The 56,614-nt window shown below is 62.9% G+C and carries 52 protein-coding genes and 1 pseudogene (1 of these 53 cut by a window edge); 21 read left to right on the forward strand and 32 right to left on the reverse strand.

Features of this window, described 5'->3' with window-relative positions:
• Positions 1–9: 9 nt before the first annotated feature.
• The 5 genes from ACELLULO517_RS00005 to ACELLULO517_RS00025 all read right to left on the reverse strand — a co-directional run bounded on the left by ACELLULO517_RS00005 (position 10) and on the right by ACELLULO517_RS00025 (position 4,341).
• The gene (locus tag ACELLULO517_RS00005) at positions 10–396 is read right to left on the reverse strand and encodes a DeoR family transcriptional regulator (RefSeq protein WP_227304321.1); all 387 of its coding nucleotides are present in this window, start codon (positions 394–396) and stop codon (positions 10–12) included.
• 184 nt (positions 397–580) lie between these two features.
• Positions 581–757 (reverse strand): hypothetical protein, encoded by a 177-nt coding sequence (locus ACELLULO517_RS00010; protein ID WP_227304324.1) that lies wholly within the window; start codon positions 755–757, stop codon positions 581–583.
• A gap of 171 nt (positions 758–928) precedes the next feature.
• Positions 929–2,125: a GGDEF domain-containing protein gene (locus tag ACELLULO517_RS00015; protein WP_227304327.1), complete on the reverse strand. Its 1,197-nt coding sequence runs from the start codon at positions 2,123–2,125 to the stop codon at positions 929–931.
• Between the two features lie 86 nt (positions 2,126–2,211).
• Positions 2,212–3,489: a porin gene (locus ACELLULO517_RS00020; RefSeq protein WP_227304330.1), complete on the reverse strand. Its 1,278-nt coding sequence runs from the start codon at positions 3,487–3,489 to the stop codon at positions 2,212–2,214.
• A gap of 177 nt (positions 3,490–3,666) precedes the next feature.
• Complete coding sequence (locus tag ACELLULO517_RS00025) at positions 3,667–4,341, reverse strand: DUF1345 domain-containing protein (protein WP_227304333.1); 675 nt, start codon at positions 4,339–4,341, stop codon at positions 3,667–3,669.
• Between the two features lie 138 nt (positions 4,342–4,479).
• On the opposite strand from ACELLULO517_RS00025, the gene ACELLULO517_RS00030 reads away from it, so the two are divergent.
• Both ACELLULO517_RS00030 and ACELLULO517_RS00035 read left to right on the forward strand, forming a co-directional pair.
• Positions 4,480–5,718, forward strand: coding sequence for an AGE family epimerase/isomerase (locus ACELLULO517_RS00030; protein ID WP_227304336.1), 1,239 nt, complete (start codon positions 4,480–4,482; stop codon positions 5,716–5,718).
• Between the two features lie 611 nt (positions 5,719–6,329).
• Entirely contained in the window at positions 6,330–6,689 is a 360-nt protein-coding gene (locus ACELLULO517_RS00035; RefSeq protein WP_227304339.1) for a response regulator, read from the forward strand.
• Between the two features lie 17 nt (positions 6,690–6,706).
• Here ACELLULO517_RS00035 and ACELLULO517_RS00040 read toward each other — a convergent pair whose 3' ends face one another.
• From ACELLULO517_RS00040 to cysE, 5 genes are all read right to left on the reverse strand, one after another.
• Positions 6,707–7,384: a cysteine hydrolase family protein gene (locus tag ACELLULO517_RS00040; protein ID WP_227304342.1), complete on the reverse strand. Its 678-nt coding sequence runs from the start codon at positions 7,382–7,384 to the stop codon at positions 6,707–6,709.
• An 88-nt stretch (positions 7,385–7,472) separates the two neighbouring features.
• On the reverse strand, positions 7,473–8,267 hold the full coding sequence (attM, locus tag ACELLULO517_RS00045) for an AttM family quorum-quenching N-acyl homoserine lactonase (protein ID WP_227304345.1): 795 nt from the start codon (positions 8,265–8,267) through the stop codon (positions 7,473–7,475).
• Between the two features lie 44 nt (positions 8,268–8,311).
• A complete protein-coding gene (locus tag ACELLULO517_RS00050) occupies positions 8,312–9,481 on the reverse strand; it encodes an iron-containing alcohol dehydrogenase (protein ID WP_319796403.1) in 1,170 nt (389 codons plus the stop codon).
• Positions 9,482–9,646: 165 nt separating this feature from the next.
• Positions 9,647–10,579 carry a cysteine synthase A gene (gene cysK / locus ACELLULO517_RS00055; RefSeq protein WP_227304351.1) on the reverse strand — a complete coding sequence of 311 codons (933 nt, stop codon included), beginning with the start codon at positions 10,577–10,579 and terminating at the stop codon, positions 9,647–9,649.
• A 108-nt stretch (positions 10,580–10,687) separates the two neighbouring features.
• The gene (gene cysE / locus ACELLULO517_RS00060) at positions 10,688–11,551 is read right to left on the reverse strand and encodes a serine O-acetyltransferase (RefSeq protein ID WP_227304354.1); all 864 of its coding nucleotides are present in this window, start codon (positions 11,549–11,551) and stop codon (positions 10,688–10,690) included.
• A gap of 191 nt (positions 11,552–11,742) precedes the next feature.
• Here cysE and ACELLULO517_RS00065 point away from each other — a divergent pair, with 191 nt between their 5' ends.
• Positions 11,743–12,429: an endonuclease/exonuclease/phosphatase family protein gene (locus ACELLULO517_RS00065; RefSeq protein ID WP_227304358.1), complete on the forward strand. Its 687-nt coding sequence runs from the start codon at positions 11,743–11,745 to the stop codon at positions 12,427–12,429.
• Here the strand turns inward: ACELLULO517_RS00065 and ACELLULO517_RS00070 are convergent.
• Genes ACELLULO517_RS00070 through ACELLULO517_RS00085 form a run of 4 tightly spaced genes read right to left on the reverse strand, consistent with a single transcriptional unit; the run spans position 12,388 to position 16,451 of the window.
• Positions 12,388–13,479 carry an ABC transporter ATP-binding protein gene (locus tag ACELLULO517_RS00070; protein WP_227304360.1) on the reverse strand — a complete coding sequence of 364 codons (1,092 nt, stop codon included), beginning with the start codon at positions 13,477–13,479 and terminating at the stop codon, positions 12,388–12,390. The genes ACELLULO517_RS00065 and ACELLULO517_RS00070 overlap by 42 nt on opposite strands.
• Complete coding sequence (locus ACELLULO517_RS00075) at positions 13,479–14,321, reverse strand: ABC transporter permease (protein ID WP_227304363.1); 843 nt, start codon at positions 14,319–14,321, stop codon at positions 13,479–13,481. Before ACELLULO517_RS00075 ends, ACELLULO517_RS00070 begins: the two co-directional genes overlap by 1 nt.
• A 15-nt stretch (positions 14,322–14,336) precedes the next feature.
• Positions 14,337–15,281 carry an ABC transporter permease gene (locus tag ACELLULO517_RS00080; protein ID WP_227304366.1) on the reverse strand — a complete coding sequence of 315 codons (945 nt, stop codon included), beginning with the start codon at positions 15,279–15,281 and terminating at the stop codon, positions 14,337–14,339.
• 42 nt (positions 15,282–15,323) lie between these two features.
• A complete protein-coding gene (locus tag ACELLULO517_RS00085) occupies positions 15,324–16,451 on the reverse strand; it encodes an extracellular solute-binding protein (RefSeq protein ID WP_227304369.1) in 1,128 nt (375 codons plus the stop codon).
• 405 nt (positions 16,452–16,856) lie between these two features.
• Between ACELLULO517_RS00085 and ACELLULO517_RS00090 the strand changes: the two genes are divergently transcribed.
• Positions 16,857–18,101: a PA0069 family radical SAM protein gene (locus ACELLULO517_RS00090; RefSeq protein ID WP_227304372.1), complete on the forward strand. Its 1,245-nt coding sequence runs from the start codon at positions 16,857–16,859 to the stop codon at positions 18,099–18,101.
• Between the two features lie 57 nt (positions 18,102–18,158).
• Positions 18,159–18,539 carry a DUF427 domain-containing protein gene (locus tag ACELLULO517_RS00095; protein ID WP_227304375.1) on the forward strand — a complete coding sequence of 127 codons (381 nt, stop codon included), beginning with the start codon at positions 18,159–18,161 and terminating at the stop codon, positions 18,537–18,539.
• A 14-nt stretch (positions 18,540–18,553) separates the two neighbouring features.
• Here the strand turns inward: ACELLULO517_RS00095 and ACELLULO517_RS00100 are convergent, their stop codons facing one another.
• The 3 genes from ACELLULO517_RS00100 to ACELLULO517_RS00110 are packed head-to-tail and all read right to left on the reverse strand — an operon-like array spanning position 18,554 to position 19,836.
• The gene (locus tag ACELLULO517_RS00100) at positions 18,554–18,922 is read right to left on the reverse strand and encodes a hypothetical protein (protein WP_227304378.1); all 369 of its coding nucleotides are present in this window, start codon (positions 18,920–18,922) and stop codon (positions 18,554–18,556) included.
• Positions 18,919–19,251: an alpha/beta fold hydrolase gene (locus ACELLULO517_RS00105; RefSeq protein WP_227304382.1), complete on the reverse strand. Its 333-nt coding sequence runs from the start codon at positions 19,249–19,251 to the stop codon at positions 18,919–18,921. Before ACELLULO517_RS00105 ends, ACELLULO517_RS00100 begins: the two co-directional genes overlap by 4 nt.
• Before the next feature lie 30 nt (positions 19,252–19,281).
• Entirely contained in the window at positions 19,282–19,836 is a 555-nt protein-coding gene (locus ACELLULO517_RS00110; RefSeq protein ID WP_227304385.1) for a carbonic anhydrase, read from the reverse strand.
• 240 nt (positions 19,837–20,076) lie between these two features.
• On the opposite strand from ACELLULO517_RS00110, the gene ACELLULO517_RS00115 reads away from it, so the two are divergent.
• The 3 genes and pseudogenes from ACELLULO517_RS00115 (at position 20,077) to ACELLULO517_RS28530 (ending at position 21,012) form a co-directional block, all read left to right on the forward strand.
• Positions 20,077–20,352, forward strand: a complete 276-nt coding sequence (locus ACELLULO517_RS00115) for a helix-turn-helix domain-containing protein (protein WP_227304388.1) — start codon at positions 20,077–20,079, stop codon at positions 20,350–20,352.
• A gap of 18 nt (positions 20,353–20,370) precedes the next feature.
• Positions 20,371–20,565: pseudogene (locus tag ACELLULO517_RS28525) on the forward strand (DJ-1/PfpI family protein); the annotation flags it as partial.
• A gap of 3 nt (positions 20,566–20,568) precedes the next feature.
• Positions 20,569–21,012, forward strand: a complete 444-nt coding sequence (locus tag ACELLULO517_RS28530) for a helix-turn-helix domain-containing protein (protein WP_406566232.1) — start codon at positions 20,569–20,571, stop codon at positions 21,010–21,012.
• Here the strand turns inward: ACELLULO517_RS28530 and ACELLULO517_RS00125 are convergent.
• Complete coding sequence (locus ACELLULO517_RS00125; RefSeq protein ID WP_227304391.1) at positions 21,009–21,770, reverse strand: DeoR/GlpR family DNA-binding transcription regulator; 762 nt, start codon at positions 21,768–21,770, stop codon at positions 21,009–21,011. The genes ACELLULO517_RS28530 and ACELLULO517_RS00125 overlap by 4 nt on opposite strands.
• Positions 21,771–21,860: 90 nt before the next feature.
• Here ACELLULO517_RS00125 and ACELLULO517_RS00130 point away from each other — a divergent pair, with 90 nt between their 5' ends.
• The 5 genes from ACELLULO517_RS00130 to ACELLULO517_RS00150 all read left to right on the forward strand — a co-directional run bounded on the left by ACELLULO517_RS00130 (position 21,861) and on the right by ACELLULO517_RS00150 (position 25,428).
• A complete protein-coding gene (locus ACELLULO517_RS00130; protein ID WP_227304394.1) occupies positions 21,861–22,442 on the forward strand; it encodes an NUDIX domain-containing protein in 582 nt (193 codons plus the stop codon).
• A 61-nt stretch (positions 22,443–22,503) separates the two neighbouring features.
• Positions 22,504–23,961 carry a cryptochrome/photolyase family protein gene (locus ACELLULO517_RS00135; RefSeq protein ID WP_406566216.1) on the forward strand — a complete coding sequence of 486 codons (1,458 nt, stop codon included), beginning with the start codon at positions 22,504–22,506 and terminating at the stop codon, positions 23,959–23,961.
• A complete protein-coding gene (locus ACELLULO517_RS00140) occupies positions 23,961–24,422 on the forward strand; it encodes a hypothetical protein (protein ID WP_227304402.1) in 462 nt (153 codons plus the stop codon). Before ACELLULO517_RS00135 ends, ACELLULO517_RS00140 begins: the two co-directional genes overlap by 1 nt.
• Positions 24,423–24,484: 62 nt before the next feature.
• On the forward strand, positions 24,485–24,721 hold the full coding sequence (locus tag ACELLULO517_RS00145; RefSeq protein WP_227304404.1) for a CsbD family protein: 237 nt from the start codon (positions 24,485–24,487) through the stop codon (positions 24,719–24,721).
• A gap of 59 nt (positions 24,722–24,780) precedes the next feature.
• Positions 24,781–25,428, forward strand: coding sequence for a CPBP family intramembrane glutamic endopeptidase (locus ACELLULO517_RS00150; RefSeq protein WP_227304407.1), 648 nt, complete (start codon positions 24,781–24,783; stop codon positions 25,426–25,428).
• 30 nt (positions 25,429–25,458) lie between these two features.
• On the opposite strand, the gene dnaE is transcribed toward ACELLULO517_RS00150, so the two are convergent.
• Both dnaE and ACELLULO517_RS00160 read right to left on the reverse strand, forming a co-directional pair.
• On the reverse strand, positions 25,459–28,884 hold the full coding sequence (gene dnaE, locus ACELLULO517_RS00155) for a DNA polymerase III subunit alpha (RefSeq protein WP_227304410.1): 3,426 nt from the start codon (positions 28,882–28,884) through the stop codon (positions 25,459–25,461).
• Between the two features lie 64 nt (positions 28,885–28,948).
• Positions 28,949–29,986, reverse strand: a complete 1,038-nt coding sequence (locus ACELLULO517_RS00160; protein WP_227304413.1) for an aldo/keto reductase — start codon at positions 29,984–29,986, stop codon at positions 28,949–28,951.
• A 90-nt stretch (positions 29,987–30,076) separates the two neighbouring features.
• Here ACELLULO517_RS00160 and ACELLULO517_RS00165 point away from each other — a divergent pair, with 90 nt between their 5' ends.
• Positions 30,077–30,643: a TetR/AcrR family transcriptional regulator gene (locus tag ACELLULO517_RS00165; protein WP_227304416.1), complete on the forward strand. Its 567-nt coding sequence runs from the start codon at positions 30,077–30,079 to the stop codon at positions 30,641–30,643.
• A 135-nt stretch (positions 30,644–30,778) separates the two neighbouring features.
• Here the strand turns inward: ACELLULO517_RS00165 and ACELLULO517_RS00170 are convergent, their stop codons facing one another.
• The gene (locus ACELLULO517_RS00170) at positions 30,779–31,129 is read right to left on the reverse strand and encodes a DUF1801 domain-containing protein (RefSeq protein WP_227304419.1); all 351 of its coding nucleotides are present in this window, start codon (positions 31,127–31,129) and stop codon (positions 30,779–30,781) included.
• Between the two features lie 306 nt (positions 31,130–31,435).
• Here ACELLULO517_RS00170 and ACELLULO517_RS00175 point away from each other — a divergent pair, with 306 nt between their 5' ends.
• Entirely contained in the window at positions 31,436–32,623 is a 1,188-nt protein-coding gene (locus ACELLULO517_RS00175; RefSeq protein WP_227304423.1) for a multidrug effflux MFS transporter, read from the forward strand.
• Here ACELLULO517_RS00175 and ACELLULO517_RS00180 read toward each other — a convergent pair whose 3' ends face one another.
• The 5 genes from ACELLULO517_RS00180 to ACELLULO517_RS00200 form a co-directional block, all read right to left on the reverse strand.
• Entirely contained in the window at positions 32,624–33,319 is a 696-nt protein-coding gene (locus tag ACELLULO517_RS00180; RefSeq protein ID WP_227304426.1) for an ABC transporter ATP-binding protein, read from the reverse strand. It abuts the gene before it with no gap.
• Positions 33,312–34,565, reverse strand: a complete 1,254-nt coding sequence (locus tag ACELLULO517_RS00185) for a lipoprotein-releasing ABC transporter permease subunit (RefSeq protein ID WP_227304429.1) — start codon at positions 34,563–34,565, stop codon at positions 33,312–33,314. The genes ACELLULO517_RS00180 and ACELLULO517_RS00185 overlap by 8 nt, the downstream gene beginning before the upstream one ends.
• Positions 34,565–35,887 carry a proline--tRNA ligase gene (proS, locus tag ACELLULO517_RS00190; protein WP_227304433.1) on the reverse strand — a complete coding sequence of 441 codons (1,323 nt, stop codon included), beginning with the start codon at positions 35,885–35,887 and terminating at the stop codon, positions 34,565–34,567. Before proS ends, ACELLULO517_RS00185 begins: the two co-directional genes overlap by 1 nt.
• Before the next feature lie 51 nt (positions 35,888–35,938).
• On the reverse strand, positions 35,939–37,003 hold the full coding sequence (locus ACELLULO517_RS00195; RefSeq protein ID WP_227304436.1) for an acyltransferase family protein: 1,065 nt from the start codon (positions 37,001–37,003) through the stop codon (positions 35,939–35,941).
• Between the two features lie 598 nt (positions 37,004–37,601).
• Positions 37,602–40,787 (reverse strand): Rne/Rng family ribonuclease, encoded by a 3,186-nt coding sequence (locus ACELLULO517_RS00200; protein WP_227304438.1) that lies wholly within the window; start codon positions 40,785–40,787, stop codon positions 37,602–37,604.
• A 559-nt stretch (positions 40,788–41,346) separates the two neighbouring features.
• Between ACELLULO517_RS00200 and ACELLULO517_RS00205 the strand changes: the two genes are divergently transcribed.
• The 4 genes from ACELLULO517_RS00205 to ACELLULO517_RS00220 all read left to right on the forward strand — a co-directional run bounded on the left by ACELLULO517_RS00205 (position 41,347) and on the right by ACELLULO517_RS00220 (position 47,189).
• A complete protein-coding gene (locus tag ACELLULO517_RS00205) occupies positions 41,347–42,210 on the forward strand; it encodes an N-acetylmuramoyl-L-alanine amidase family protein (RefSeq protein ID WP_227304442.1) in 864 nt (287 codons plus the stop codon).
• Positions 42,211–42,306: 96 nt separating this feature from the next.
• Complete coding sequence (locus tag ACELLULO517_RS00210) at positions 42,307–44,988, forward strand: penicillin-binding protein 1A (RefSeq protein ID WP_227304445.1); 2,682 nt, start codon at positions 42,307–42,309, stop codon at positions 44,986–44,988.
• A gap of 8 nt (positions 44,989–44,996) precedes the next feature.
• Positions 44,997–46,127 carry a peptide chain release factor 2 gene (gene prfB / locus ACELLULO517_RS00215; RefSeq protein ID WP_227304448.1) on the forward strand — a complete coding sequence of 377 codons (1,131 nt, stop codon included), beginning with the start codon at positions 44,997–44,999 and terminating at the stop codon, positions 46,125–46,127.
• Positions 46,128–46,346: 219 nt separating this feature from the next.
• Complete coding sequence (locus ACELLULO517_RS00220) at positions 46,347–47,189, forward strand: bestrophin-like domain (protein ID WP_227304451.1); 843 nt, start codon at positions 46,347–46,349, stop codon at positions 47,187–47,189.
• A 195-nt stretch (positions 47,190–47,384) separates the two neighbouring features.
• Here ACELLULO517_RS00220 and ACELLULO517_RS00225 read toward each other — a convergent pair whose 3' ends face one another.
• From ACELLULO517_RS00225 to ACELLULO517_RS00240, 4 genes are all read right to left on the reverse strand, one after another.
• Entirely contained in the window at positions 47,385–47,684 is a 300-nt protein-coding gene (locus ACELLULO517_RS00225; RefSeq protein WP_227304453.1) for a hypothetical protein, read from the reverse strand.
• 79 nt (positions 47,685–47,763) lie between these two features.
• Positions 47,764–49,359, reverse strand: coding sequence for a DHA2 family efflux MFS transporter permease subunit (locus tag ACELLULO517_RS00230; RefSeq protein ID WP_227304456.1), 1,596 nt, complete (start codon positions 49,357–49,359; stop codon positions 47,764–47,766).
• Positions 49,356–50,672, reverse strand: coding sequence for an efflux RND transporter periplasmic adaptor subunit (locus ACELLULO517_RS00235; protein ID WP_227304459.1), 1,317 nt, complete (start codon positions 50,670–50,672; stop codon positions 49,356–49,358). Before ACELLULO517_RS00235 ends, ACELLULO517_RS00230 begins: the two co-directional genes overlap by 4 nt.
• 293 nt (positions 50,673–50,965) lie before the next feature.
• Positions 50,966–51,952, reverse strand: a complete 987-nt coding sequence (locus ACELLULO517_RS00240) for a LysR substrate-binding domain-containing protein (RefSeq protein ID WP_227304462.1) — start codon at positions 51,950–51,952, stop codon at positions 50,966–50,968.
• 124 nt (positions 51,953–52,076) lie between these two features.
• Between ACELLULO517_RS00240 and ACELLULO517_RS00245 the strand changes: the two genes are divergently transcribed.
• Positions 52,077–53,570, forward strand: coding sequence for a catalase (locus ACELLULO517_RS00245; RefSeq protein WP_227304465.1), 1,494 nt, complete (start codon positions 52,077–52,079; stop codon positions 53,568–53,570).
• A 64-nt stretch (positions 53,571–53,634) separates the two neighbouring features.
• Here ACELLULO517_RS00245 and ACELLULO517_RS00250 read toward each other — a convergent pair whose 3' ends face one another.
• A complete protein-coding gene (locus ACELLULO517_RS00250) occupies positions 53,635–54,387 on the reverse strand; it encodes a putative quinol monooxygenase (RefSeq protein WP_227304468.1) in 753 nt (250 codons plus the stop codon).
• Between the two features lie 358 nt (positions 54,388–54,745).
• Between ACELLULO517_RS00250 and ACELLULO517_RS00255 the strand changes: the two genes are divergently transcribed.
• Positions 54,746–55,828, forward strand: a complete 1,083-nt coding sequence (locus tag ACELLULO517_RS00255) for an AI-2E family transporter (RefSeq protein WP_227304471.1) — start codon at positions 54,746–54,748, stop codon at positions 55,826–55,828.
• Positions 55,829–55,849: 21 nt separating this feature from the next.
• On the opposite strand, the gene ACELLULO517_RS00260 is transcribed toward ACELLULO517_RS00255, so the two are convergent.
• Positions 55,850–56,614: the 3' portion of an amidase gene (locus tag ACELLULO517_RS00260; protein WP_227304474.1), read on the reverse strand. Its footprint extends 651 nt past the window's final position; only the last 765 of its 1,416 coding nucleotides appear in the window; its start codon lies off the right edge, out of view; it ends in the stop codon at positions 55,850–55,852.

A 56,614-nucleotide genomic window follows, 5' to 3' on the forward strand; every position in this document is an offset into this window, starting at 1 on the left:
GGCAAAGGCTCAGTTTGCTGTCATGTTCGGCGAACGCCTCAAACGGGCAGCCGCATAGCAATGTTCGACAGCACCGGCCAAACACGAAATTCCTGACACTCCCTCAAAAAAGACCGTCTGGCCAGGTCGCAGCAAAGCATAAGCGGCATCGGCAATCGCACGCTTCGCCTCGATATGCCGCTGCTCGCGCAGGTCAAAGGCCAATTCGGACCCCGTCGCCTGCATCAGCCGGGCGCCACCATGCACCCGTTCGATAACGCCCTCTTCCTCCAGCAGCTTGAGGTCGCGCCTGATCGTGGGCTCGGACGCGCCGGTGGCGACAGCCAGTTCCTGAATGGTCTGGGAGCCTGCCTGGTAAAGCTGCCTGCGAATGGCGTCGAGCCGATCTGACTGCAAGAGATTGCCTATTGATTGATCGTCGCGATCATAGTCACGCGACGATAAGATCAATGTCAATCATATTTATGATCTTTTTTGATCATTATGCTCCGATCCAGCCTCTGCCGGATAGGACAGCCCGACATGCGAACAGAAAAAAGGGCGCCTTGCGGCGCCCTTTTCCGGCAATCCCGTTAAGGGATCAGTTGTAACGCCAATAGCCATGCGGGTGACCGTGATCGTGATACCAGGAGCGATGATGGTAATGATGGTGATTGTGGTAGTAATCAGCGTGAGCCGCCGAAACAGTACCCGCAACCGCACCGGAAAGAGCAAGCACCATCAGCACCGGCCGTAAGTTTCGCGCGATAAATTTCATAATCTATCTCCCGTTCAATTCTGAGAACCACGTTGAATTCTGTGTTCGTCAGCTGGAATTATAGATGTGGCCGAAACGGCTTTCCTTCAAGTCCGAAATGCTTCACAGCAACACTGCGTCACGTAATGCCTCGCAACGGCCACAACACCGCGGCGATAGCAGGGCGCCCACCTAGATAGGGGCAGCTTTCGGCTCTGAAAGGGTGGTTAGAGCATTCATTTCCGTGAGGATCATGACGCGGTCGCGGCCGCCGCGCTTGGCCTGGTACAGCGCGTCATCCGCGGCCGCGATGACCCTTGCCGCCTCGGCGCATGATGACGGCTCGACCAGCGCCACGCCGATGCTGATGGTGACGATTCCGGCCGAATGCGCCTCATGCGGCAGGCGCAAATCCCGCACCGCCCGGCGCAACCGCTCGGCGAATTCCGCAACCGCAGCCCCATCCGGCAAGGACAGCAAAGCCACGAATTCCTCGCCACCATAGCGGTAGATGCGACCCCCGACGGAGGTCAGCACCGTCTTGAGCGCTTGGGCAATCTGGCGGAGGCAGGCATCGCCCTGCGGATGGCCGTAGCGGTCATTGTAGGATTTGAAATGATCGGCATCCATCATGATGACCGCCAGCGCCTGCCGCCGCCGCGATGTCTCCATCATCTGCGCAGCCAGCCTTTCGTCGAAGGCGCGCCTGTTCTCAACCCCGGTCACAGCGTCGAGCATCGCGGCCTGACGATAGAGGCGGACAGTCCGGTCCCGCACCAATCCGATCAGCCCGATCGCCAGCAGCAAGGTTGTGACGAGTGAGACCAGATCCGTCAGCACAAGACCGCGCAACCGCAGCAGATGCGCGGTGGCTGGCGGCGGTGCGATCAGGTTGAACCCGGCCCAGAAGAAATAGACCCCGGCCTGCAGGGCCAATAGGCCAGCCATATAGAGGCGGAGCGCCGGATTTTCTCGCGCAAAAATCCAGACCTCACGCCCGGCGACGAGGAAAAACAGGCCGAGGACCGCGTTGGCGACGGTGATGCGAAGACCTATGCTGCCAAAGAAAGGCAGGATGGCGAAAAAGCACCACAGCAGCAGTGGCAAGGGTAGCAGAACCGGCCAAATCACCCTGCCGCGCAAACGACGGCAGGCAAACCACAAGCCAAAGCCGGCGGCTTCGATCAGCCCGTTCGACAGGATCAGGGAGAGCGGCTGCGGCAGGGTAAAGCGTATGATGATGCCGAGGCCGGCACCCAGGGTCCCGCCACACATCCAAAGCAGCGAATCCTCGCGCCGCGCATCCAGCCAGGTGACGAAATAGCTGACGCTGACCAGCAGGATGATGAGGAGATGGATGACAAGGATCGTGGCCGGGTCAAGCACCATCGGCGAGGCGTCGTCCTTATACCGGGGAACTGCTGACTAAGCGCAGGCGCCAGGCATCATTGCCAGCGCCAGCTTGCACAGACCTTCTACCACTGAATCTGCGTGCCCAAACCGAAAAGCTGTGACTGGACATTATTATGTTCGGTACCGGCATCGCCGGTTGCGAAGTCATAGCCGCCCTGCTGGCGCGTGCCGAAAAGGTAATCGGCAAACAAGTTGACGCCCGGCACCAGCGTATAGGTCAAGCCGGCGGCCAGACCGTTATTCTGCTGCTGTCCCGTCGTCAGGCCAGCACCGGTGATGGTGGCGCCGGAACCGGTATCGATGCCGCCCGGCAGATCACCGGTCTGGGTGAAGCGATAGAAGCTCGCCCCCAGCACGACCGGCCCCAGCGCATATTGCGCGCCGGCCATCCAACCGATCGCCTTGCTGCCGCCGTCGGGCTCCAACTGGAAGGTGAAGCCGTCCGCCATATTGAAGGCGCCGGTCACGGCATTGCCGCCGACCGTGAGTCCGCCATAGGTCAGCGTCGCGCCGCCCGTGAAAATGCTCATGTCCTTATAGCCGGTGACACCCTTGGGATCGCCGGTGTTCGCGACCTGGCCGGCGGTCGTGTAGTCCAGCCCGATCTGCAGCCCGACAGGTCCAAGGGCCTGAGTATATTGCCCACCGATATCAAGCATATTGCGCGGCATGCCGCCCGCGATCGGCGTCGCCGAGGTCGTAACCGCCGGGGCGTAATTCGAACCCGTCTGGTTCGGCGTGAAGCCGGCAGAGAATTGGAAACCGGCCAGGGCCGGCGACAGATAGACGATCTTATCGCTGGCCTGATCATAGGCCGCACCGCTATCCGGGAAGGGATAGACCGGATTGGCGGCCGAAGGAATCATCCCCTCGATATCGCCGTTCCAACCGCCGTCATTGAAGCCTTCGAAAAAGCCCGTCTCGGTCAAAACCGAGGGACCGTTCTGCTGACCGAAGCTGATCTGACCCAGTTGCGGCAGACCGAGATAGCCGTAAGCCTGAAAGACGTACAGCGTCTCGCTGCTCGCCGATGCGCTGCCGTTCGTGCGGATTTCGGCGGAGGCGCCGTAATGCAGCCCATTGGGCGCGACACCCTGAAAATTGGGATAAAGGCGTAGATAGCCGAGGAAGCTGCTGGTCGAGGTCTTGGTGCCGCCAATATTGTCGAGGGAGGAGCCTTCAACCCCGGCGTACCAGTTGACGCGGCCATTGAGATGCACGGCCACCTGGCCGGGTGCGAGATTGGTATCGGGCGTGGCCTGGGCCAAAGCCGGGGCCGCGCGACCCAGGCCAGCCAGCAGGATGACGGTAGCGACGCTACCGAGCCATAAGCCACGCATAACCCTCTCCTTCTCCGCCACTGACAGTGCTTTACGTCTCGGCAGGGCGAGTCGCGACATGACAATCCAGGCTAGCCTCGCAGGCTTTAAATCTCAGCGCATAACCGACGACAATGGGGGCCTCCGCTCAGGACCCCGGCTCAGAACGCAGGGCTCACACAGGGGTGAGCTGGCCTTCTAAAGTAGCCCGGCCGCGATATTGACGGTCAGAGCCAGAATGACCGTGTTGAAGGTGAAACCCACGAAGCCGTGCAAGGTTGCCAGTCGGCGGATCTTCCGCGCGGTGATATCGACATCGGATACCTGAAAGGTCATGCCAAGGACCATCGCGAAATAAAGAAAATCGAGATAGTCCGGCTCGGGTTCATGCGGAAAATCCAACCCGCCGTCCATGGCATCGCTGCCGTCGGAATAGGAATAGAATTCGTGGGCATAGCGCAGCGCGAAGATGAGCTGCATCGTGAGCCAGGAGAGTATCAGCGTAACGATCACCAAAGCGAGGTGAAAGGCCTTGGTCTCGCCCTTCAGGCTGCTGATATTCTTGAACTCGATCACCACGACAAGAACGCTGGCGACGATCGCCGCGAGCGAGATGGTGAAGACCGTCCATTCCCCCGCCTGCTGGGCTTTGGCCCGCGCCGGCATGTCGATCGGTGATGTGCGGACCATGGTGATCCCCCACAGCACCAGCAATACCAAGGCGCCGATATCCCAGCTCAGCACCAGATGCCCCTGCCCGCCGGCCTCGGCCTTAATGAACCCGCGCGGCAACAGCAGAGCAGCCGCAAGGCCGGCAATGACAGCCGCGCCGAGCTGAATGCGGCTGGTCAGGAAAAGGGGAAGCTGCTTCATGAAATTCCCGCCGCTCGGCCCGGAAAGCCGGTTCAAAACAAGATCATAAATGCCCTCGCTGCGCTGTGACACAAGGGCCGCTTGCACGCGGCTCTGGTCTCTGCGACTGCAATGCCATAACGATCCGGGGAGATAAAAATGTCGCCGTCACCAAGCGCTCATGCCGCAGAAACCTCAGGCTGGACGGGGCGACCCAACCATCGCCGTTGGCTGCAGGCCCAGGCCGATGCGCTGCTGCGCCAATTCCAATTCGTCTCCATCGACAAAGCGGGCGGCTTTTTTGACCTCGACATCGCGGGACAACCGCGGCGGGAGACCCAGATCCGTGAATTGGTGACGACGACGCGGGTGACCCACTGCTTTGCCATCGCCCATATGATGGGCTGGCCCGGCGCCGACGCGCTGGTGCGGCATGGTCTGACAGCGCTTTGGGACCTTCATCGCGACGCGGTTCATGGTGGCTATCGCTGGCAGGCCGGGCCGGGCGCAGATGACAGCAAGCAAGCCTATGGCCATGCCTTCGTCCTGCTGGCGGCGAGCACGGCCAAGATGGCCGGCTTCGCCGAAGCGGATGCTATTCTGGCCGATGTCACCCAGGTTCTGAACCAGCATTTCTGGGAAAGCGACCCTGGCGCGACGGCCGAGGAATTCGCCGCAGACTGGAGCCCGATCAGCAACTATCGCGGCCAGAACGCCAATATGCATCTGACGGAAGCCCTGATGGCAGCCTTCGAGGCGACCGGCGAGCGTGACTACCTCAGCAAAGCCGAGAGCATCGCCGATCTGATCATCAACCGCCTTGCCCGCGCCCATGCCTGGCATGTGATCGAGCATTTCGACAGCGTCTGGCGGCCTGATTTCAACTATCGCGGCTCGGACATGTTCCGCCCTCAAGGCACGACGCCGGGCCATGCTTTGGAATGGTCGCGGCTGATCGCGCAGCTGCATATTTTGGGCGGCCGGCACAAAAGCTGGATGCCGGAAGCGGCGGCCGGTCTGTTCCGCCAGGCCGTGACCGATGGCTGGGATCGGGCGACGGGCGGCTTCTATTACACGCTCGACTATGCCAATGCGCCGCTGATCCGGGATCGGCTGTGGTGGCCTTGTTGCGAAGGTGCGGCGGCGGCGGCCTTCCTGGGGCAGATCAGCGGCGATGCTTTCTACGAAGGCTGGTATCGCCAGATCTGGGATTGGTCAGCGCAGCGTCTGGCGGACCCTGTGCATGGCGGCTGGAATCCGGAGCTGGACGACAGCCTGACACCGCGCCCCCGCTTCTTCACCGGCAAGCCCGATATCTATCATCTGCTGCAAAGCTTTCTCATTCCGCTTTATCCGGCGGAAGGCAGTCTGGGGGAGATGGTGCGCCGCCTGGGCTGACGCCTGATTGTACCGAGCCAGGTTGAGCGAACGGGGCCCTATCAGCTTCTGCCCCGTTCCCTCCGGGCATAATGCCTTTCGACATGACATCTCAACCCAATGACCGCTTCACCCACCCGAAAGCATGATTGGCCTGGCACCAGGCTTGTGGTTTTATCCTGATAAGACCTGACGAGAATTCTACAGCCCTTGCTGAAAAAATCCTGTGAATTCAGGGATTGAATATGGGGAATGACTGCATTCCCCTCAATCGCTTTGTTATTCTCACAAGCCTGACGGAAATGCTCAGCGCAGGGAGCGTGCGGAACTGCCATCTCAGGTTGTCGTCCTGATCGGCCCCTAGATTTTGACCTTGCACCCCCGCCGATCATGATTCGGCAGGGCAGACGCCAGGATACCGCGCAGTATCAAATAGGCCGAGCAACCACCCGTATCGCGCGCGGCATCGCTGCCCGCTGAGAGAACACCCCCAATCGCTCGCGGAAAGTTGCCGTGATTCTTTGGTTAAATCCCTTGCATTAACGCGAATGAGACGACAGTAGAGTATCGCCGTGGACTTCAACCGGCCTTCGCCTCATTTTACTTTCAGCAGTGGTAACGGCCGGACAATAATGAGTGTTCTCCTTGTGGAAGATGAATGGCTAATTCGGACCATCATGGCCGAGGAATTGACCGAAGCCGGCTTCGAGGTGAAATCCTTCGAGACCGGGGATGACGCGATGTCCGAACTCGCGGCCGACGTTCCGGATTTCGATGTTCTGGTGACGGACATCCATATGCCAGGCCAAACGGATGGAATTGCGCTCGCCAAATCGGTTCGCGCGCGGTTCCCGAATGTGCCGATCATCTACACGACAGGCCGCCCCGATGCGCTGGAGCGGGCCCATCTGCCGGGCGGCAATGTCGTCACCTTGGTGAAGCCTTACAAGCCGAGCCGGTTGATCGAAGCGATCCGCAACGTCCTCAACTAACCGTCCTCGACATCGTTTCAGAGAGCCGCCAGCAGCGACTGAGACGACGCAACCCAACCGAAAATTCCGCCCTGAGCCTTGATCATGGCCAAGGCGCTCGCATGAAATTCCGGAAAATACGAACCGGTGCAATCCGACAGCACCAGGCAGTCGAAGCCGCGATCATTGGCTTCCCTGACAGTGGTGTGAACGCAGACCTCCGTCGTAACTCCGGTCACGATCAGACGGTCGATGCCACGCCCGCGCAGAATGGCTTCCAGGTCGGTCGCGAAGAAAGCGCCTTTGCCCGGCTTGTCGATGACCGGTTCGCCGGGGATCGGCGCCAGCTCAGCGATGATGCCGTGACCGTCCTCGCCGCGAACCAGGATACGGCCCATGGGACCGGCATCGCCGATCTTGGTCGGAAAATTGCCGCGGCGATGCTTGGCGGGCGACAGGTCCGAGAGGTCCGGCCGATGGCCTTCACGCGTATGCACCACGACCATGCCGGCAGCCCGCGCCGCCTTCAGCACGGCAGCGGTCGGCGCAATCGCCGTCCTTAACAACCCGACGTCGTTGCCGAGCGCATCGCCGAAGCCCCCCGGCTCCAGAAAATCGCGCTGCATATCGATGATGACGAGGGCTGTCGTCGCAGGAACGACAGGAAAATCATAGGGTTCGGCGGCAACGGAGGCTGTTTCGGCTGAAGGGCTCACATTCCGCTCTCATCTTGTCGACAAGATGAGACTAGCGGCCGCCCCGGAGGGATGCAATGACGATCTCCTCCGAAGCAGCCGCCTCAGCCTAGTCGTAGAAGCCGGGCGCCTGGGTGAAGCTCGGCCAGGCGTCGGGATCATGTCCCGTGACGACCTTCGCCCCTTCCCGCTCGGCCAGGGTGCGAAGTTTACGGACGGAGCGGACGGTATCGACGGTCGAAGCCAGGAACCCCGGCAGCGACTTCTCGTTCCAATGGTCCAAAGTATAGGCGGCATCCACCGTCAGCAGCAGCTTGCCGGATTTGGGCAAGCTCACCAGGAAGGATTGATGCCCCGGCGCATGGCCGGGCGTGAAGACCGTCCGCAGCACGCCGTCACCATAGACATCGAAAAAATCATCCTGATGGCCGTTCAGGAACTGCCATGTCAGCCCGGGCCGGTCGAAATCCTTCCGGATATAGCCGCCGGCCGCGAACCAATCAGGCGTATAGGCATATTCATATTCCGAGCGCTGCACGATATGCGTCGCATTCGGAAAACGACCGACCGCACCGGTGTGATCCAGATGCAGATGGGACTGCACGACATAGCGCACGTCCTCTGGCTTGATGCCCATGGCGTTCAATTGCTCGACGCAGCCGTCGCTGGTCTTCATGACCGGCCAATAGACTTGGGTGATGCCCTCTCCCCACCAGCCGACCGGGTCAGTTGCACATTCAACCGCATTTCCGCCGTCGATGACGATATGGCCTTTGGGATGCGTGATCAAAAACCAAGGCACGGGAATGGCATAGTCCGCGCCATTCCCTTCGTTCATCTTGATGTTGTGGACTTTGCATTTGAGAATGCCGGACTGAAACATATAAAGCCGCACTTCGGTCATTTTCCCCGCCTCTTTTTATTTTTAAGCTGCATTCACGCAAAGCATCAGAAAGCTTCGCGATAAAGCGCCAAAGCGTCCGCTTCCGTCACCTCCACCGGATTATTGATGAGGAGACGTGACTGCTTCATCGCGTCCGACGCCAGCAGGGCGAGCGAATTGTCGGTGACACCGACATCGCGCAACCGTCGCGGCGCGCCGCTGTCATTCATCAGCCGTTCCATCTCTTCGACGAAATCCTGACTGCGTGCGGCTGTATCGCGCCCCGCACGCGCGCCGAGCAGCACGTCCGACAGTTCGGCATACAGCGGTGCGGCAGCGGCCATATTGAAGCGCAGCACGGGCCCGAGCATCAGTGCATTCGAAAGCCCATGCGGCACATGGTAATGGCCACCCAGCGGATAGGCGAGCGCATGGACCGCCGCGACCGGCGCATTGGCGAAAGCCTGTCCCGCGAGCGTCGCACCCAGCAACATCGCCTCGCGCGCTGCACGATCCTTACCGTCGCGGCAGGCCGCGACCACATTGCTGCCCAGAAGCCGCAGCGCCTCGCGCGCCAGCGCATCCGACAGCGGGTTCTTTTTGAATTTGCTGGTATAGGCCTCGATCGCATGCACCATGGCATCGATCCCGGTCGCCGCCGTATGCACGACCGGCAGCCCAACCGTCAGCTCCGCATCGAGCAACGCCAGATCGGCATAGAGCTGCGGTGAGACCACGCCCATCTTGGTCGTTTCACCCGTGGTGATGATCGAGATATTGGTGACTTCCGATCCGGTACCGGCGGTCGTCGGGATCAGCGCCAGCGGAAGCCGGGACCCCGTCACCTTACCGATGCCATACATCTCCGCCAGCGGCTGCGCGCTTGCGACCAGAACAGCGCAGAGCTTGGCGATATCGAGCGAGGAACCGCCGCCCAGCCCCACGACAATCTCGGCCTTCGCGGCGCGCGCCTGCTCGGCACAGTCATGCACGATGGCTTCCGGCGGATCAGCAACGACACCGTCAAAGACCGTGACCGTAAACCCGGCTTCCGTCAGGCTGGTAAGAACGGGGTCAGCCAACCCTGCCCGGCGGACGCCCATATCGGTCACGACCATGACGCGCCGCGCGGCGAAGCGCGCCGCCAGAATTTCGCCCAGCCGCCGCGCGCCGGACCATTCGACCAGGATCGACGGCACGGTGCGGAATTCGAAATTGGGAACCATCGTTTCCATCGGCATTTGCCTTCTTGTCTTTGGGCTGTTCCGCCCGCGGGATCGGGTAGGTCCGCGCAACACCTGCGCGGATGACAGCTAAAGGAAACCCGGCCTTTCTGTGTCATGCGCGGACACCGCCGGTGAGGCTTGTTCCACGAACCTACCCGGTCGAGCAGCCAGTCGTCAGTCTACCAAATCAGCGTAGAGGGCGGTGCTGAGATAGCGCTCGCCGTAGGACGGAATAATCGCCACGATCAGCTTGCCTGCATTTTCGGGCCGTTTCGCGATCTGGATCGCGGCCCAAAGCGCCGCGCCGGAGGAGATGCCGACCAGCAGCCCTTCTTCGCGGGCCGCGCGGCGCGCCATGTCGAAAGCATCGGCAGCGGTGACGCGAACGATCTCATCATAGGACGCAATGTCGAGCACATCCGGCACGAAGCCCGCACCAATGCCCTGCAACGGATGCGGACCCTTTTTGCCGCCCGAGAGGACAGGAGACGCATCGGGTTCGACCGCGATCGCCTTGAAGGACGGCTTCCGCGCCTTCAACACTTCGGACGTGCCGGTGATGGTGCCGCCGGTGCCGATGCCGGCGACCAGAAAATCAACCTCGCCGTCCGTGTCGCGCCAGATTTCCTCGGCCGTCGTATTGCGATGCACTTCCGGATTGGCCGGATTTTTGAACTGCTGCGGCATGAAATATTCAGGGCCGGAGGAGGCGATCTGCTCGGCCCGCGCGATAGCGCCGCCCATGCCGTCCGGGCCCGGCGTCAGCACGATCTCAGCGCCGTAAGCACGCAACAGCATGCGGCGCTCGCGGCTCATTGTCTCAGGCATGGTCAGAATGCAGCGATAACCGCGCGCTGCGCAGACCATGGCGAGCGCGATGCCGGTATTACCCGAGGTCGGCTCGACAATGATGGAATTGGGGCCGATCAGCCCAGCCTTCTCCGCCGCGTCGATCATGGCGACGCCGATGCGGTCTTTCACGCTATGGCCGGGATTGAAGTATTCGAGCTTGGCCACAACCCGGCCGGGCGCATCGCCCACCAAGCGGCGGATGGCCACCAGCGGCGTATTGCCGACCAGTGCGGTCACGTCATTCGCGATCTTCATAAAACTCTTCTCCGAGCAATCTCTGATATGAGCTTACACGCCCAATTCTTTTCTCAAAACCGGGATGATTTTTCTCTTTTGGAGGGAAAGCGCGTCAAAGGCTTTCTCTCAGATCGTCCAGTCGAAAGAATCATAGGCCAGGCTTGCCAGAACCTCCTCGACACCGCCCAGCGACGGCCCTTCGGAATTCATCCGCACCAGCTTGGCCGGCACGCCGGCGACGACGCCATTGGGGGGCACCGCGCGCAGCACGACAGAGCCGGCGGCAATGCGCGAATTCTCCCCGACCTCGATATTGCCCAGCACCTTGGCCCCGGCGCCGATCATGACGCCACGCCTGACCTTGGGGTGCCGGTCCCCGGCCTGCTTGCCAGTGCCGCCCAACGTCACGCCCTGGAGCAGCGAAACGTCATCCTCGATCACCGCCGTCTCACCGACCACAAGCCCGGTCGCATGATCCAGGAAGATGCCCTTGCCGAGGCGAACCGCCGGATGGATATCGGTCTGAAAGACCTCGGACGAGCGGCTTTGCAGATAAAGCGCGAAATCGCGCTCGCCGTTATTCCACAGGTAATGCGTCACCCGCTGCGCCTGGATGGCGTGGAAGCCCTTGAAATACAGGAAAGGCTCGATGAACCGCTCGCAGGCCGGGTCGCGGTCATAGACCGCCGCGATATCCGCCTTGAAGGCCTGACCGATAGCGGGATCGGCCGAGAGCGCGCGATGGAAGGCCTGCACGATCAAAGGCAGCGAAATGACGTCATTCTTCAGGCGGGAGGAAACGCGATGGCAGATCGCAGCTTCGAAAGACGGCTGATTGATGATCGATTCCAGGAACAGCGTGGCCAACGCCGGCGCCTTCTCATAAGCGACCTCGGCCTCGCGCCGCAGACGCTCCCAGATCAGGTCCGTCGGATGATCCGCCGCGGTACGCGGCACCACGGCCAGGCCATTGCTTTTCGAACCACTCAAGGCGCTGTCTCCTCCGTCCTTGCCGCCTAGGCCAGCGGCCAGTGCGAAGGCTCATTTATACGGTAATCGAAGCGAGAACCATGTGAGGCCAGCGCATGCCGCCCCCTCGGCGCTGGCAGTTGCGCGAGCGGCTAACCATATTTGGCTAAGCTCTCACTCGACGGCCTAAACTAAGCCTCTAAGGTAAAGCCATGAAATTGATCAGCTGGAATTTGCTGCACCGCGAGGGCGCGGCCGTGGCCGAGGTCGCGCGTCTTATCGAACGGGAGCAGCCGGATGCTTTGCTGATGCAAGAGGTGACAGCCCAATTCGACGAATTGCCGCGCCTCATCGGCGGCAGCTACAGCCGCACGCCGCTGCCCGGCCGCCGCCATGGGCTGGCGATCTGGACCGCGAAACTGCTGGCCACCGCGCCCACCGTCGTCACCCTGCCGGCCGGCGCCGTGGTGCGCCGCGTCGCGCTGATCGCCGACCTTGGGCCATTCAGCGTCGGCAACGTTCATCTGTCGCATTCACAACTGCTCAACCGGAAGCAGCTCCGCCATGTGGCGGACCACCTGCCCGCCCATGCCGCCGTGCTTGGCGATTACAATCTCGTCGGGCCGCCGCTGCTGCCGGGTTTTCAGGACGTCGGGCCACGCGCACCGACGCATAGGATGAGCGATATCCTGCCGCTGCGGCTGGACCGCTGCGTCATCCGCGGCCTGATCTGCCAGGAGGCGGCGGTGCTGGACCGTGCCGGGTCAGACCATCACCCGATCATGGTGCGGCTGACGCGGGCGGCCGACCCCCAGCCCGGAACGCGCGGTGCGCGCCCCTTCCTGGCCAAGGCGGTGTTACTGGCGCGCCAGAACGCGGGGCGATTCCGGCGCCCATGACGCCCAGACCGGCATGCCGATGGCAAAATGCCCGGCATTGTCGCTGGGCAGATCGGCCCAGATTTCGCCGGCGTCACCGTCATCGAGACCGAGCTTGATGCGCGTCAGCGAGCCGAAGAAGGTCACTTCGTGAACCGTGGCTGTCACGGCACCGGCTGGCGCCGGCAGGTTACGTGCCGTCAGCAGCACGTGCTCAGGCCGTAGGAACAGCTCAACCGCGCTGCCCGTCACGTGCTGGCTCGCCGCATAAGCGGTCACATAGGTATTGCCCACGCGCACGCCGGCGCCATCGGCGATGCCGGCCAGCACGCCGCCGGCACCGATGAAGCGCGCGACGAAGCCATCGGCCGGGGTGCGATAGATCTCGGCCGGCGGCGCCATCTGCAGCACATGGCCTTCGCTCATCACCGCGACGCGATCCGAAATCGACAGCGCCTCTTCCTGATCATGCGTCACGAAAACCGTGGTGATGCCGGTTTCCTGCTGGATGCGGCGGATTTCCGACCGCAGCTGCGCCCGCACCTTGGCGTCGAGCGCCGAAAGCGGCTCATCGAGCAACAGAATGTCGGGCTTCACGGCAAGCGCACGGGCGAGTGCCACGCGCTGCTGCTGGCCGCCCGACATCTGATGCGGGAATTTATGGATATGGGCAGCGAGGCCGACCATGCCGAGCAGGCGTTCGGCGTCCGCCAGCTGCGCCTTGGTGTCGCCCAACCCGCGGACGCGCGGCCCGAAGCGTACGTTCTGCAGCGCCGTCATATTGGGGAAAAGGCTATACGCCTGGAAGACCATGCCCATGCGGCGCTTGTTCGGCGGCAGATGGGTCACGTCCTGCCCGTTCAGCATCACCTGGCCATGATCCGGCGTCTCGAACCCCGCCAGAATGCGCAGCAGCGTCGTCTTGCCGCAGCCGGACGGCCCGAGCAGACAGACCAACTCGCCCTGGGACAATTCCATGTCGATCTGCTTGAGCACGGTGCGGACACCGTAGGTCTTGCGGATGCCGGTGAGCGAGACGCCCGACATTGCGATATGCGCGGTGCTATCCATCAATGCGCCCCTCCGACTGTCGCCGCGCCACGGCGGCTGGTTATTAAGACGCCAAGCATGAAGACCCAGGTGAGCAGGAAGGCGAACAGCGAGAGCGCGGCCGCCTCGGTGATCGCATTCTGCCCGGTATCGTTGATGAAGACTGCGAAGTTGTGGAACAGCAGCACGCTGGCGAAGGTGAATTCACCGATGACGGTGGTCATGATCAGCAGCACGGCGCCGACCAGCGCGGTGCGCAGATTGGGCAGGATCACCAGGAAGATGATCTGTCCCCAGCCGCCGCCGAGCGACTGCCCGGCTTCCGTCAGCGTCCGCACGTCCAGCGTGCCGAGCCCGACCTCAAGCGACCGGAACGTATAGGGCAGGCAAAGAAAGAAATAAGGAATGACGAGATAGTTCGGCGTGCTGATAAGCCAGGCCGGCCCCGTATAGACCGTCGTCAGACCGGCGATGAGGGCGACTGCCGGAATGACGAAGGGCAGGTTCGAGATGAACTCGAACAGCGGCTTCAGCTTCGGCGCCTTCAGATGGACGAAGATCATCGCCGGCACCAGCAGCACGGCGGTCAAAATCATCGTCTCCACGCCCAGGCGCAGCGACAGAAACAGGCTTGACCAGAAGCCGGGCGCGGTCAGCATCATGCCATAGGCGGACCAGCCGTATTTGCTGCCACCTTCCCACAGGCTGAAGATTCCGGTCATGACCAGCGGGGTGATGAAGAACACAGCGCCGAGCGCGATGATGATCCAATTCCCGACACTCAGCGTCTTGCGCGCGCCATAGGCTTTGCGTGCGCGGGCCGGCGGCAGCGGGGTCTCAACCTCGGAAGCGGTCACACTCATGATACGTCCCCTTCCTTATCGCCGCCAGCGCGCCGCGTAGCGCGACACGAGCGAGTAGATGACGAGCACGACGGCCATGATCAGGATCATGCCGGTGGAGAGTGCCGCCCCCACTTGCGGGTCGGACATGACGTTGCCCGACAGAACGTTGCTGATGTCGATGGTGACCAGCGCGATATTGCCGTCCGTCAGCGCATAGGGTGTGGCATAGGCCGAGAAGGCGCTGCCGAACAGCAGCAGGAAGCCGCCGAGCAGCGAGGGGGTCAGGATCGGCAGGCCGACCAGACGCCAATATTGCCAGCTCGTCGCACCCAGACCGTCGGACGCCTCGCGCCATTGCGCGCGCAATCCCTGGATCGCCGGGGTGATGATGATCAGCATCAGCGGGATCTGGAAATAGGCGAAGGTGATCGTCATGCCGGTCAGCGAATAGAGCGAAAAGCCCATGCCGTAGATATTGATGCCGAGATGCTTGAGCATGATGGTCACGAAGCCGAGGCTGCCGAGCGTGCTGATGAAGGCAAAGGCCAGCGGCACGCCCGCGAAATTGGCGGCGACGGCCGAAAAACTCGTGACGATGGTGCGCAGGATCGAGGGCGCGCCCGGTTGCAGACTGGCATAGGCCAGCAGAAAGCCGCCGATCAGGCCGGTGATGGCCGAGGCGACGCCCAGGATGAGCGAGTTCTCGAAGGCGACGCGGTACTGATAATCCCAAAGACCGGTAAAATAGGAAAGCGTGAAGCCCTTGTCGCCGATAAAGGTCTGCACAATCAGCACGGCCGTCGGCGCGACCAGGAAGGCGAGCACGAACAGCAGAAACAAGCCGACGAAAATCCAGGGAATGGTGCGCCCGAGCCAACCGCTCAGGCCACCCTTATCCGCGGATGCGGCAACACGGGGGGCGCTTGGCCCCCCGAATGCCGCGGGTTGAGGTGCGACCGTATTGCCTGTCTGGCTCACTGAACCCCCCAATCCTTTCGTCGTCCGCGGCTGATAGACGGCTTAGATGTGAACGAGCTGCGGCCAGAGGGTCGCGAGGGTCTTCTGGGCCTTGGCAACCTGGTCCTGGGTCGCGAACTTGATATCCGCATAAGGCGCCGCGGGCGGCAGCTTGGCGGTCAGGCTCGCCGGGATCAGGCCGCGCTTGGCAAGGTCAGCGTAGCGCGCCGGGTGGGCATAGCCCGCCAGAAACAGCAGCTGGCCTTCGTCGGAATACAGCCATTCCTGCCAAAGCTTGGCGGCATTCGGATGGGCGGCATCGGCCGGGATCGCCTGGCAATAGAAGCTGCCATAGGGCTGGCTGCCTTCCGGCACGACCACTTCAAGCGTCGCCTTGCCGACAGCGGCATCGCGATAGCCGAGCGACAGATAGTCCCAGTTGATGACGATCGGCGCCTGGCCGCTGACGAGCAGTGCCGGACCGGTGGCGGCCGCCGGGTTCAGGTTGCCGAGCTTCGCGAGTTCCGCGAAATACTGGACGCCCGGCGCGATGTCGTCGAGCGAGCCGCCATTGCCCATGGCCGCGGCGAAGACGGCGGCGAAAGCGGCGCCGGCACCCAGCGGGCTGCCGTTCAGCGCGATCATGCCCTTGTATTCCGGCTTCTTCAGATCGGCCCAGCTGCGCGGCGCGTTCTTCGCGACATTGGTGTTGGTCGCGATGGAAACGACACCGAAATAGTCAGCGACCCAAAGGCCGTCCGGGTCCTTCATGCCGTCCGGGATGCTGTCCCAGGTGGCGACCTTGTAGGGGGCGAACAGCTTCTGCTTCACGCCGATCGACGCGAAGGACGGGCCGATGTCGAGCGCGTCCGGCGCGCGATCCTGGCCCTTCAGGGTGCGAACGGCCTGGAGTTCCTGGGCGGAGGAGCCGTCCGGATTGGCGTCGTCGATGACGATCCCGTATTTCGCGGTGAACTGGTCCATGATGGCGCCGTAATTGGCCCAGTCACGCGGCAGGGTGATGACGTTGAGCTTGCCTTCCTTCTTGGCGGCGGCGATCAGCGCGTCCATTCCATCGGCGGCACGGGCGGAGCGCAAGCCCGGGACAGTGGCGAGGGCAGCGCCCGCCATCGTGGCCACACCAAGCTTCGCGTAATCACGTCGGCCGAAAAGCGGCTTTTCGATCGTCATTAAAGGCTCCTGATACAGATCGGTGAAGAGAGCGATGCAGAGACCAGACTAGGCAAGCACAAGCTCTGACGAGAGACGACAGAGGGTGAGTTCCATCCGCCCGACGCTTGGCCGATACAGCCGGATGCGGGGGCCGACAACGCCAGTTTTATGACAGTTACCAGACAAGCGGCCGGCCCGTGACTCATTCTGAACGATCGGGTCCTTTCGATTGAATGCACCCGCCGAGAGAATAGGCCCAATGCGACAACAGGGTCGATAAGTCTACCGCTTATGCTTTGAAAAACAATGCTTTTTCTGAACGAGCTGAATGGGGGTTCGATAATGCTTTTTTGATGTTCCTATTTTGTTCTTGACTCCAACGCCAAGCAGGCGCGACTTTGCCCTCCGATGAAGGAGGATTCGATGCCTCACACTGACTTGACCGGCCCTGACAGCCCGAAGCCGACCACCGCCAAGGCCGGAAGCCGCGACCGTAAGACAGGGCCCGAACGCCTGCGCATTACCCGCAGCCGCGCCGGCGCGCCCGCGGACGGCGGTCCCCCTTCGCCAACCCTCGCCCGTTCGGGCCGTGGCGCGACCACCAATCCCGGCGTGCGGTTCGAGACCCAGGAAACCGTCGCGACCGACGACGGCTGGGGCTCGCTCGATGCCTGTTTCGGTGACCTGCCACCGCTGGAGACGACGCTGATCCGCGACAGTTCGCGCACGGTGATTGCCCGCAACACCAGCCCCGATCTGGGATTTGACCGATCAATCAACCCCTATCGCGGCTGCGAGCACGGTTGCATCTATTGCTTCGCGCGGCCGAGCCACGCCTATCTTGGCTATTCACCCGGCCTCGATTTCGAGACCAAGCTGCTGTTCAAGCCCGAGGTCGCGAGCCTGCTGGAAAAGGAGTTGCGCAAGCCTTCTTACGACCCCAAGCCGATCACGCTCGGCGCCAATACGGACCCCTACCAGCCGATCGAGCGGCGCTTGCAATTGACCCGCCAGGTGCTGGAAGTGCTGCGCGAATTCGGCCATCCGGTCAGCATCGTCACCAAATCCGCGCTTGTCCTGCGCGATCTCGATATTCTGCGCGACATGGCGTCACGCGGGCTGGTGCAGGTTTTCCTCTCCGTCACCACATTGGACCCGGCGCTGGCGCGGGTGATGGAACCCCGCGCCAGCGCCCCGCATTTGCGGTTGCGCGCGGTCACGGGTCTGAAACAGGCGGGCGTTCCGGTCGGCGTGCTCTCGGCCCCCATGATCCCTGGCTTGAACGATGTCGAGTTGGAGGCGATCATCGCGGCCTCGGCCCAGGCCGGGGCGGACCGCGCGGGCTATGTCATGCTGCGTCTGCCGTTGGAATTGCGCGAGATGTTCGAGGCCTGGCTCAATCAGCATGTCCCGGCGCGGGCGCAGCATGTGCTGAGTCTGATCAGGCAGGTGCGGGGCGGCGCGCTGTATGACGCGAGCTTCGGGCAGCGTTTTACCGGCACCGGCGCCTATGCCGATCTCATTGCCCAGCGTTTCCAGATGGCGACGCGCCGCCATGGGCTGGATGGCCGCATGGCGAGGCTGGATGTGGCGCAGTTTCTTGTGCCGGATCGATTTAAAGCCGCGCCCGCCAATGCGGCGCCAGAAAAGCAGATGTCGCTGTTCTGATGGAACGGCGATAGACTGCCCATAGTGGCCGCTCAACAGCGCTTCAGGAGGTTTGCCTTGCCCGAGAAAACCATCAAAATCCCTGGCCCCGACCATCCGATCAGCGTGGACCTTAACCCGAAACGGGTCGTGGTAACACTCGGCGGCAAGGTGATCGCGGATACGAAAGCGGCACTGACGCTGCGCGAGGCGAGCTATCCGCCGGTTCAATATATCCCCCGCGCGGATGTCGCCATGGACCTGCTGGAACGCTCGGCCACCGAAAGCTATTGCCCTTATAAGGGCGAGGCCGCGTATTTCAGCATCCAGACCGATGGGCAGCGCTCAGCCGATGCGATCTGGACCTATGAGACGCCGTATGACGCCGTCGCCGCGATCAAGGATCACCTCGCCTTCTACCCTAACCGCGTCGACGCGATTACCGAGCAGGCGGACTGAGGGCCAGCCCGCTCTCAGCCTTCCTTCGCCCAGCCCTGGCTCAACAACAGGTGCAGCGGCCGCAACGGGCCGAGTTCGAGGAAGTCGAACTCCATCAACCCGTTCTGGCCGAGCGGCAGGGCGGACAGCAGGGCAAGGGCTTCCGCGACCGACGTGACGTTCATCAGAAAGACCGGCCCATTGCCGTTCTGTTGTGACCACCACTGATCGATCTTGCCGGCCAGAAACAGCCTGACCGTATCGGGCACTTCCTCCGACAGGATGGTTTTGCGCTGTTCCGGCGTCAGCGGTGCCAGCAGACGCGCAATGGCCAGAACCTTGGTGGTCGGCACGGGCGGAAAAGCGCTGGCCCGTCCTGCTGAAGCCGGGCTCTGGTCCGTCATGACAGCATCGCTTTCGCCACCCCTTCCGGATCGTCGATCTGCAGCCAATGCCCGGCCGGCAGCACAGTGAGGCTCGCTGTTTTGAGCTGCACTTGGCGCTTCTCCGCGACCGCGACGGTGATATAGGGATCAAGCGCGCCCCAGATCAGTTTCACCGGCACGTCCAATTCTTTCAGCTCTGCCAGATGTCCGGCGTTACGCGCGTGCTCGGCGTAGAACTCCGCGGCCATCAGCACGAAGGCCGGCCCGGAACTCGGATAGTCGCGCGCATAAAGACTGCCTTGCTCGCGCGCGATCCGATGCTCGGTCGCGATGGGACGATCGGCCATGATTACCTCGCGATGGGTTGCAGATGACGTTCAGGCCGCGGCGACGGCTTCCAAAGGGGCTGTCGGCACCACCATTTCCACCCGTCCCGTCGCGCAGTCATAGACCAGGCCCGTGACCAGGGCGCCGACCGGTGTTTTCGGATTGCGCTTGAGCGAGGCAACATCCATCGCGACGGCCGCATGCGGATCGGTAATCGCCATGCTCTCCAGCCCTGCGACCGTTGTGCCCATATGCTTCGCCAACAGGTCCGGCGCATGGGTCTGACAATGGCGGATGCCGCAATCCGTATGATGCAGCACAATGAGGTTCCAGCCCGGCCCGATATCGCCACCGAGTGCGTTCACGACCGAGCGCAACAAGGCCATGGTCTCCAGCGTGCCGGGATCGGTGCGGCCGCCGACATTGCGGATGACCGCTGCCTCGCCGGGCGTCAGCTTGAAAATATCGAAAGGATCGACACGCGGATCGGCGCAGCTGATGATGATCGTCTTGCGCGACGGCATCATTTTCAGACCCGAAACAAAACCGTCAGCCGAAAAATCATCGTTGCGGGCCGCCAGGCTGTCTATGACGTCGGAACTCACGCTCGCCTCCTTATTCCGGTAAAAATAGAGATATTCAACAACTGCCATCGGCAATAAAGATTTAGAGAAATGCCACGCTTTAAATGGAATTTTGTCTTAAAAATCCAAATAAAATTGATATTATATTGACATATTACTAACAAATCGACGATGAGCGGCATTCGTTATTTCAGTGATAGCAACATTCGGGGCTTGCCCCAATGTCATAATTCCCTCGTTTCGGGTCAGGACGGTCTCAGCATGTTGACGGTCGGCTTCGTTGTTTCACCCGGCTTTCCGGTCATGAGCCTGGCAGCCTTATCGGTGTTCGAATTCGCGAATGTCAGCACGGGCAAGCCTTGCTATGATGTGCATATCCTGTCCGAGGACGGCGGACCCGTTGCCACCGCGATGGGCACAAGCCTGCAGACAGAGGCGTGGGGCGACCGCCAGTTCGATACGCTGATCATCGGCGGGCATACGCGGGTTCTTCCGACATCCGCAGGTTTGCAAGCCTTCCTCGCTTCCGCCGCCTAGAACTCCCGCCGCGTCTCCTCCATCTGCACCGGCGTTTTCGCGCTGGCCGATGCGGGTGTGCTGGGGCAAAGGCGCGTCACCACCCATTGGCTGTTTACCGAGGATTTCACGACGCGCTACCCCAACCTTCGGCTGGAGAAGGACCGCATCTTCATCCTGGACGGGCCGATCTGGACCGCCGCCGGCAATAGCGCTGGCATCGACCTGACGCTCGCCATGCTGGAGGCGGATTACGGCGCGGATCTTGCCTATACCGTCGCGCGGATCATGGTCGTCGAGCATCTACGCGCCGGTGAACGCTCCCAGCATTCGGCCCTACTGGCGATGAACCCGCGATCCGACCGTATTCAGACCGCGCTGACCTATGCCCGGCAAAACCTGAGGGGCGTATTGTCGGTGGAGGTTCTGGCCCAGGCCGCCGGCCTAGGCCCGCGCCAGTTCAGCCGCGCCTTCCGGACGGAGACCGGCACGTCGCCCGCCAAGGCGATCGAGACGCTGCGCATCGAAGCTGCACAACTGATGATCGAGCAGAGCAATCACCCGATCGAGATCATCGCGGCCGAGACCGGGTTCGGCGATCAGGAGCGGATGCGCCGCGCCTTCCAGCGTGTGCTCGGCCGCCCGCCGCAGGCGATCCGCGCTCAGGCCAAAGCACGCTAGCCCTCAGCCTGAATGATGGTGATGCCGCGGTCGCGATAAGGCGCCAGTAACGCGGGCGCGGTATCCGCCTCCACCACCAGGCTATCGATCTCGGTCAGCGGTAGAACGCGAAAGGGTGAGACGGCGCCGAGCTTTTCGGCCGAGGCCAGAACCACCGTCTCCGCCGCCTGACGGGCGAGCGCGCGCTTGATGGCGGCTTCCTCGGCGTCACCCGTCGTCACCCCATAGTCAGGGTGAACGCCCGTCACGCCGAGGAAAAAAAGATCGGCGCGGATACCGGCGATCATCTCGACCGCGACCGTCCCCATCGCGACCATGGAATGGCGGAACAGCCGCCCGCCGATCATCTCGACCGTGATCCGCTCATGTCCGGCCAGTTCCACCGCAATGCTTGGGCTATGGGTCACGACCGTCGCCGCCAGGTCACGCGGCAACAGACGGGCCATCTGCACGGAGGTCGTGCCGCCGTCGAGGATGATCACCTGACCCGGCTGCACCATGCGCGCGGCGACCGCAGCCACGGCCATCTTGGATTGCGGCGAGACGGACCAGCGGGCGGGCAAAGCGGCTATCGCGGGGGACGCCGGCAAGGCACCGCCGTGTACACGCAGCAGCAGCCCTTCAGCCGCCAATTCGCGCAGGTCGCGCCGCAGCGTGTCCTCCGACAGGCCCAGCGCCTCCGCAACGGTCTTGGCGACAATCCGCCCGTCCCGCCGCAGCCGGTCAAGGATAAAGGCCTTTCGCTCGGAGGTCAGCATCGCGAATATACCTGAATTTTCTTGACTCTGCACGTTTATGCACGTTTTGTCACGAAATTAAGACCCAGCCTATCGTGAGGGAGACAAGGGATGAGCATCGCCGATCGCGTGCAGGTGCATGAGGTGCAGACCCTCTCGGCCGATTGGTATGTGCTGAAAAAGACCCGTTTCAGCTTCCGCCGCAGCGACGGGGATTGGCAGGAGCAGTGGCGAGAGACCTATGATCGCGGCAATGGCGCGACCATTCTGCTCTACAATCTCGACCGGCGGACGGTCATCCTCACCCGGCAATTCCGCTATCCGACCTTCGTCAACGGGTATGACGATCTGCTGATCGAAACGCCGGCCGGGTTGCTGGATCAGGCCGAGCCCGAGACGCGCATCCGCGCGGAAGTGGAGGAGGAAACCGGCTTTCGCGTCGGCATTGTGGAGCCGGTTTTCGACGCCTTCATGAGCCCCGGTTCAGTGACGGAGAAACTGCATTTCTTCGCCGCCCCCTATGCGCCGCAAGACCGTGTCAGCGCAGGCGGCGGCAATATCGAAGAAGGCGAGGATATCGGATTATTGGAAATGACCGTCGACGTGGCGCTCGCTGGCATCCGCACCGGGACAATCTGCGACGCCAAGACCATCATGCTGCTGCAATACGCGGCCCTTCACATCTTCCGCTGAAGGGTCTCTTTCCAGAAAGCCGCGCCTATCTCATTGTTTCTTTGTGAGATGAGGCGGCGGAATGGCGCGGGTGACGAAAAGCAAGACGAAGCAGGCCCCGGTTCTGCTGTGGTTCCGGCGAGACCTGCGGCTGGCGGACCAGGACGCGGTCGCGGCAGCCGCAGAATCCGGTGCGCCCGTGGTCCCGGTCTTTATCCTGGATGACAGCGACCGACGCCCGCATCGCGCCATCGGCGGCGCCTCCCGCTGGTGGCTGCATTACTCTCTCCAAAACCTGGGTGAAAGCCTGGAGAGGCTGGAGAACCCGCTCATTCTCCGCCGTGGTGACAGCGCGAAGACGATTCTGGCGCTGGTCGCGGAGACCGGGGCAAGCGCCGTCCATACCGGCTTCATGCCCGACCCTGGCGACCGCACCATCGATAAAACGGTGCATGACGCGCTGACGGACAAGGACTGTCAGCTCATCCGCCATCGCACCACGCTGCTGCATGACCCGCATAAGGTGAAGACGCAGACAGGCAATCCCTTCCGCGTCTTCACGCCCTTTTCCAAGGCGTTTGAGGCGCAGGTGCATGTGCGGCCGCCCACCCCAGCGCCAAAACACCTCTCTGCCGGCCCGACCTTGGCATCGGACAAGCTGGCGGATTGGCATCTGCTGCCGACAATCCCCTGGGACAAGGGCATGGCGGAGGAATGGACTCCCGGCGAGGCGGGGGCAGCCGAACGCCTGGCCGATTTCGTGGCGGATGCGGTCTCAGACTATCAAACCGCCCGGGATATTCCGGGCGAAGCCGGCACTTCCCGCCTGTCCCCGCATCTGCATTGGGGTGAGATTTCGCCCTGGCAGGTCTGGGAGGCCGTGGGCCAAGCGAAGGGCCATGCGGGCGTCACCACCTATCGCCGCGAACTGATCTGGCGGGAATTCGCGGCCCATCTGCTGTGGCATTATCCGCAACTGGTCGACCAGCCGCTGCGAACCGAATTTTCCGACTTTCCGTGGCGGGACGACAGGGCCGGAGAAACCGCCTGGCAGCGCGGCCAGACCGGTATCCCCATCGTCGATGCCGGATTGCGGGAGCTTTGGAGCATCGGCTGGATGCATAATCGCGTCCGCATGATCGTGGCATCCCTGCTGGTGAAGCATCTGCTCATTCCCTGGCAAACCGGGGAAAGCTGGTTCTGGGACACGTTGGTCGATGCCGATCTGGCGAACAATTGCGTAAGCTGGCAATGGGTCGCGGGCTGCGGGGCCGATGCCGCGCCCTTCTTCCGCATCTTCAATCCTGTCTTGCAGGGCAAGAAATTCGACCCGAAAGGCTATTACGTGCGCCAATGGTTGCCCGAGCTGAAAGACCTGCCGGACGCCCATATCCATGAGCCTTGGGCGGCGCCAGAGATCATCCTGCGGGCGGCGAAGGTCAGCCTGGGCAAGACCTATCCCATGCCGATCGTCGATCTGGCCGAAGGCCGCGCCCGCGCGCTGGCAGCGCTGAAACAGATCAGCGGGCGGAACGGCTGATGGACCCGGCCGCCAGCGCACCGCCTGTCTCTCTGCCGGAATGGGTGGCGCTGGCCGCCGGGTTTCTGCTCGCCTTGCTGGTGATGGCAAGGCGGCGCTCACCCACCGTGTCGCGGCGCGCTCGCTGGTTGACGGCCGCTTTGTTCATCGCCGCCTGCCTGTTCATCACCATCGCATTCGGCGCCATCCTTACCGCCCATCGCCCTGCCTTGGCCGAGCTGACCAACCAGAGGTGGTTCATCCTGCCGATGGTCGCCATCGCCGTCCTGGCCTTCGTCGCGAAGCAGAATCTTGGCCTCCTTTACGGCGCGGTGGAAATCATCGTGGCGCTGCTGATGTTCTGGTTTTCGGTCCGCGCGCATAATGACAGCCTGCTGGTCAAAGGCCTGACGCTGTCATCCGGCGTCTATGTCTTCGTGCGCGGGATGGAGACCATCCGGAACGGGCTGCGCCGCGGTTGAGAGCTTGCAACTGACGCCGGCCGACCTATCTGCTGGTCACAACAAGCGTGAGGACAAGCCCCATGGCCCGCAGCACTTTTTCAGACTCCGCCCGCGATGCCGCGGGTCGTATTCAGGATGCCGTCGGCGACTTCGCGGATGACGCGCAGGACCAGGCTCGCCGTCGCTACCGCACGGCCCGCGGCCAGGCCGAGGGCTATTTCGACGAAGCGTCGGACCGCATTCGCGAGCAACCGCTGGTCGCCGGCCTCGCGATTCTCGCGATCGGCTATATCCTCGGTCGTCTTCGCGTTCTCTGAGCCTTGATGCGAGCCCGCCACTGGCGGACAATGCCTGCATGAGCGTTCATGAGACATCCATGGAAGCCCGGAGCCGCCCCTCCGGGCTTTTACATGTCCGACTTGCTTTGGAATTCGCCGCGATCTTCATCGGCGGCCCACTGGCTATCCTCGCCATCCACCGTGGCGGGATTCTGTTCCTGATCCTTTGGCTCGGCGCATTGGTGGCCTGGGCCGGAACCCGCGGCCGGGCCAAACTGCCCAAACCCGCCGCGATGCACGAGATCAGGGGCATTCTGATCCGTTTCGCGGTGCTGGCCCCGCTCATCACCCTCGTGACCTGGGCCGCCTTCCCACACCTGTTCCTCAGCCTGCCGCGCCAGCGCCCGCTGTTCTGGGCGCTGATCATGGTGCTTTATCCGCTGCTGTCGGTCTGGCCGCAGGAGATGCTGTATCGCTCTCTGCTATTCCATCGCTATCGGGCGCTGTTCCGCAGCGATATCGCCCTGATCCTGGTGAGCGCTGTCGCCTTCGGCTTCGCGCATATCATCTTCCTGAACTGGATCGCGATCGCCATGACAGCGGCCGGCGGGCTGCTATTCGCGCGGGACTATGCGCGTCACCGGTCCCTGCCGCTCACCTGCCTGGAACACAGCCTTTACGGTTGTCTGATCTTTACCGTCGGCCTCGGCCGGTTTTTCTATACCGGTGCCGCCTGGCATCATTGAAACAATCGTCATCCGCGCACGACGATTGGGTCAGATCTCTTCGACCGCCGAAATACCCGGCATCACCTTCAGCGCCGCCGCCAGACGCGGTGAGACATTGAAGCGCCCGGGCAGACGGATCTCGGCCTCGCGCGCCGCGTCCAGACGCGGGTGAAGAATAACCTCGCCCCGCCCTGCCCCTTCCTGCTTCAGCAGGGTCCGGATATGATCGACCGCCGAGGTTTCCGACAGCCAGACGCGCATGCCGACGCCGGCACCCGCTGCCGCCTTTTCGAGTGAGGTCACATCCTGCGCGGTGATGCGCAGCGCGTCGCCGTCCATGCGCAGATCGACCGTCACCAGCAGCGCACTGCCTTCCCGCATGAATTCCTGAGAGCGCGACAGCACTTCGCTGAACATCGTCACCTCGAAACTACCGCCGCCGTCCGACAGGCGCAGCCAGGCCATGCGGCCACCGGTCTTGGTCGGGCGCACCTTGGGTGATCCGACAACGATGCCGGCCACCTTCACGCGGCCGACGCCGTTTTCAGCCACCGTCTGCAACCGGGCGCTGGTCGTCACACCCAGACGCCGCAGCGTCGATCCGAAACTATCCAGCGGATGGCTGGTGAGATGAAACCCGATTGCCTCGGCCTCGAAACCCAGCCGGTCCAGCATCGGCCAATCCAGCAGATCCGGCAGGCGCAGCGGCTCGGGCTTCGCATCCGCCCCGCCGAATAGGCCAATCTGACCGCTGCCGCGATCCTCCGCCGTCGCCTGGGCGCGCTTGAGCAGAATTTCGGCGCCCGTGAACAGCCTTGCGCGATTATTGTCGAGATGATCGAAGGCGCCAGCCTTGATCAGGTTTTCCAGCTGCATCTTGTTGAGCAGCTTGGGGTCAACGCGCTCGGAGAAATCCGCGAGCCCGTCGAAGGGTTTCGCACCCCGCGCGGCCGCGACCGCCTCCATCGCCGACTGACCCACGCGCTTGACGGCAGCCAGCGCGTAGCGAATGGCGAGCTTACCGTCCGGCAGACGCTCCACCGTGAAATCGGCACCGGATCTGTTGATGTCCGGCGGCAGAATGGTGATGCCCATGCGGTTGGCTTCCTGACGGAAGGCAGCCAGCTTGTCGGTATTGCTGATCGCCAGGCTCATACAGGCCGCGATGAAGGGTACCGGATGGTTCGCCTTCATCCAGGCGGTCTGATAGGCGACCAAGGCGTAAGCCGCGGCATGAGACTTGTTGAAACCATAGTCGGCGAACTTCGCCATGAGGTCGAAGATTTCACCGGCCTTCTCAGCCTCGATCCCTTGCGCCATCGCGCCGTCGGTAAAGATCTTGCGCTGGCTTTCCATCTCCGCGCGGATCTTCTTGCCCATGGCCCGGCGCAGCAGGTCGGCCGCGCCCAGGCTATAGCCGCCCAGCTTCTGGGCGATCTGCATGACCTGTTCCTGATAGACCATGATGCCATAGGTCTCGGACAGGACATCGTGAATATCCGGATGCGGCGGCTCCCACGCCTCACCATGCTTGCGCTGGCAATAGGCCGGGATATTGGCCATCGGGCCGGGCCGGTAGAGGGCCACCGCCGCGATCAGATCCTCGAACCGGTCAGGGCGCATCTGGCGCAAAACGTCGCGCATGCCCTGACTTTCAAACTGGAAGACGCCGCCGGCGTCACCCCGCTGCAGCATCTCGTAGGTCGACACATCATCCAACGGCAGCGTGTCGATATCGACGTCGATATCGAGCCCCTTCAGGAAGGTGATGGCGCGACGGATGATGGTCAGCGTCGTCAGACCCAGGAAGTCGAACTTCACCAGCCCGGCCTGCTCGACATGCTTCATGGAATATTGCGTGACGAGGAAGTCCGACCGCGGGTCCTTATACAGCGGCACAAGCTCGGTCAGCGGGCGGTCCCCGATGACGACGCCGGCGGCATGGGTGCTGGCATGGCGATAAAGCCCTTCCAACTGTAGCGCGATTTCCAGCAGCCGGCGCACGGATTCGTCCTCGTCTCGCATCTGCTGCAACTTCGGCTCGCCGTCCACCGCCTCTTTCAACGTCACCGGTTTGGCGGGATTGTTGGGGATCAGTTCCGCGACGCGGTTGACCTGACCGAAGGGCAGACCGAGCACGCGGCCCACGTCACGCACCGCTGCACGCGCCTGCAGCTTTCCATAGGTGATGATCTGCGCGACACGATCCGACCCGTATTCGCGGCGCACATAGGAAATCACCTCATCACGGCGATCCTGGCAGAAGTCGATATCGAAGTCGGGCATCGATACGCGTTCCGGGTTCAGGAAGCGCTCGAAGAGCAGACTGAAGCGCAGCGGATCCAGCGCGGTGATCGAGAGTGCGAAGGCGACCAGCGAACCCGCGCCCGACCCACGACCCGGACCTACCGGAATATCGCGCGCCTTGGCCCATTGGATAAAGTCGGCGACGATCATGAAATAGCCGGGGAAGCCCATGCGGGCGATGACGCCCAGCTCGAAATCCAGGCGTTCGGTATAGATTCGGGTTGTATCCTCATCTGCCTTCAGACGCGCCAGATAGGCATCCAGGCCCGTATGGGCCATATTGCGGACCGTCTCCTCCTCCGTCATGCCCTCCTGCACCTTGGGGCAGACGGGCAGCAGCGGCTTGCGGCTTTCGGCCATGACCGCGCAACGCTGTGCGATAGCCAGCGTATTGTCGCAGGCCTCCGGCAGATCATGGAACAGTTCACGCATCACGGAAGCAGGCTTGAACCAATGTTCCGGCGTCACGTGCCGGCGGTCGGCTTCCGACAGCACGCGCCCTTCCGCGATGCACAGCAGCGCGTCATGCGCTTGATACATGCTCTCGGTCGCGAAATAGCAGTCATTGGCGGCGACGATGGGCAGGCCGATCTCATCCGCCAGCGCCAGAATGCCAGGCTCGATCGCTTTCTCGATTGAGAGGCCGTGGCGGTGCAGTTCCACCGCCATACGGTCGGGGAAGAGTTCCGCGAAACGCGCCAGCAGCCGTGCGGCCTCGGCCCGCTGCCCTTCGGCAAGCAAGCGGTTGATCGGCCCGAAGGTGCCACCGGTGAGCAGGAACAGCCCTTCCGAGAGTTCGGCCAGCCGCTCGAATGACACCTGCGGCTTCAGCCCGGCCTCGGTCTCCAGATAGGTGACGGAACTGAGGCGCTGCAGATTGGCGAAACCGACCTCAGTCTGGGCCAGAACGACAATCGGATCGGGCGGCAGACGCGGCAGATCGGCCCGCGCCAAGCCGATCTGGCAGCCCATGATCGGCTGCACGCCTTTACCCGTGGCGTATTGGGCGAATTCCAGGGCGCCGAACATATTGCTGCTATCGGTCAGCGCCAGCGCCGGCATGCCGTCGCCGGCCGCAAGGGCGATCAGCTTGTCGACCTTGATCGCCCCTTCGCTAAGCGAATAGGCGGAATGGGCGTGCAGATGGACGAAGCTTTTGGCGATCATGGCCCAAACCTAATCCATCAGACCCGAGTCGTGCAGCCAGACTCTCCGCAAGGCTCCGACCCGATCAGCCAGCCATTTTGATCCCGACCTGTGCCGCCATACGTGCCAGCACGGCGGGGTCGGATATGCCCTGGACATCGCGGCGCGGCGTATAGGGCGCTTCCAACTGCGCTGCCTCCTCGTCCGTCAGGGTGATGGACAGCGCGGCAATCGCATCGTCGATATGGCTGGTCTTGATCGCGCCGATGATCGGCGCCGCGACAGTCGGGTTGCGCCTGAGCCAGGCAAGCGCGATCTGCGCGCGGCTGACACCACGTTCGGCCGCCACGGCACCAACGGCGTCCACGATGGTCTGGTCACTGGTCGAGGTCAGGTCATACAGCAGAGCCGCATAGGGTTCGGCCTCGGACCGCGCCGTGGTCTCCCCCCAGGGCCGCGCCAGCCGGCCGCGCGCGAGCGGGCTATAGACGATCGTCTGCACGCCTTCATCGGCACAAAGCGGCAGCATCTCCCGCTCCTCCTCGCGAGCGATCAAGCTGTAGCAATCCTGCATCGAGACGAAACGCGCCCAGCCATTGGCCTTCTGCAGATGCAGCGCCTTGCTGAATTCCCAGGCCATCATCGACGACGCGCCGAGGTAGCGCACCTTGCCCATCTTCACGAGGTCATGCAGCGCCTCCAGCGTCTCCTCCCAAGGTGTCCGCTGATCGCGGCGATGGATCTGGTAGAGATCGATGTAATCGGTGCCGAGCCGCCGCAGGCTGTGGTCCACCTCCGTCATGATCGCCTTGCGCGACAGGCCGACGGCATTGGCGCCGGTCCGCATCGGCGCCATCAGCTTGGTGGCGATGACGACGCTGTCACGATCCGCGAAATCCTTCAACGCGCGGCCGAGGATTTCCTCGCTCGTGCCGAAGGAATAGATATTCGCCGTATCGAAGAAATTGATCCCCGCCTCGATCGCGTGGCGGATGACCGGACGCGCCGCTTCCTCATCCAGCGACCAGGACGGATGGCCGCGCGATGGCTCGCCGAACCCCATGCAGCCGATGCAGATCGGAGAAATATCGAGACCTGTATGACCGAGCTTGACGTATTGCATGCTAGTCTCCCTGACGACATATAACCGGACGATTGTCCGATTATCGATCGCAGCGTTAACGGACAACTGTCCGTTTAGTCAAGAGAGACGATGACCGACGACGAGATTCTGCGTGCCGATGCGCGCGCCAACCGAGATCGCATTCTGGATATCGCGCGCGCGGCCTTCGCGGCTGACCCGGATGCGTCCCTCACCTCCATCGCCAAGACCGCCGGCGTCGGCCAAGGCACGCTGTATCGGCATTTCCCGAGCCGCGAGGCCTTGGTGGTCGGCGTCTATCGGAAGGAGATCGACGGGCTGGTTGCTCTGGCGCCGCAGTTGCTGACAGAACACCCGCCGCTTCAGGCATTCCGGCTGTGGTGCGAGCGGCTGGCGGAATTCGGCCGCATCAAGCAGGGCGTCGCCGATGTCTTGCAGGCGGCGAAATCGGACCGGGATGTGCAGGAAACCTACGGGCCGATGGTGGCCGCGACCCGCCGGTTGATGGACGCCTGCGAAGGCGCGGGCCTGATCCGGGCGGGCGGCGACCCGGAGGATGTCCTGCTGATCCTGAGCACCCTGTTGCGTATCCCGCCCGGCCCCGCCGGAGAGGCAAGGGCCGCGAGGCTTATCGCCTTCGTGTTGCAGGGCCTGGGCGCCGACGACAAAGGCGCGTGAGACGCTGGCTGGTCATGACCTGCGAAAGATCTAACTTAGAACGGAAATTTTCGCCTTGTTTTGGCAACCGGGCGATGGTTTCAGCCGACCGACTCAGATAACGCCACTGCTTTGATACGACAAACCGCGTCCAAATCATTTTCCGTGACGAGACTCATTCAAATCTATTGCTGCGCGAATGAGCGCCTTCAAGGCTTCGCCATCGATCGCATCGCCGTCACGGATATCGATGGCCCGCCGCACATTGCCGTCGAGGCTGGCATTGAACAGGCCGGATGGATCAGGCAGCGCCGCCCCCTTCGCGAAGGTCAGCTTGACCTTGTCGCGATAGGTTTCCCCCGTGCAGAGAATCCCGCCATGCGACCAGACAGGAACGCCCGAGGGGTTGGAGGGTTTTTGCCATTTCATCTCCTCCACGACCTCGGCATCGGCTTCATGGATAAGCGCACGGATGCGAGACAATATTTCGCCAAGCCCGTCAGACAAGGACGCGATCTTTGCGTCGACGAGCGCAGATGTGGATTTCACGGTCTGAGACGGGCTCTTGCCATATCCTGTTTTCCTTCCCGTTCCGCAGGATAAACCCGCCTTCGCTGGCGGTACACATTCTATCAGTACAGGCCATCACCAATAGGGCGATCAAATCGCCGGCATCGGGGAAGCTTCGCGCAGATGGCAGCGACCGCCATTGCCCGCACCCGATCCGACGAAATGCCTTCACAAAGTAGATTGCGCCCTTCCCTTGCAAGCCTGGATCAAGCAAGCAGACGGCATGACACGAGGCATCTGGATGTGACTGACCTGACCGAAGGCATGCCGCCCGCCCCTCCGCTTTGGCTTCTGGCGCTGATCACCTTCAGCGGCACCTTCGCGATGTATATCTTCGTCCCAGCCTTGCCGATGGCGGCGAAAGATCTGCACGCAGGCATCGCCACCATCCAGATGACGGCAAGCCTGTATATTCTCGGTCTTGCTGTCGGGCAGCTCTTCTACGGACCCTTGTCCGATCGCTTCGGCCGCCGCCGCGTCCTGATGGCCGGGCTGACCCTTTACACGCTGTCGGGGCTGGTCGCGGCGCTGGCCGTCAGCGTCCATATCCTGATCATTGCACGATTGTTCCAGGCCATGGGCGGCTGCTCGGGCCTTGTCATCGCGCGGGCCATCGTGCGGGACACCTCGGCGCCTAAGGATACCGCGCGGCGCCTGGCGATGATGAATCTCATGGTCACGCTCGGGCCCGGCATGGCGCCCATCATCGGCAGCCTTCTGACCAATACATTCGGCTGGCGCTCGATCTTCGTCCTGCTTTGTTCTCTGGGACTGCTCAATCTTGTCCTGGCAAAGATCAGGCTGCCGGAGACAGGCGGTCGCAGCAATACGGACCTCACCACCCTCGCCCGCAACTACGCGTCCCTGCTCGTCTCGCCCCGGTTCATCGGCTATTCCATCGGCGGCGGCTGCGCCACGACCTCGGTCTATGCTTTCATCTCCGTCGCGCCCTTCGTCTTCGTCGGCGAATTGCATCGGCCGAGCTACGAGGTGGGCATCTATCTGGCGGTCATCATCGGCGGCATCTGGCTCGGCAGCATGCTGGCCAGCCGCCTGATCAACCGTATGCCCATGGTGCCGCTGCTGATCGGCACCAATCTGATCAGCGTGGTCGCCGTCGTGATTTTCCTGGCCGCGGCGCTTACAGGCCATCTATCGGTCTGGCTTGTCGTCGCCAGCGTCTTCGTTTTCTCGGTAGGCGTGGGCACGGCATCGCCGATGGCCCTGACCCAGGCGATCAGCGTCAACCCCCATGTCATCGGCTCGGCCTCAGGCCTGTATGGCTGCACGCAAATGGCCGTCGGCGCGCTTTGTACCGCGCTCGCCAGCCTGGGCCGAGACCCGGCACTCGCCGCCGCATCGGTGCTGGCGGGCGCCGGGGTCGTCAGCCAGGTCGCGTTCTGGTTCGCAAGCCGGCCGGGCAGCCGGTGATCAGGGCAGATCGATCAGCCGTCCGCCCTGTAGCGTCACACGACGGTCCATGCGCCCGGCAAGGTCCGGGTTATGGGTCGCGATCAATGCGGCCACGCGCTGACCGCGCACGGCGCTCAGCAATTCGTTGAAGACGATATCGGCCGTCTTGGTATCCAGATTGCCGGTCGGCTCATCCGCCAGCAGCACGCCGGGTTTGTTCGCGAGCGCGCGGGCAATCGCGACGCGCTGCTGCTCGCCGCCCGAAAGCTTGCCCGGCAGATGCTTCAGACGATGGTCCAGCCCGAAAGCCGCCAGCAATGCCTGCCCCCGAACTTCGGCGGTCTTGCGCGCGACACCCGCGATCATCTGCGGCAGGACGATGTTTTCGAGCGCCGTGAATTCCGCGAGCAGGTGATGGAACTGATAGACGAAACCGACGCGGTCACGGCGGATGGCCGTGCGCGCATTGTCCGGCAAGGCGCCTGCGTCCCGCCCGTCCATCATCACGCGACCCGCGTCAGGCCGGTCCAGCAGCCCGGCCAGATGCAGCAGGGTCGATTTGCCCGAGCCTGAGGGTGCGACCAGCGCCACAATCTCACCGGCCCGCAGCGTCAGGTCGATCGATGTCAGCACATCCAGGCTGCCGGCATCGGTGCGATAGCTGCGCCGCACCGCTTCCATGACCAGCGGCTCATTCGTCACAGTGTTACTCATGACGCAGCGCCTCCACAGGGTCGGTTCGCGCCGCGCGCCAGGACGGGTACAGGGTTGCCAGCAGCGACAGCACCAGCGCCATGATCAGCACGGTCGTCACCTCGCTCCAATCCAGCACCGCCGGCAGCTGCTCCAGGAAATAGACGGTCGGATCGAACAGCGTCGTGCCGGTGATATGTTCCAGCGCTTGCCGGATACGCTCGATATTGGCGCAGAAGACGACACCGAGGACAAAGCCGATCAGCGTGCCGGTGACACCGATGGAAGCGCCCGCCATCAGGAAGATGCGCATGATGGCACCACGGCTGGCGCCCAGCGTGCGCAGCACCGCGATATCCCGGGTCTTGTCCTTCACCATCATGATCATGGATGAGATGACATTGAAGGCCGCAACCACGATGATCAGCGTCAGGATCAGGAACATGACGTTCCGCTCCACCGTCACGGCCGCGAAGAAACTGTCATTGGACTGCTGCCAGTCGACGACGGAAATCGGCTTCGATGGCAGTGCCGCGCGAATGGCCTGGTTCACCCCACTGACATCGTCATGGTTCTTGACCGTGACTTCGATCTGCGTTGCCTTGCCCGGCGCATCGAAGAAAGTCTGCGCCGCGTCGATGGGCATGAAGACGAAGGTGGAATCGTATTCCTGCATGCCGACATTGAAGATGCCGACGACCTTATAGGCGCGGATGCGCGGAATGGTGCCGATGGCCGTCGCATTGCCCTGGGGGCTGACGAAGGTGATGTTCCCGCCGACCGTCAGCCCCAGGGACTGCGCCAGGCCGGAGCCGATGATGACCGCATCGTCGCCGGTCATGGCGTCGATGGACCCGGCCAGCATGTGGTTGGAGACAGAGGTCTGCGCCTCCAGATCCGTCTGGCTGATCCCGCGCACCACCCCGCCGGTGGCGCCACCATGGGCACCGGTCAGCAGGATTTCGCCCTGATAGACCGAAGCCGCGTTGATGACGCCCGGAATGCCGCGAATGGTTCGCGCCGTCGCATCATAATCCGTGATCTGCGTGCCCCCGGCGCCATAGACGCCAAGGTCACCGTTCAGGCCCAGGATGCGCGACAGCAGGTCCTGCCGGAACCCGTTCATGACGCTCATCACGATGATCAGCGTCGCGACACCCAGGGCGATGCCGATCAACGAGAAGATGGCGATGACGGAGACGAATCGCTCGCCCTTCCGGGCGCGCAGATAGCGCCCGGCGACGGTACGCTCAAAGGAACCGAACATCAGTTGGCGATCAGGCCGATTTTCGCGAGCGCTGCCTCGACCGTCAGTTCCTCACGCTCGCCGGTCGCCCGGCGCTTCAACTCCACCATGCCGTTCGCCGCGCCGCGCGGCCCGATGATGATCTGCCAGGGATGGCCCATCAGATCGGCATCCGCGAATTTCACGCCCGCGCGCTCGCTGCGGTCGTCATAGAGCGCGACCTTGCGGAGCTTGCCGTAGACGTCCTCGGCCATCGCATCGGTCACCGCGTCACCCTGCTTGAGGTTGAGGATGCCGACCTTGAAGGGTGCCACGCTGTCCGGCCAGATGATGCCGGCCTCGTCATGGCTCGCCTCGATCAGCGCGCCGACCATGCGGCTGACGCCGATGCCGTAGCTGCCCATTTCCGGGAAAAGCTTCTGCCCGTCCGGCCCGGTGACGGAGAAGTTCATCGCCGCCGAATATTTGGTGCCGAAATAGAAGATATGGCCGACCTCGATACCACGGCCTTCGCGGCGACGGTCTTCGGCGACCTTCCCCCAGGCGTCCAGATCATGCTTCTCGTCCGTGGCGGCATAGTTGCCGGTCATGATGCCGAAGAAACGTTCAAGGTCTTCTGACTTGTCGATATCGAAATTGCCGGCGCCGTAGTCCACATCCTCGAAAGCCGCGTCATAGAAGACCTGGCTTTCGCCGGTCGGCGCCAGAATGATGAATTCATGGCTGAGGTCGCCGCCGATCGGGCCGGTATCGGCCACCATCGGAATGGCCTTCACGCCCAGGCGCTGGAAGGTGCGCATATAGGCCAGCATCATGCGCCGGTAGATGATCACCGCGCCGGCATAGTCGAGCGCGAAACTATAGGCGTCCTTCATCAGGAATTCACGGCCGCGCATGACGCCGAAACGGGGGCGCACCTCGTCGCGGAACTTCCACTGAATCTGGTAAGCGGCCTGCGGCAATTCCTTGTAGCTTTTCACCGACTGACGATACAGGTCGGTGATCATCTCCTCATTGGTCGGGCCGAACAGCAGATCGCGCTCGTGACGATCCTTAATCCGCAGCATCTCCTTGCCGTAATCCTCGTAGCGGCCGCTTTCCTGCCAGAGCGTCGCCGGCTGGATGGTCGGCATCAGCACTTCCTGCGCGCCGGCCGCGTCCTGCTCTTCCCGCACGATATCAGCGATATTGTTGAGGACGCGCAAACCTGCCGGCAGCCAAGCATAGATGCCGGCAGCCGTCTGCCGCACCAGACCGGCACGCAGCATGAGGCGATGCGAGGCGATCTGCGCCTCGGACGGCACTTCCTTGATGGTCGGGATCAGGCTTTGGGATAGACGCATCGGCGTTGCATTCTTTCTCGGCTTGGACTGAGGCTCAGGCTGGGGCGGACCCTAGCGGTCCCGGCGTCGGCCCGCCAGATGGCGAAGCGCAGGCCGCTCTATCGTTTGCGCGGTGATCCAGGCAAGGGCGAGATTGCTCAGAAACAGCGGCACCAGCCACAGATAGGGCCAATGCGCCGGATCGCTACCCGCCGCCGACCAAAGATGGGCGGCAATCACCTCGACCGGGGCATAGGCCATATAGAAGGGATAGGAGAGCGCCCCGAAGCGCATCAGAATGGGCAGACGCGCGAAGAGTCGCTGCGGGCCCGTGGCCATCGCCCAAAGCAGAAGCCAGAGTGCCGAGGCGACCAGCGCATCGCCCATGGCCGTATGCTGCCGCAGCCAGATGCCGAGCGTGAGCAGAACCAGGCCTGCGATCCCGATGATTTGCCAGGGCCAGGGCCGCCAGCCCAGATGAACAAGACGCGCGAGCAGTATTCCGGCCGCGAATTCGGGCAAAAATCGTGGCAAGGCGCCCTGATAGCTGAGATTGAGCCCTGATGGAGACGAGCCCGACAGAACCAGCAGCAAAAGCGCCATGGCGATCAGCCCCTGGACGGTCGATCTGAGCCCGAGACGGGCAATGCCCAGTGCGATGGCCGGAAACAGCAGATAGCCGATCCATTCCGTACTGATCGACCAGGACGGATAATTCCAGGTCCAGCCGTCGCTGAATCCCAGCCCGTTGAGCAGAAGCAGTTGGAGCAGGAACTCCCGACCGCTTGCCCTCAGCGCCTGATGCGGATGCACCCCGGCCAGCTTCGCCAGCAGAAAGAGCAAAGCCAATAGCAGCAGCATGGCGAGCGCGGTCGGATAAAGCCGAACGAAACGTCGCCACCAGAAACCGCCATAGGCCGCGACGGTCTGCACGGGGGCCGGATGGCGATGCGCGAGGACAAGGCCGGACAGGACGAAGAATCCGTCGACACCCAGATAGCCGCGCCCGATGAAACTTGCAGTCCCGGCAAAGGCCAGATGAAGATTGGCGTGATAGGCAAAAACCCAGAGTGCCAACAGGCCGCGCGCGGCCGTCAGGTCCGGCAGATCGGCCCGCGGATCGTCCCATTGGGCCAAGCTGCACCTGTTTGCGCTACAGAGCCTTCCGCTATTTCAGAAATTCCTGAAAAGTCGAGTTGGGCTCAGGATTTTTTTGAAAATATCGCGTGACAGCGCGCGCTTGCATAGCTAAAGAAAAGGCCCGCGCGCTAAAGCGCTGCGGGCCAAGTTTAGGGAGGAAACGCCAGTCACACGGCAGAACGAGGGATCAACCTCATCCGTGACTGGATAATGAAATCACAGCGCCGCTACGTCCAATAAAAATGGTCGCTCTAAACGACAAAAATCGCGCTCTCAGACACCAACTGCCTGCAAATTAGCCAAAATCTGAAGAATGTCCGGTTTCTAGGCATCAAGCCTGCCCCTAACTGCCTAATCTCTCATCTGCGAATCAAATCGGGCGGGCGCTTTCGCACCCGCCCGATTTTTTATGTCCAGTTTTCAGGCTGGATTGCTGACGTGAAAATAGTTGATCCTATGCTCAAATGGTTAGATCCCCGTGACAAGCACGGGGACGACGAAAAAAGCAGCTTAGGTTTGCTTAAATCGTCATCCGCGCAGGTGTTGCGCGGACCTATCCACTCCCGCAGGCGCAATCAGCCTAAAAAGCTCAGCCTCAGCGCTTCCACCAGCCACGGCGCTTTTCGGCTGCCGGCGTATCCGCCCCGATCACCACCGGCTTGATCACCGGAGCAGCGGACTCGGACTCTGCGGCAACAAGCTCATCGACCAGGACGGCAGGCGCCGCCGGCTCGGCGACTGTTTCCACAACGGCCGCCGCCTTGGCGCGGGTGGTGCGACGACGGACCGGCTTGGCCGGCACGGCCTCGGCAGCCGCTTCCGCCACGGCTTCAACCGGTGCGGGTTCTTCGGCCGGCGCAGGCTCGACGACCGGCGTTTCGACCGCTGCCTCCGTCACCTTCGGCTTGCGCGCACGCGATGCACGCGGTTTCTTCGCCGGCACAACTTCAGTCAGTACCGCCTCAGCCTCAACCGGGCTGGCGTCCGCCACCGCAGGCTCGGCTTCCGCCGTCTCGACCGGCGCGCTCAACAGGCTCTCGACCAACTCAACGGTTGAGACATCCGCATCCGCGACCTGCCTATCGACGACCGCGACCTCGACAGTCTCGACAGCCGCAACCGGCTTGGCGGCGGCGGGCTTCGCCGGCTCCAGATCGGGTTCAATGGTCGCAAACAATGCGTCGATCTGGTCGAAGAAGGGCTCAGCCGGCGTCGGGCCACGCCATGCGGCGGCGGGCACCGGTGTTTCCGCGGGCGCTTCCGGACGACGATCGCGGCCACGACCGCCACGACGACCACGGCGACTGCGGCGCGCTTCCCCGTCCTCACCCGCCACCGGCGGCGTCATATCAGGGCTGGGCTCGGCCGGCGGCACGATTTCCGGACCGGGCTCGCCCGGAACTCCAGGCAGTTCCGGCTCATGGCCTGGCTCGTAAGGTCCGGGAGCCGGCACGGGCATGGGGAACGGCGGCACGGCAGGTTCCTGCGGCGCCGGTCCGGGTTCCGGAGCAACGGACAAGCCGTCATCCTCGCCCTCGAACTCATCACCCTCGTCGCCTTCGGCATCGCCCTGGCCATTCTCGGCCTGCAGACCATTCTCGCCATTGTCACGGCGACCGCGACGACGACGACGACGGCGGCGGCGACGCTCACCGCTTTCGTCACCACGGGCCTCGTCGGTCACGGCAACCGGAGCGCCCGCGGCAGGCGCCGTCTCAGCAACGGTCGCCACTTCGGCCAGGGGCGCGTCGGCGACCAGCGCCGCGTTGCGCACAATGCCACGATCCTCGTCCTCGACGCTCTCATCCCGCGCGGCATAATCCATCGCGATGGGCGAGGAGCCGTTGGCCAAAGGCGCATCGGACGCGACAAACGCGCGCACCTTCTCGATCCGCACCTGCGGCGGCACCAGCTTGTCATCCGCCGACAGCACGATCTGCAGACCATGTGTCCGCTCGATCGTCATCAGACGATCGCGCTTCTGATTGAGGATGTACATCGCAACCGCACCGGCGACATAAACATTGATCTCGGCGGAGCGATGACGCGCTGCCTCATCCTCAATGGCACGCAGCACGTGAATGGCCGCACTCTCGACGCTGCGGACAGTCCCGGTGCCCATGCAATGCGGGCAGGTAATGAAGGCGGTTTCGGCCAGCGATGGGCGCAGGCGCTGACGGCTCATCTCCAGCAGACCGAAATGACTGATGGACCCGACCTGAATACGCGCGCGGTCGTTCTTCAGCGCATTCTTCATGCGCCCTTCGACCATCGCGTTATGCTTGCGGCTCTCCATGTCAATGAAGTCGATGACGATGAGGCCAGCCAGATCGCGCAGGCGCAGCTGGCGGGCGGCTTCGTCGGCCGCTTCCAGATTGGTGCGGAGCGCCGTCTCCTCGATATTACGCTCCCGCGTGGAGCGGCCCGAATTGACGTCGATCGCGACCAGCGCTTCGGTCTGATTGATGACCAGATAACCGCCGGATTTCAGCTGAACCGTCGGGCTCAGCATGGCGTCCAGCTGCATTTCCACCTGGTTCTTGTGGAACAGCGACGTGTCATGGCCGCGCCACAGCTGCACCTTGGCGGCGTGCTGCGGCGTCAGCATGCGCATGAAGTCGCGCGCGGCCTTCCAGCCGGCTTCGCCGTCGACCAGCACTTCCTCGATATCGCGGGTATAGCCGTCGCGGATGGCGCGCTTGATGAGGCTCGCTTCCTCATAAACCAAAGCCGGGGCGACCGACTTCATGGTCAGTTCGCGGATATCGTCCCAGAGGCGCAGCAGATATTCGCAGTCGCGGCGGATTTCGGGTTTCGGCCGGTTGGCACCGGCTGTGCGGACGATCAGCCCCATGCCGGCCGGCATGTCCACTTCCTTGATGACTTCCCGCAGGCGCTTGCGATCCGCGACCGAGGTGATCTTGCGGGACACGCCACCGCCACGGGGGGAGTTCGGCATCAGCACGCAATAGCGGCCTGCCAGCGACAGATAGGTGGTCAGCGCCGCGCCCTTGGTGCCGCGCTCTTCCTTCACAACCTGGATTAGCAGGATCTGGCGACGATGGATGACTTCCTGGATCTTATAGTTGCGCACGAAGCGCGGCGGAGACCGACGCTCGCCGTTTTCCTCGGTCTGGTCATTGCCGCCGCCACCCAGCGTCTCGGGCCGCTCCGGCTCCGCTTCGGCTTCGCTATCGTCAGCGCTGTCTTCGGTCGAAACTTCGATTGAAACTTCGGCGGGGGCGATGATCTCGCCTTCCAGCGGCGCGTCCTCGTCGGACGGCGGCAGGTCACCGATCAGGATTTCCCGCACCATGCCGGCCGCCTGGGCGCGGGGAGCGGATTCGACCTCAGCGTCACCTTCGGCGGCGGCCGCGGCTTCGAAAGCCGGCTCCATCGCATCGAATTCGGAGGTGATGGGGGACCGCTTGCCGGCGACCGCCGCTTCCTCGGCTGCCTCTTCGGCGTCTTCCGCCTCAGCTTCGGCGCGGGCCGCCGCGACTTCCGCCTCTAGCAGCTTCTGTCGGTCGGCGACGGGAATCTGGTAATAGTCGGGATGGATTTCGCTGAAGGCCAGGAAGCCATGGCGGTTGCCGCCATATTCGACAAAGGCTGCCTGCAGGCTCGGCTCAACCCGAATGACCTTGGCGAGGTAGATATTGCCTTTGACCTGCTTCTTGGTGGAGGTCTCGACGTCGAAATCTTCTAGACGCGTTCCGTCAAGGACAACGACACGGGTTTCCTCCGGATGTGTCGCGTCGATAAGCATGCGCTTTGTCATGGAAAACTGGACTCCGGCGCATTCCGCTTGGGAATGCGGCCGCCTGAAGGCGGCGGATTTGAAGTGGGGGAGGTGACGGGTCCGCAATCGACATGATGGATGACCGGGCTCTCGCCAGCGAAGCATTCGCCGTGGTGAGGAAAGCGGTCATGAAAGTCGAACAGATCCCAATCAAACTTAGGGGCTACAGCGGCCCAAGGCCCCGCAGCCGGTAAAACAAACGGTCAGGCATCCGCCCTCTATCCCTTCCGTCCCCGTCGATGATCCGGGCGGCATCTGGCCGCATCGGCTTTTCGGGGAATGGCCGACCAAGCGACCAGACGGGTGGATTGCGGTGGAGCTTCGAAAAGGGAGCACACATAGATGAGCCCAGCCTGCTTCGAATCTCGGCACCAAACATGACCCAAAGCCCTTGCACATGCAAGGGCAAGCCCGGTCCTATACCCTGACAAGGCTCACGATTTAGTCATTTCGCTAAATTCCGTTGCCTTTCAACGAGAAGCACTGTTATTCGGAGATCCGACATGAAGATGAGACCCGCCGGTCCAAGGTTCCTTTCGTGACCGATTTGCCCGACGACCCCAATCCCCGAATGCTCGAACGGCGGCTGCTGCTCAGTCTCGGCACTGGTGCGACTGTCCTCATTCCCAGCTGGCTGCAACCAGCCATCGCCTGGGCCGCCACCAAACACAAACTGCATCAGGCGTCGAAGCCGCTTCTCAAGAACGCCCCGCTGATCATGCTCGACGCCGGCCATGGCGGTAAGGATCCGGGCGCCATCGGCGTCGCCGGCACCTATGAGAAGCACGTCGCACTGGCTTCCGCCCATGCGCTGAAACTGCGCCTGGAAGCGTCCGGCCGCTATCGCGTCGCGATGACCCGCGCGACCGACCATTTCATCCCGCTGGAAGACCGTGTCGCCATCGCGCAGGACCAGAAAGCCGATCTCTTCGTCTCCATGCATGCGGATTCGGTGCCTGACCATTCGGTGCGGGGCGCCAGCGTTTATACCCTGTCGAGCGACGCCTCGGATCGGCAGACGGCCGGCCTCGCCCAGCGCGAAAACAGCTCCGACCGTTTTGCCGGCCCCCATTTCAAGGGCGTCTCGCCCGCCGTCGCGCGCATCCTGGCCAGTCTCGTCGGGCGTGAGACGCGGGTCGGCTCGGCCCAGTTGCAGCAGGATATGGTGCAGAATCTGTCGGATGAGATCGACATCCTGCCCAACCCTGCCCGCCATGCCGCCTTCGTCGTGCTGAAATCCGCCGAAATCCCGAGCGTGCTGGTCGAGATGGGATTCATGTCGAATTTCAAGGACGAATCGGCCCTGCGTCAGCAAAGTCACCGCGACCGCATCACACTTGCCATGACCAATGCAGTCGATGCCTGGTATGTCGCGCGCCAGTCGGCCCGTATGGCCGGCTAGCGGATAGGGCTCTAGCGAAATCGCCCCAAGAGCCCTATTTCCGCCAGTATGCGCGGCCAAAAGGCGCGTGACAGGTTAACTAAGGAACAGCTGCCTATGCCCGGGCCCTTGAAAGCCGGCGACCGCATGGTGCGCCCAACCGGCACACGTGGCGGCGGCGGAAGCGGCAATGGCGGCGGCCAGCCGCCGCGCGGACCGCAGGACGATCCGCCGCGTGCCAATCGCGGTCAGAAGCGCGACAGGAAGGACAAGCGCCGCGCCGCGCGTCGTGGCGGTGCCGGCTTCCTGGCCGCACGCGCCGTGACCAGCCTGTTCGGCCTCGCCGCCATCGTCGTCGTCGCGGGCGGTGTCGGCGGTTATGTCCTGTTTCGTCACTATACGGCCGATCTCCCCAGCCTGGACGGGCTGCGCAGCTACCAGCCGCCGGTAATGAGCCGCGTCTATTCCAGCAATATGCAGCTGATTTCCGAACTGGCGACCGAGCGGCGCATCTACACACCTTTCGAAGATATCCCACCGCTGGTCGCCCAGGCCTTCATCTCGGCCGAAGATCAGAATTTCTGGCATGAGCCCGGCATCGATCCGCTCGCCATCATCCGCGCCGGCGTCACCGACATCACCCTGATCGGGTCCGGGCGCCGGCCGATCGGCGCGTCCACCATCACCCAGCAGGTCGCGAAGAACATCCTGCTGCAGAACAACATCAACTTCGCGCGCAAGATCCAGGAAGCCGTGCTCGCCGTCCGCATCGACCATGCGATGAGCAAGCAGCGCGTGCTGGAAATCTATCTCAACGAAATCTTTCTCGGGGAGCAGGCCTATGGCGTGGCCGCGGCCGCGGCCGCCTATTTCGACAAGCCGCTGGATAAGCTGACCATCGCGCAGGATGCGATGCTGGCCTCGCTGCCCAAGGCGCCGACCAATTATGACCCTTATCGCAATCCGCAAGCCGCCCTCGCCCGTCGCAACTGGGTGATCGACCGCATGGCGGATGACGGCGCCATCACCCGCGATCAGGCGACGACCGCCAAGGCCGAGCCCCTGCTGACCCGGGCGAGCCCACGTCCTGCGACTGTTCCCGGTGCCGGCTATTTCGCGGACGCCGTACGCCAGCAGCTGGTGCAATTGTTCGGCGCGACGCGCGCGACCGACGGCGGGCTGGTGGTCTATACCAGCCTTGACCCGTCACTGCAGGCGACCGCCGATACCTCGCTGCGCCGCGGCCTGGTCGATTACGACCGCAGCCATGACGGCTGGCGCGGCCCTGTCACCCATGTCGACCTGACAGGCGGCGATTGGCAGACGGCGCTGCGCAAAATCCAGGCCCCGGCCGGCATCCTGCCCGATTGGCGGCTGGCCGTGGTGCAGAGCACGACAGCGACAACGGCTGAGGTCGGCTGGCTGCCGCCCGGCACCAAGCGCGACCCCATCGGCCCCGCGCAAAGCGGCACCTTGTCGCTGTCCACGCTGCGCTGGGCGCGCAAGGCGGGTAATTTCGGCGCCAATCTTGGCCCCAGCCCGCGCCGCATGACGGATGTGGTTCAGACCGGCGACGTGGTGATGATCGAGCCCGACAGCACCGGCAAAGGTGATGCCGTCACGCTGCGCCAGGTCCCGCAGGTACAGGGCGCGCTGGTGACCATGGATCCGGTGACGGGCCGCGTGCTGGCCATGTCCGGCGGCTGGAGCTACGGGCTCAGCCAGTTCAACCGCGTGACGCAGGCCCAGCGCCAGCCGGGCTCGGGCTTCAAGCCCATCGTCTATCTGACGGCGATGGAGCAGAATATCCCGCCTGACGCGACGGTGCTGGACGCGCCCTTCGTCGTCAATATGTCGGACGGCACGCAGTATCGCCCGGGCAATTACGAGGCAGACTTCCTCGGACCCATTCCGCTGCATCAGGCGCTGGAAGAATCGATCAACCTCGCGACCCTGCATCTGGCCGCCCGTATCGGTCTGCCGGCGGTGGCACAGACGGCGCAGGATTTCGGCGTCGTCGACAAGATGCCGCTGATCTATCCGGCCGTCCTCGGCGCGATCGAGACGACCATGCTGCGTCTGGCCGGCGCCTATGCCGGGTTCAGCCAGCTCGGCCGGCAGGTGACGCCGTCCTTCATCGACCGGGTGGAGGATGCGCAAGGCCAAGTCATCTACCGCGCGCCCGAGGTGAATTGCGGCAATTGCGCCAGTCCTGACCCCAGCCAGCCGCCGACCTTGGCCTATACGGCCAAGCAGCTCGCGGACCCGCAGAGCACCTCCCAGCTTGTCACGATGATGCAGGGCGTGATGACGCGCGGCACCGGCCGCGTCGCCGATCTTGGCCTGCAGGGCTGGACGCCGGCCGGCAAGACCGGCACCACGGAAGATTTCCAGGACGCCTGGTTTACCGGATTCACGCCGACACGCCTGACCTCCGTCTGGGTCGGTTTCGACAATCCACAATCGCTGGGCGACAACGAGCAGGGCGCGACCGTCGCCGGACCAATCTGGAATCGCATGATGGCGGCCGCACTGGCCGACCAGCCCAAGATACCCTTCCCGGTCCCACCGGGGATCGAGATGCGCAATACCGGCGGCGTCATGGAGGCCTTCAAAACCAACGAAGCCAGCGGTGGCGACGCCGATGTGCCTGGCACGACGGCCGCACCCGGCGATACCGGTGCAGAGGCCGGCGGCAGCGTCGGCGGCGACGGCAATGCCTCGACCGCGGGGACGCCCGGCGTTGGGGGCAGCACTGCCGGCAACAAGATCGACAATTCCGTAGGCGGGCTGTATTAGCCGCCGCCATGTCCGCCGAAACCGAAGCTTTAGCCGAACAAATCAGGCAATCCGTCACGCTGCTCCGCAGGCATCTTGACTGGGACGTTGCGACGATCCGCCTTGAGGAGTTGAATCAGCGCGCCGAAGACCCGACGCTATGGGCTGACGCCGCCGCCGCGCAGGTTCTGATGCGCGAGCGCACCAGGCTCGCCACCGGCATCGATGCCGTGCGCCGTCTGGAGACCGAGGTCGAGGATACGCTCGGCCTGGTCGAAATGGCGGAAGCCGAGAGCGACGCCGAGATGATCGGCGACGGTGTCGCGACGCTGAAGCGGTTGGCCGAGGAAGCCAAGCTGCGGGAGATCGAAAGCCTGCTATCCGGCGAGGCCGACGGCAACAACGCCTTTATCGAGATCAATGCCGGCGCCGGTGGTACCGAAGCCCAGGACTGGGCCGAGATGATGCAGCGCATGTACACGCGCTGGGCGGAAAAGCACGGCTACAAGATCGAGATCATGGAGACGTCGGAAGGCGAGCAGGCCGGGATCAAATCCGCGACCCTCATGGTCAGCGGTCCCAGCGCCTACGGCTGGCTGAAGACGGAGGCCGGCGTGCATCGTCTGGTCCGGATCAGCCCTTTCGATTCGGCCGCGCGTCGCCAGACCAGCTTCGCCAGCGTCTATGTCTATCCCGAAGTCGACGATACCATCGTGATCGACATCAATCCGGCGGACCTCAAGGTCGATACCTTCCGGGCCTCGGGCGCGGGCGGCCAGCACGTCAATAAGACGGAAAGCGCCATCCGCATCACCCATGTCCCGTCCGGCATCATCGTCGCCTGCCAGACGGACCGCAGCCAGCATCGCAACCGCGCGACCGCTATGGGCATGCTGAAGGCCCGGCTTTATGAGATGGAGCTGAAGAAGCAGGAAGACGCGGCCAACGAAGCGGCTGCGTCCAAAACCGATATCGGCTGGGGCCATCAGATCCGTTCCTACGTTCTGGCACCGTATCAGCTGGTCAAGGACCTGCGGACGAATATAGAAACAGGTAATCCGGCCGCCGTGCTGGATGGTGAGCTGGATGCATTCATGGCAGCAGCCTTGGCAGCCCGCGTCGGTGCGACCCGCAGCGAAGCGAGCGCCGCAGCCCGCTGACCGGCATGAAGATAGCCCTCACCCGCTAGCGTCCGTCAGGTTTAGGTGGAAACGACCCCTTGCCCCGTCATGACCGGGCTTGACCCGGTCATCCAGTCCTTGGGCGCCCCAACGAATGGATGCCCGGCTCTGGGGCCGGGCATGACGATATTAGGGACAAGCTTCAGTTAAAATCAGACAAACTCTAGCGTCCCGATAGCGTGTGAAGGGTTGTCCAAGATGCCTTTGCGATCCCCGTGGATTTCGCTCGTCGCCCTCGTCCTGATGGTATTGGCGGTTGGCGCCGGCGCGGCGACCCGCCGGCGCTGGCCCGAATATCACGCCAATCGCGAAACGATCGAGCTTCTGCAGACGACGGTGATGCTGCTGGCAACCTTCGCCGCCATCGTCCTCGGTCTGCTCATCAACTCCGCCAAATCCGATTTCGACGGCCTCGACAACGATATCCGCAGTTTCGCGTCCTCCCTCGTGCAGCTCGATTACGGACTGGAAGAGCTAGGACCGACAGGCGTGCCGATCCGTCAGGATCTGGCGCGCTATACGGCGGCGGCGATCACGGCCGACTGGCGCAGCCAAGCGCCCCCCAGCGGGAACTACTTTCCCCATCTGCAGGCGAGCCACACGCCCGGCGTGGGCGTCAATACACCGGTTCTCGGTCAGTTGCTGGAACATGTGAGCGTGGAACTGGATAGCCTCGCCCCGACCTCTCCGGTCCTCACCCGGCATCAGATATCGGCCCAGCGGCTGATGAGCAACACGATCGCGCAGCGTTGGAAGATTGTCAGCGCATCCATGGGCACGCTCTCCACGCCCTTCTTCGCGATGCTGCTTTTCTGGATGCTGGTGATCTATCTCTGCTTCGGCGTCAGCGCGCCGCTGAACCATATCAACGCAATGGCTCTGTTCCTGAGCGCGCTGGCACTGACCTCGGCGCTGTTCGTGATCATCGATCTCAACACACCCTTTTCAGGCGCTTTTACCGTCGATAGCGCGCCGATGCGCAGCGCGCTGGATGAGATGCTGCACCAGCCGGACGGCACGCCGCCCGCCATGACGCCGTAATTTCGGCGCGCGAGGCTAATGGCGCGTGCTGGCCGAAGGCAATGGGGCCTCTGCTCAAACGGGTAGTTCCCCGGGACAGGGCGGGGATGACGAATAAAGACAAAGCCGATTTCAAAACCGTCGTCCGCGCACTTGTTGCGCGGATCTACCCGGTGCCGCAGGCGGACCTTATCTTGGCGCCCCCAGCCAGTGAGGTCACATGCCCTCGTGCTTGCCTTCGCCGTGCGGCAGCAGGTGCTTATCGACCTCAAGCCTCAGCTCGTCGATCGCCGTGATGGAAACGGGATCGATCGCCTCGATCGCCGTCAGAATGGTCTGACAGGCGTCGCGCAGGGCATGCAGGAAGCCATGTCCGGTTTCATCGACATGGCTCGGTTGATCGGAACCGGTGAGCGTCTTGTCCAGGTGATCGGCGGCTTCGTCATGCCCTTGCGCGCGCAGCTGGTCCGCCAGCAGGCGGGCGCGGGTGGCTGGGGTTTGCTGGTCGTCGCTCATCGCCTCATCGTCCGGTTAGTGAAGCCCATGGTGTGTTCCCTTGCCCGTCCTTGGTCAAGCCGGGGCAAGGGGCAGCAGGTTAATGCCCGCCGCCGCCGCGACCGCCGCCTTTGGTCGGCGAGAACAGGAAGGCGAGCGGAATGACGCAGAAGGCCGCGACGCCGCAATAAACAAACAGGTCACGATAGGCGAGCATCGACGCCTGCTTGATGAACATCTCATTGATCTGCGCCGGCAGCATCTGGGAAATCTGCCCCGAGACATAGCCGAGACTGGTCAAGGCGCCGCGCAACTGCTGTTGCAGCTCATTATACGGCGCCCAAAGCGGCGTCATATAATGCTGAAGATAGGCCATATGCGTCTGCGTACGCTCGGTCACACCAGCGGTCGCGAGCGAGATGCCGATCGAGCCCGCGATATTGCGCAGCATGACGAAAAGCGAGCTTGCGTCATTGTTCAGGGAGCGCGGCAAGGTCGTATAGGCGATCGTGCTGACAGGCACGAAGAGGAAAGCCAGACCGAGCACCTGGAAGATGCGCGCGACGACGAGACTCCCGAAATTGATCGTCGGCACCACGATCAGGCTGGAATAGAAATAGGACAGGCCGATCAACAGAAAGCCGAAAGCGATGATCAGTCGCGTCTGCACATTGGGCATCAGGAACTTGCCGACGAGCGGGATGAGCACGACGATGGCGATAGCCCCCGGCGACAGGATCAAGCCAGCTAAGGTCGCGGTGTAACCCAATTGCTGCTGCGCCAGCTGCGGCACCAGAACGGCACCGGAATACAGAACCGCGCCGACGCCGGTGATCATCACCGTGCCGACCGCGAAATTGCGGTCCTTGAAGACGCTGAGCCGCACGATGGGCTTGTCCGTCGTCGTCAGCCAGACGATCGCGCCGATGATGCCGACAACCGCGAAAGCCGCCATCATCACGATGAAGCCGGAGCTGAACCAGTCCTCATCCTCACCGCGATCCATCATGACCTGCAGACAGCCGATGCCGAGCGCGATGAGGGTCAGGCCGATCCAGTCCGTATCGCCGAACCGCGCCTTGTCCCGCTTCACCCATGGCGGATCCTCGACCAGCGTCATGACCGCAAAGAAGGCGATCAGGCCGACGGGGATGTTGATCCAGAAAATCCAGCGCCAGGAATAGCTGTCGGTCAGGAAGCCGCCCAAGGTCGGCCCGATGGCGGGCGCAAAGATCACCGCGATGGCGACGACGCCGAAGGCCGCGCCACGCTTCTTGGGCTCGAACGTATCCAGAATGATCGCCTGCTGGTTCGGCTGCAGGCCGCCGCCGAAGAAGCCCTGCATCAACCGGAACACCACCATCTGGCCGAGGGAGGTCGCGGTGCCGCAGAGGAAGGAGCAGACGACGAAACCAGCGATACAGATCAGGAAATAGCGCTTCCGGCCGATGACGCGGCCGATGAAGCCCGAGATCGGCAGCACGATGCCGTTCGCCACCAGATAGGATGTCAGCGTCCAGGTCGCGTCGTCATAGCTGGCCGAGACCGAACCCGCGATATGGGGCAAGGACACGTTGACGATCGTCGTGTCCAGAATCTCCATGAAGGCCGCGATCGTCACGACGACCGCGATCAGCCAAGGATTGGCCTTCGGACGCCAGACGGCGTCCTCGGCGTGATGAGCGGCTCCGCTCATTGATTCGGCGGCACTTCGTTTTCAACGCCCGGCGCGTTGCCGTCCGTCACGGTCCTGGTGACATCGACCGTGGGCTCGACCGACAGGCCGAGCGGCAGCGGGATTTTCGGGTTGAGCCCGTGGTCGATAATGATCTTCACCGGCACGCGCTGCACGATCTTGACGAAATTGCCGGTCGCGTTTTCGGCCGGGAAGGCACTGAAGCGGCTGCCGGACCCCATCTGCACGCTATCGACATGGCCGGTGAGATGCAGGCTGGGATAGGCATCGACCGCGATATCAACCGCCTGGCCCGGTAGCATGCGGGCGAGCTGCGTTTCCTTGAAATTGGCGGTGATCCAGACCTCGGGCACCACCAGGCTCATGATCGACTGGCCCGCCGACAGATAATAGCCGGCTTCCACATTGCGCTGCGTCACCCAGCCGTCCTGCGGCGCGCGAACCGTCGTGTAGGACAGATTGAGCTTCGCCTGGTCCAGCTGCGCCTGTGCATTGCGCACCAGCCCTTCCAGCTGCTTCACCTGGGCGGCGGCCGTATCGATATTCTCCTGCACAAGCTGTGCGGCTTGCAGCTGACCCTGGGCCTGTTTCACCTGGCCCTCACCCTGGCCGAGACTGGCATTGGCCTGATCGACCTGCTGCTGCGTCGTCGCGGCGGCCGAAACCGCATGCTGCCGGTGATAGTCTTTCTGCGCATTCAGCAGGCCCGCCTGAGCGACTTCCAGATTGCCCTGGGCTTGCAGCAGGTCTGCCGGATAGGTGACCTTCGCCTTGGCCAGGGCGATGCGCGATGCCTCCAGCTGGCCCTCATCCTGCGCCAACTGGCCTTCGGCCTTGTCGACCGACGCCTGATAGTCGCGCGGGTCGAGCTGGATGATCGGTTGGCCTTTCTTCAGCAACTGGTTGTCGTTCACGAAAAGCTTGACCACCTGACCGGAAACGCGCGGCGCGATGGTGATCGCGCGGCCATCCGTGAAGGCGTCATCCGTGTCGATCAGATTGCGGTTCGACCACCAATAGAAGACGGCGGCGATGGCGACGAGGATGATCACCAGGATGAAAATCAGCCTTGGCAGGATCTTCCGGCGCTTGGGCGGCGGGGCAGCCGGCTTGGCCGCGTCCTGCGGCTTTTGCTCGGGCTTCGCCTCCGTCTGCTGGCCGCCGCCGGAGACGATCTGCGTGCCACCCGAATTGACGGTGGTGCTGCCGGCATAGCCGCTCGCGGGGATGACCTGGCTGCCACCGCTATTGACGACGGTATGACCGGGGGTATGGCCGGCGGCTGCGCCGGAATTATCTGAACTGCCACTCACGTTAACTCTGCACTCCCTGCTGGCAGAGGACAGAGCCTCCGAATGGGGTCCCCAATGGGGTCAAGGATCGCGGGCAAGACAATGTTCGGGTTGGTAAAAGACCAGAGTCGACCGAGCCTGGGTTCATCTTGAACCAAGGAATTCCCTCGTTACGCCAGACGTTTAGAAACCTACCCGGTCGGCAAGACACCCGCTGACCGATCGGTCAGCGGTAGCGCATTTGGTGCGGCGCGTCGAGGTGGGAAGCCCCCGCCCGTCACATGACCTCAAATTGTTGTACGAAAAGGGCTGGCCTAAGCGACGGCAGGATCGGCCTCAGGAGCCGGATCGGGCGCCGCTTGGGTGCCTTGGGGCGCATGGCCGCGCAGGAAGCCAGCCAGACGGCGGAAGGCAGTATTGCGCGGATCGCGCGACCGCCAGACGAGCCCGATGGTCCGGCCCGGCAAGGTTGGTGCCTGACCTTCACCCATTTCGATCGCCTCCACCGGCCTGATTGCGGCAAGCCCATCCAGGTCGGGCCGGTCCTTGACCGACAGAGCCGGCAGGAGCGCAAACCCCTCCCCGGCCGCGATCATATGCCGCAGCATTTCCAGGCTGCTGGCAAATCGGCCCGCGCGTCGCGGATGGGAACCACAGAGCGCGACCGCCTGATCACGCAGGCAATGCCCTTCCTCCAGCAGCAAAAAATCCTCTCCACGCAGGTCTTCGACGGTGATGCGGTTGAGATGCGCGATGGGATGGCTTTCCGGCGCCACGATCTGGAAAGGCTCGAAAAACAGCGCTTCCGTTGACAGACCCGCCATCGGCTCGGGCAGCGCGATCAGCACAAGGTCCAGGCTATTCGCCTGCAGCCGGTCCAGAATCTGATCGGTCATCCCCTCCTCCAACCGCAGTGCCAGAGCCGGGAAGGCGCCGCGCAGGGATTGCAGGACCAAGGGCAGATAATAGGGCCCGAGCGTCGGGATGACACCAAGGCGCAGCGGGCCAGCCAGCGGATCGCCGTGAGACCTTGCGACATCGAACAGGCCTCGCGCTTCCCGCAGGACAGCGCGCGCCTGACGCAGGATCGCCGCTCCCTCCACAGTGACTTCCACACTTTTCCGCGATCTCTCAAACAGCGTGACGCGCAAAACTGCTTCCAGCTTGCGGATCTGTTCGCTCAGCGCCGGCTGGCTGACCCCGCAGCGCTCCGCCGCTTTGCCAAAATGTCTCAAATCCGCGACCGCAATCGCGTATTCTAAATCGCGCAGGGACAGGCCCGCGAAGCCCCACTCGCTCATGCAATCCCCGCCAAGAAACTGACCATAGGAACAGCCTATCGATTTCTTAGGAAGAATCAATTTCACCGATCGACCTGAGGCGCCTAGACAGGCTGTCACGAGGCAACATCCAAAAGAGGTTCTTATGCCCGACGATATTTCCCGTCCGACCTTGACGAGCACGGCCGGCACGCCCGTTCCGGACAATCAGAACAGCATCACGGCCGGGCCGCGCGGCCCCCTTCTGCTTCAGGATTATCTGCTGCTTGAAAAGCTCGCGCATCAGAATCGCGAGCGCATCCCCGAGCGCGTGGTCCATGCCAAGGGGTCCGGCGCTTTCGGCACCTTCACGGTGACGCATGACATCACGAAATACACCAAGGCCTCCATCTTCTCCGAAATCGGCAAGACGACGGATATGCTGCTGCGCTTCTCAACCGTCGCCGGCGAGCGCGGTGCGGCCGATGCCGAGCGCGACGTGCGCGGCTATGCGCTGAAATTCTACACCGATCAGGGCAATTGGGATGTCGTCGGCAATAACACGCCGGTCTTCTTCATCCGCGACCCGGTGAAGTTCCCCGATTTCATCCATACCCAGAAGCGCCATCCGCGCACCAATATGCGCTCGCCGACCGCGATGTGGGATTACTGGTCGCTGAGCCCGGAAAGCCTGCATCAGGTGACGATCCTGATGAGCGATCGCGGCCTGCCGACCGACTACCGCCATGTCAACGGCTATGGCAGCCACACCTATAGCTTCTGGAACGATGCCGGTGAACGCTACTGGGTGAAATTCCACTTCAAGACGCGCCAGGGCCACAAACACTGGACCAATGAAGAGGCCAATCACGTCATCGCCAATGACCGCGAAAGCTCGCAGCGTGATCTTTACGAAGCGATCGAGCGCGGCGATTTCCCGAAATGGGATTTCAAAGTTCAGATCATGCCCGAAGCCGACGCGGAAAAGACATCCTACAATCCCTTCGACCTGACCAAGGTCTGGCCGCATGGCGAGTATCCGCTGATCGATGTCGGCGTCTTCGAGCTCAACCGCAATCCCGACCACTATTTCGCGGAAATTGAGCAGGCATCCTTCTCGCCGTCGAACATCGTGCCGGGTATCAGCTTCTCACCAGATAAGGTGCTGCAAAGCCGCATTTTCTCCTATGCGGACGCGCACCGCTATCGCGTCGGCACGCATTACGAGGCGCTGCCGGTGAACAAGCCGAAGACCGCCGTGCACACCTATCATGCGGATGGGTCCATGCGCTTCGACGCGCCGAAGGGCACGGACGCTTATTACGAACCGAACTCCTTCGACGGCCCTGTCGAAGACCATAGCGCGAAGGAGCCGCCGCTGCGTATCGACGGCAATGCCGACCGCTACAATCACCGCGACGGCAATGACGACTATACCCAGCCGGGCAATCTCTACCGGATGTTTAGCCCTGAGCAGAAGCAGCGGTTCTTCGACAATATCGCCGGGGCCATGCAGGGCGTGCCGCGTCACATCATCGACCGGCAGTTGGAGCATTTCCGCCGGGCCGACCCGAGTTGGGCGGTGGGCGTGGAAGCATCGATCCGCCGTATCCACACGCCGCCGGCCTCCGCGCCGACAACGGCCGCCGCCGCCGACTGACTTTCATGAACGGGTAGATCCGCGCACTTGTTGCGCGTATCTACCCGGTTTCATCGCGACTAAATCAAGCCAGCGTCACATCAAGAAGATCAGCCCGCGACTTGGCGAGCGGACGCGCCAGCGTATCGGCATAGGCCGCACGGATCTTGGTGATGACGGGCCGCTTGAGATTGGCAAGATGAGCTGGTTTGTCCAGCCAACGTTCGATCTGCACCAATCCGTTCGGATTATTGACGCTCTTGTAAAGATCGAAGGAGATATTGCCCTTTGCCTGACGGAAGGTCGGCAGCAGCGGCGTCACCCTTTCCAGCAGCGTATCGCGCATACCCGGCTTCACCAGGATTTCGACCAGAACATTCGCCGTTGTCTGCGCATTGTCCGGCACAGCCCAGAAGGCGCCGGTCCCCGTGGAACCGGGCTGCAAGAACTCATGCCCGATCGCGCCGCTGAGATCAGTCTTCGCTGCCGCATGCATGGCAAGCAGCGCCGGCTGTTTGATATGGACCGCATAGGCTGCCGCATTCTGCCACTGCTCGAAGACAAAAAGCGTGTTCGGGCTGCCGATCTTCTGGAAAATATTGAAACCGATATTGCCGGGCGCTGATCGCGCATCCATCGCATTGGCGCGCAGAGCGATGAGGAAATGCGCCATCGCCTGCGGCTTGACCTGCAACCTAGCCAAATTTTCGAAAATGCCGCTTTGGGGCAAAGCCTGCGCCGATGCGGGGGTGCTGAAGGCAGAGCCCGCACCAACGGCCAAACCGCCCAAGGCAGCAACTTGAAAAAGATTTCGGCGGGATAGGACGAAGGAGGACATGGCAATTCCATTCAATACAACGGCGCCTGAAAGCGGGCGCGCTGCCTCCGTCATCGCCCGTGTAAAATTACCGATCGCAGACCTTGCCATTAAAGAAGATCAACATTGCCGGCCGACAATGTCGCAATTCGGCCGTTTCTTTTGTCGCAATCGAAAGCGATGCCGATGCCTTAACGTTGTTCACGCAATTTCCTGCTTGAACCGGGTTGCACCGATCAGCGCAGGGCATGCGCCATGCGCAACCGTGAAATGCAGTCGTCGCATTTTTGCCGGCCACTGCCCGGCGGCGCCAAGGGGTAGAAATTTGTCACGAAACTCTTCCGAATAGCGCCGGCTTGCTGTTTATGCTCAGCCGGCAATGACACAGACATCCCAGCCTGTCCCTGACAACCCCGGCGGCACCCGCGCCCAGCATATCGCCATGGGCGCACTGGCGCTCGGCTTGCTGTTGCTCGGCGCTTTTACGCTGCGCAATTTCCTCAGCGCCCTCGCCTGGGCATCGATCTTCGCCATTGCCCTCTGGCCGCTCTATGTTCGCGCCATCGCCCGTTTCGGGACGGGCCGGCATAATATTCTGCTGCCCCTCGCCTTCACCCTGGGCATCGCGCTGATTTTCGTGGCCCCCGTCGGGCTTGTCGGGCTTCAGCTTGCCAAGCAGGCGCAATCCGCCAGCGACTGGGTGCATGACGCCCAGGCCAACGGGATCACGGAACCCGCGATCATCCAAAGCCTGCCTTTCGACCATACGCAGATCGACGATTGGTGGCAGACCACGCTCGGCAATCCCGGCGGCGCGCAGAAACTCGTCAGACAGACGGCCGGCGGCCATGTCGCCCATGTCAGCCGCCTGGTCGGCGAAGCGCTGCTTCATCGCCTCAGCGACTTCATCTTCACGCTGGTCACGCTGTTCTTCCTGTTCCGTGAAGGCGTGACGCTGACGCGGCAACTGCGCCATGGCGCGCTGCGTGCCTTCGGGCTGACCGGCGAGCGTATCGGCCAGCAGATCATCGCCTCCATCCACGGCACCGTGAACGGGCTCGTTCTCGTCGGCCTCGCGGAAGGTCTTGTGTTGGGTGTCGTCTATTGGATCGCCGGTGTGCCCCAGGCGACGGTCTTCGGCATGATCACCGCGATCGCCGCCATGGTGCCCTTCGCCGCCACGGCCGTCTTCGCCGTCATCGCTTTATTGCTGCTCGCCCAGGGCGCGATCGGCTGGGCGATCGGCGTCGTCTGCGTGGGGGTGCTGGTGACTTTCGTGGCCGACCATTTCATTCGTCCGGTGCTGATCGGCGGCACGACGAAGCTGCCCTTCCTGTGGGTTTTGCTTGGCATCCTGGGCGGGATCGAGGCCTGGGGCATCATCGGCCTGTTCCTCGGCCCCGCCATCATGGCCGCCCTGATTCTGCTCTGGCGCGAATGGGTCGGCGAAGGCCCGGTGTGAGCCATCGCCGCGCCTTGAACCTCAGCCCAGAGCCGGGTGGCGCTTATGCCAGTCGGTCGCCTGCTGATAGGCCTCTGCCGCCTGCAGCAAGACAGGCTCGGCACAATGGCCGGCCACGAACTGGAAGGCGACCGGCATCCCCTCCTCCGTAAAGCCACCCGGAAGGGTGATGGTCGGGTGGCCCGTCATATCGAAGGGACAGGTGAAGCCGAGCAGGCTGTTCATCAGCGCGTCATCCGTGCCGAGCGACCCCATTTTAGCCAGCGTCGGCGCGGCGAAGCCCATCGCAGGGATCAACAACAGATCGAGCGGTGCCATCACCGCATTGACGCGCCCGCGCAAATCCTCGCGGTTCAGCACGATCCGCTGATAGTCGAGGCCGGAGATGCTGCGCCCAAGGTCGATCAGGCCCTTCAGCGCCGGCCCGTATTCCGCGCTGCGCGCCGGATAGGTTGCGGTATGGGCAACCGCGACTTCGGCCCCGCAGAGCGGAAACCAATCCTGCACCGCCTGGGAGATATCAGGGAAGGTGACGTCCACAATCTCGGCGCCAAGCGATTTCATGACGGCGAGCGCGGCTTCCGCGACAGTCCGCGTCTTGGCATCGGCCGATTCCGCGATCCAGGCAGCGGGATAGCCGATGCGCAGGCCCTGCGCGCCGCCTTCCAAAGCCGCCATGTAATCCGGCACCGGCGCCTGTAAGGCAGTCGGATCCTTGGGGTCAGCCCCCGCAATCGCCGCCAGCATGGCCGCCGCGTCGCGCGCGCTACGCGTCATCGGCCCGAC

This window comes from Acidisoma cellulosilyticum (assembly GCF_020621385.1).
In the GTDB taxonomy this organism is placed as follows: domain Bacteria; phylum Pseudomonadota; class Alphaproteobacteria; order Acetobacterales; family Acetobacteraceae; genus Acidisoma; species Acidisoma cellulosilyticum.

What these genes read in the sequence shown, in the direction of transcription:
- ACELLULO517_RS00010 (WP_227304324.1), bottom strand. Translation starts at nt 757, where the DNA reads ATGAAATTTATCGCGCGAAACTTACGGCCGGTGCTGATGGTGCTTGCT.
- ACELLULO517_RS00015 (WP_227304327.1), bottom strand. Translation starts at nt 2,125, where the DNA reads ATGGTGCTTGACCCGGCCACGATCCTTGTCATCCATCTCCTCATCATC.
- ACELLULO517_RS00020 (WP_227304330.1), bottom strand. Translation starts at nt 3,489, where the DNA reads ATGCGTGGCTTATGGCTCGGTAGCGTCGCTACCGTCATCCTGCTGGCT.
- ACELLULO517_RS00025 (WP_227304333.1), bottom strand. Translation starts at nt 4,341, where the DNA reads ATGAAGCAGCTTCCCCTTTTCCTGACCAGCCGCATTCAGCTCGGCGCG.
- ACELLULO517_RS00030 (WP_227304336.1), top strand. Translation starts at nt 4,480, where the DNA reads ATGTCGCCGTCACCAAGCGCTCATGCCGCAGAAACCTCAGGCTGGACG.
- ACELLULO517_RS00035 (WP_227304339.1), top strand. Translation starts at nt 6,330, where the DNA reads ATGAGTGTTCTCCTTGTGGAAGATGAATGGCTAATTCGGACCATCATG.
- attM (WP_227304345.1), bottom strand. Translation starts at nt 8,267, where the DNA reads ATGACCGAAGTGCGGCTTTATATGTTTCAGTCCGGCATTCTCAAATGC.
- ACELLULO517_RS00050 (WP_319796403.1), bottom strand. Translation starts at nt 9,481, where the DNA reads ATGGAAACGATGGTTCCCAATTTCGAATTCCGCACCGTGCCGTCGATC.
- cysK (WP_227304351.1), bottom strand. Translation starts at nt 10,579, where the DNA reads ATGAAGATCGCGAATGACGTGACCGCACTGGTCGGCAATACGCCGCTG.
- ACELLULO517_RS00065 (WP_227304358.1), top strand. Translation starts at nt 11,743, where the DNA reads ATGAAATTGATCAGCTGGAATTTGCTGCACCGCGAGGGCGCGGCCGTG.
- ACELLULO517_RS00070 (WP_227304360.1), bottom strand. Translation starts at nt 13,479, where the DNA reads ATGGATAGCACCGCGCATATCGCAATGTCGGGCGTCTCGCTCACCGGC.
- ACELLULO517_RS00075 (WP_227304363.1), bottom strand. Translation starts at nt 14,321, where the DNA reads ATGAGTGTGACCGCTTCCGAGGTTGAGACCCCGCTGCCGCCGGCCCGC.
- ACELLULO517_RS00085 (WP_227304369.1), bottom strand. Translation starts at nt 16,451, where the DNA reads ATGACGATCGAAAAGCCGCTTTTCGGCCGACGTGATTACGCGAAGCTT.
- ACELLULO517_RS00090 (WP_227304372.1), top strand. Translation starts at nt 16,857, where the DNA reads ATGCCTCACACTGACTTGACCGGCCCTGACAGCCCGAAGCCGACCACC.
- ACELLULO517_RS00100 (WP_227304378.1), bottom strand. Translation starts at nt 18,922, where the DNA reads ATGACGGACCAGAGCCCGGCTTCAGCAGGACGGGCCAGCGCTTTTCCG.
- ACELLULO517_RS00105 (WP_227304382.1), bottom strand. Translation starts at nt 19,251, where the DNA reads ATGGCCGATCGTCCCATCGCGACCGAGCATCGGATCGCGCGCGAGCAA.
- ACELLULO517_RS00115 (WP_227304388.1), top strand. Translation starts at nt 20,077, where the DNA reads ATGTTGACGGTCGGCTTCGTTGTTTCACCCGGCTTTCCGGTCATGAGC.
- ACELLULO517_RS28530 (WP_406566232.1), top strand. Translation starts at nt 20,569, where the DNA reads ATGCTGGAGGCGGATTACGGCGCGGATCTTGCCTATACCGTCGCGCGG.
- ACELLULO517_RS00125 (WP_227304391.1), bottom strand. Translation starts at nt 21,770, where the DNA reads ATGCTGACCTCCGAGCGAAAGGCCTTTATCCTTGACCGGCTGCGGCGG.
- ACELLULO517_RS00130 (WP_227304394.1), top strand. Translation starts at nt 21,861, where the DNA reads ATGAGCATCGCCGATCGCGTGCAGGTGCATGAGGTGCAGACCCTCTCG.
- ACELLULO517_RS00135 (WP_406566216.1), top strand. Translation starts at nt 22,504, where the DNA reads ATGGCGCGGGTGACGAAAAGCAAGACGAAGCAGGCCCCGGTTCTGCTG.
- ACELLULO517_RS00140 (WP_227304402.1), top strand. Translation starts at nt 23,961, where the DNA reads ATGGACCCGGCCGCCAGCGCACCGCCTGTCTCTCTGCCGGAATGGGTG.
- ACELLULO517_RS00145 (WP_227304404.1), top strand. Translation starts at nt 24,485, where the DNA reads ATGGCCCGCAGCACTTTTTCAGACTCCGCCCGCGATGCCGCGGGTCGT.
- ACELLULO517_RS00150 (WP_227304407.1), top strand. Translation starts at nt 24,781, where the DNA reads ATGGAAGCCCGGAGCCGCCCCTCCGGGCTTTTACATGTCCGACTTGCT.
- dnaE (WP_227304410.1), bottom strand. Translation starts at nt 28,884, where the DNA reads ATGATCGCCAAAAGCTTCGTCCATCTGCACGCCCATTCCGCCTATTCG.
- ACELLULO517_RS00160 (WP_227304413.1), bottom strand. Translation starts at nt 29,986, where the DNA reads ATGCAATACGTCAAGCTCGGTCATACAGGTCTCGATATTTCTCCGATC.
- ACELLULO517_RS00165 (WP_227304416.1), top strand. Translation starts at nt 30,077, where the DNA reads ATGACCGACGACGAGATTCTGCGTGCCGATGCGCGCGCCAACCGAGAT.
- ACELLULO517_RS00180 (WP_227304426.1), bottom strand. Translation starts at nt 33,319, where the DNA reads ATGAGTAACACTGTGACGAATGAGCCGCTGGTCATGGAAGCGGTGCGG.
- ACELLULO517_RS00185 (WP_227304429.1), bottom strand. Translation starts at nt 34,565, where the DNA reads ATGTTCGGTTCCTTTGAGCGTACCGTCGCCGGGCGCTATCTGCGCGCC.
- proS (WP_227304433.1), bottom strand. Translation starts at nt 35,887, where the DNA reads ATGCGTCTATCCCAAAGCCTGATCCCGACCATCAAGGAAGTGCCGTCC.
- ACELLULO517_RS00200 (WP_227304438.1), bottom strand. Translation starts at nt 40,787, where the DNA reads ATGACAAAGCGCATGCTTATCGACGCGACACATCCGGAGGAAACCCGT.
- ACELLULO517_RS00210 (WP_227304445.1), top strand. Translation starts at nt 42,307, where the DNA reads ATGCCCGGGCCCTTGAAAGCCGGCGACCGCATGGTGCGCCCAACCGGC.
- prfB (WP_227304448.1), top strand. Translation starts at nt 44,997, where the DNA reads ATGTCCGCCGAAACCGAAGCTTTAGCCGAACAAATCAGGCAATCCGTC.
- ACELLULO517_RS00220 (WP_227304451.1), top strand. Translation starts at nt 46,347, where the DNA reads ATGCCTTTGCGATCCCCGTGGATTTCGCTCGTCGCCCTCGTCCTGATG.
- ACELLULO517_RS00225 (WP_227304453.1), bottom strand. Translation starts at nt 47,684, where the DNA reads ATGAGCGACGACCAGCAAACCCCAGCCACCCGCGCCCGCCTGCTGGCG.
- ACELLULO517_RS00230 (WP_227304456.1), bottom strand. Translation starts at nt 49,359, where the DNA reads ATGAGCGGAGCCGCTCATCACGCCGAGGACGCCGTCTGGCGTCCGAAG.
- ACELLULO517_RS00240 (WP_227304462.1), bottom strand. Translation starts at nt 51,952, where the DNA reads ATGAGCGAGTGGGGCTTCGCGGGCCTGTCCCTGCGCGATTTAGAATAC.
- ACELLULO517_RS00245 (WP_227304465.1), top strand. Translation starts at nt 52,077, where the DNA reads ATGCCCGACGATATTTCCCGTCCGACCTTGACGAGCACGGCCGGCACG.
- ACELLULO517_RS00250 (WP_227304468.1), bottom strand. Translation starts at nt 54,387, where the DNA reads ATGTCCTCCTTCGTCCTATCCCGCCGAAATCTTTTTCAAGTTGCTGCC.
- ACELLULO517_RS00255 (WP_227304471.1), top strand. Translation starts at nt 54,746, where the DNA reads ATGACACAGACATCCCAGCCTGTCCCTGACAACCCCGGCGGCACCCGC.